Annotated in this window: 49 protein-coding genes and 1 tRNA gene (2 of these 50 only partly in view); 31 read left to right on the top strand and 19 right to left on the bottom strand. The window is 70.5% G+C overall.

The features are described 5' to 3' along the window. From C3942_RS13705 to C3942_RS13690, 4 genes are all read left to right on the top strand, one after another. A protein-coding gene (locus C3942_RS13705) for a TetR/AcrR family transcriptional regulator (protein ID WP_104230919.1) crosses the window boundary here: on the top strand, positions 1–24 show its end. It extends 600 nt beyond the left edge of the window; only the last 24 of its 624 coding nucleotides appear in the window; its start codon lies off the left edge, out of view; the stop codon is at positions 22–24. Between the two features lie 19 nt (positions 25–43). Next, positions 44–1,303, top strand: a complete 1,260-nt coding sequence (locus C3942_RS13700; protein WP_165797452.1) for a TolC family outer membrane protein — start codon at positions 44–46, stop codon at positions 1,301–1,303. 377 nt (positions 1,304–1,680) lie between these two features. Next, on the top strand, positions 1,681–2,631 hold the full coding sequence (locus C3942_RS13695) for an alpha/beta fold hydrolase (RefSeq protein WP_104230917.1): 951 nt from the start codon (positions 1,681–1,683) through the stop codon (positions 2,629–2,631). A 58-nt stretch (positions 2,632–2,689) separates the two neighbouring features. Then, a complete protein-coding gene (locus C3942_RS13690; protein ID WP_104230916.1) occupies positions 2,690–3,931 on the top strand; it encodes an alpha/beta fold hydrolase in 1,242 nt (413 codons plus the stop codon). Positions 3,932–3,981: 50 nt separating this feature from the next. On the opposite strand, the gene C3942_RS13685 is transcribed toward C3942_RS13690, so the two are convergent. Beyond that, positions 3,982–4,968 carry a lysylphosphatidylglycerol synthase domain-containing protein gene (locus C3942_RS13685; RefSeq protein WP_104230915.1) on the bottom strand — a complete coding sequence of 329 codons (987 nt, stop codon included), beginning with the start codon at positions 4,966–4,968 and terminating at the stop codon, positions 3,982–3,984. A 126-nt stretch (positions 4,969–5,094) separates the two neighbouring features. Between C3942_RS13685 and C3942_RS13680 the strand changes: the two genes are divergently transcribed. From C3942_RS13680 to C3942_RS13665, 4 genes are all read left to right on the top strand, one after another. Further along, positions 5,095–5,859, top strand: coding sequence for an endonuclease/exonuclease/phosphatase family protein (locus tag C3942_RS13680; RefSeq protein ID WP_104230914.1), 765 nt, complete (start codon positions 5,095–5,097; stop codon positions 5,857–5,859). Next, positions 5,856–7,073 carry a cardiolipin synthase ClsB gene (clsB, locus tag C3942_RS13675; protein ID WP_104230913.1) on the top strand — a complete coding sequence of 406 codons (1,218 nt, stop codon included), beginning with the start codon at positions 5,856–5,858 and terminating at the stop codon, positions 7,071–7,073. The genes C3942_RS13680 and clsB overlap by 4 nt, the downstream gene beginning before the upstream one ends. A gap of 100 nt (positions 7,074–7,173) precedes the next feature. After that, positions 7,174–8,424 carry a putative Na+/H+ antiporter gene (locus tag C3942_RS13670; protein ID WP_104230912.1) on the top strand — a complete coding sequence of 417 codons (1,251 nt, stop codon included), beginning with the start codon at positions 7,174–7,176 and terminating at the stop codon, positions 8,422–8,424. A gap of 238 nt (positions 8,425–8,662) precedes the next feature. Further along, positions 8,663–10,978: a Tex family protein gene (locus tag C3942_RS13665; protein WP_104230911.1), complete on the top strand. Its 2,316-nt coding sequence runs from the start codon at positions 8,663–8,665 to the stop codon at positions 10,976–10,978. Positions 10,979–11,289: 311 nt separating this feature from the next. Here C3942_RS13665 and C3942_RS13660 read toward each other — a convergent pair whose 3' ends face one another. Next, positions 11,290–12,402 carry a fatty acid desaturase family protein gene (locus C3942_RS13660; RefSeq protein ID WP_104230910.1) on the bottom strand — a complete coding sequence of 371 codons (1,113 nt, stop codon included), beginning with the start codon at positions 12,400–12,402 and terminating at the stop codon, positions 11,290–11,292. Positions 12,403–12,404: 2 nt separating this feature from the next. Continuing rightward, positions 12,405–13,472 (bottom strand): ferredoxin reductase, encoded by a 1,068-nt coding sequence (locus tag C3942_RS13655; RefSeq protein WP_104230909.1) that lies wholly within the window; start codon positions 13,470–13,472, stop codon positions 12,405–12,407. A gap of 88 nt (positions 13,473–13,560) precedes the next feature. On the opposite strand from C3942_RS13655, the gene fabR reads away from it, so the two are divergent. Continuing rightward, on the top strand, positions 13,561–14,238 hold the full coding sequence (gene fabR / locus C3942_RS13650) for an HTH-type transcriptional repressor FabR (protein WP_104231050.1): 678 nt from the start codon (positions 13,561–13,563) through the stop codon (positions 14,236–14,238). 71 nt (positions 14,239–14,309) lie between these two features. Here the strand turns inward: fabR and C3942_RS13645 are convergent, their stop codons facing one another. From C3942_RS13645 to C3942_RS13610, 8 genes are all read right to left on the bottom strand, one after another. Continuing rightward, positions 14,310–14,897 carry a nucleotidyltransferase family protein gene (locus C3942_RS13645; RefSeq protein WP_104230908.1) on the bottom strand — a complete coding sequence of 196 codons (588 nt, stop codon included), beginning with the start codon at positions 14,895–14,897 and terminating at the stop codon, positions 14,310–14,312. After that, positions 14,897–15,988, bottom strand: a complete 1,092-nt coding sequence (locus tag C3942_RS13640) for an XdhC family protein (protein ID WP_104230907.1) — start codon at positions 15,986–15,988, stop codon at positions 14,897–14,899. The genes C3942_RS13645 and C3942_RS13640 overlap by 1 nt, the downstream gene beginning before the upstream one ends. 56 nt (positions 15,989–16,044) lie before the next feature. After that, entirely contained in the window at positions 16,045–18,210 is a 2,166-nt protein-coding gene (locus tag C3942_RS13635; RefSeq protein WP_104230906.1) for a xanthine dehydrogenase family protein molybdopterin-binding subunit, read from the bottom strand. A gap of 10 nt (positions 18,211–18,220) precedes the next feature. Further along, positions 18,221–18,676 (bottom strand): (2Fe-2S)-binding protein, encoded by a 456-nt coding sequence (locus C3942_RS13630; RefSeq protein ID WP_104230905.1) that lies wholly within the window; start codon positions 18,674–18,676, stop codon positions 18,221–18,223. A gap of 81 nt (positions 18,677–18,757) precedes the next feature. Then, entirely contained in the window at positions 18,758–19,342 is a 585-nt protein-coding gene (locus tag C3942_RS13625) for an LOG family protein (RefSeq protein WP_104230904.1), read from the bottom strand. A 100-nt stretch (positions 19,343–19,442) separates the two neighbouring features. Further along, a tRNA-Ile gene (locus C3942_RS13620) sits at positions 19,443–19,518 on the bottom strand. Between the two features lie 43 nt (positions 19,519–19,561). After that, positions 19,562–20,815 (bottom strand): GGDEF domain-containing protein, encoded by a 1,254-nt coding sequence (locus C3942_RS13615; RefSeq protein ID WP_104230903.1) that lies wholly within the window; start codon positions 20,813–20,815, stop codon positions 19,562–19,564. Positions 20,816–21,000: 185 nt separating this feature from the next. Beyond that, positions 21,001–21,858 carry an AraC family transcriptional regulator gene (locus tag C3942_RS13610; RefSeq protein WP_104230902.1) on the bottom strand — a complete coding sequence of 286 codons (858 nt, stop codon included), beginning with the start codon at positions 21,856–21,858 and terminating at the stop codon, positions 21,001–21,003. Positions 21,859–21,939: 81 nt separating this feature from the next. On the opposite strand from C3942_RS13610, the gene C3942_RS13605 reads away from it, so the two are divergent. Genes C3942_RS13605 through C3942_RS13590 form a run of 4 tightly spaced genes read left to right on the top strand, consistent with a single transcriptional unit; the run spans position 21,940 to position 24,551 of the window. Further along, complete coding sequence (locus C3942_RS13605) at positions 21,940–22,563, top strand: HvfX family Cu-binding RiPP maturation protein (RefSeq protein ID WP_104230901.1); 624 nt, start codon at positions 21,940–21,942, stop codon at positions 22,561–22,563. A gap of 33 nt (positions 22,564–22,596) precedes the next feature. After that, the gene (locus tag C3942_RS13600; protein WP_104230900.1) at positions 22,597–22,914 is read left to right on the top strand and encodes an HvfA family oxazolone/thioamide-modified RiPP metallophore; all 318 of its coding nucleotides are present in this window, start codon (positions 22,597–22,599) and stop codon (positions 22,912–22,914) included. A 34-nt stretch (positions 22,915–22,948) separates the two neighbouring features. Next, positions 22,949–23,809: an HvfB family MNIO-type RiPP peptide maturase gene (locus C3942_RS13595; RefSeq protein WP_104231049.1), complete on the top strand. Its 861-nt coding sequence runs from the start codon at positions 22,949–22,951 to the stop codon at positions 23,807–23,809. Then, the gene (locus C3942_RS13590) at positions 23,802–24,551 is read left to right on the top strand and encodes an HvfC family RiPP maturation protein (protein ID WP_104230899.1); all 750 of its coding nucleotides are present in this window, start codon (positions 23,802–23,804) and stop codon (positions 24,549–24,551) included. Before C3942_RS13595 ends, C3942_RS13590 begins: the two co-directional genes overlap by 8 nt. A gap of 45 nt (positions 24,552–24,596) precedes the next feature. On the opposite strand, the gene C3942_RS13585 is transcribed toward C3942_RS13590, so the two are convergent. Then, positions 24,597–26,366: a cyclic nucleotide-binding and patatin-like phospholipase domain-containing protein gene (locus C3942_RS13585; RefSeq protein WP_104230898.1), complete on the bottom strand. Its 1,770-nt coding sequence runs from the start codon at positions 26,364–26,366 to the stop codon at positions 24,597–24,599. Positions 26,367–26,459: 93 nt separating this feature from the next. Here C3942_RS13585 and C3942_RS13580 point away from each other — a divergent pair, with 93 nt between their 5' ends. Together C3942_RS13580 and C3942_RS13575 are read left to right on the top strand one after the other, a co-directional pair. Next, a complete protein-coding gene (locus C3942_RS13580) occupies positions 26,460–28,286 on the top strand; it encodes a hypothetical protein (protein ID WP_133164305.1) in 1,827 nt (608 codons plus the stop codon). Between the two features lie 84 nt (positions 28,287–28,370). Then, the gene (locus C3942_RS13575; RefSeq protein WP_104230896.1) at positions 28,371–28,967 is read left to right on the top strand and encodes a YdbL family probable chaperone protein; all 597 of its coding nucleotides are present in this window, start codon (positions 28,371–28,373) and stop codon (positions 28,965–28,967) included. Between the two features lie 64 nt (positions 28,968–29,031). Here the strand turns inward: C3942_RS13575 and C3942_RS13570 are convergent, their stop codons facing one another. From C3942_RS13570 to C3942_RS13555, 4 genes are all read right to left on the bottom strand, one after another. After that, entirely contained in the window at positions 29,032–30,504 is a 1,473-nt protein-coding gene (locus C3942_RS13570; protein WP_104230895.1) for a peptide MFS transporter, read from the bottom strand. A gap of 21 nt (positions 30,505–30,525) precedes the next feature. Further along, a complete protein-coding gene (locus C3942_RS13565; protein WP_104230894.1) occupies positions 30,526–32,244 on the bottom strand; it encodes a potassium/proton antiporter in 1,719 nt (572 codons plus the stop codon). A gap of 71 nt (positions 32,245–32,315) precedes the next feature. Beyond that, positions 32,316–33,569, bottom strand: a complete 1,254-nt coding sequence (locus C3942_RS13560) for an MFS transporter (protein ID WP_104230893.1) — start codon at positions 33,567–33,569, stop codon at positions 32,316–32,318. Between the two features lie 13 nt (positions 33,570–33,582). Further along, positions 33,583–35,172 carry a peptide chain release factor 3 gene (locus C3942_RS13555; RefSeq protein ID WP_104230892.1) on the bottom strand — a complete coding sequence of 530 codons (1,590 nt, stop codon included), beginning with the start codon at positions 35,170–35,172 and terminating at the stop codon, positions 33,583–33,585. 136 nt (positions 35,173–35,308) lie between these two features. Between C3942_RS13555 and C3942_RS13550 the strand changes: the two genes are divergently transcribed. Continuing rightward, positions 35,309–35,710 carry a hypothetical protein gene (locus tag C3942_RS13550; RefSeq protein ID WP_104230891.1) on the top strand — a complete coding sequence of 134 codons (402 nt, stop codon included), beginning with the start codon at positions 35,309–35,311 and terminating at the stop codon, positions 35,708–35,710. Between the two features lie 2 nt (positions 35,711–35,712). Further along, positions 35,713–36,087, top strand: coding sequence for a hypothetical protein (locus C3942_RS13545; RefSeq protein WP_104230890.1), 375 nt, complete (start codon positions 35,713–35,715; stop codon positions 36,085–36,087). Between the two features lie 9 nt (positions 36,088–36,096). On the opposite strand, the gene C3942_RS13540 is transcribed toward C3942_RS13545, so the two are convergent. The 3 genes from C3942_RS13540 to C3942_RS13530 form a co-directional block, all read right to left on the bottom strand. Further along, the gene (locus C3942_RS13540; protein WP_104230889.1) at positions 36,097–37,200 is read right to left on the bottom strand and encodes a hypothetical protein; all 1,104 of its coding nucleotides are present in this window, start codon (positions 37,198–37,200) and stop codon (positions 36,097–36,099) included. Between the two features lie 127 nt (positions 37,201–37,327). Then, positions 37,328–38,497 carry an OmpA family protein gene (locus C3942_RS13535; RefSeq protein ID WP_104230888.1) on the bottom strand — a complete coding sequence of 390 codons (1,170 nt, stop codon included), beginning with the start codon at positions 38,495–38,497 and terminating at the stop codon, positions 37,328–37,330. Between the two features lie 89 nt (positions 38,498–38,586). Further along, entirely contained in the window at positions 38,587–39,387 is an 801-nt protein-coding gene (locus C3942_RS13530; RefSeq protein WP_104230887.1) for an OmpA family protein, read from the bottom strand. A gap of 169 nt (positions 39,388–39,556) precedes the next feature. On the opposite strand from C3942_RS13530, the gene C3942_RS13525 reads away from it, so the two are divergent. The 14 genes from C3942_RS13525 to C3942_RS13460 all read left to right on the top strand — a co-directional run. Next, positions 39,557–40,210 (top strand): TetR/AcrR family transcriptional regulator, encoded by a 654-nt coding sequence (locus tag C3942_RS13525; RefSeq protein ID WP_104230886.1) that lies wholly within the window; start codon positions 39,557–39,559, stop codon positions 40,208–40,210. Between the two features lie 39 nt (positions 40,211–40,249). Beyond that, positions 40,250–42,727 (top strand): acyl-CoA dehydrogenase, encoded by a 2,478-nt coding sequence (locus C3942_RS13520; RefSeq protein WP_104230885.1) that lies wholly within the window; start codon positions 40,250–40,252, stop codon positions 42,725–42,727. Between the two features lie 103 nt (positions 42,728–42,830). Further along, positions 42,831–44,375, top strand: a complete 1,545-nt coding sequence (locus C3942_RS13515; RefSeq protein ID WP_104230884.1) for a helicase HerA-like domain-containing protein — start codon at positions 42,831–42,833, stop codon at positions 44,373–44,375. Positions 44,376–44,440: 65 nt separating this feature from the next. Further along, on the top strand, positions 44,441–45,091 hold the full coding sequence (gene rsmG, locus C3942_RS13510) for a 16S rRNA (guanine(527)-N(7))-methyltransferase RsmG (RefSeq protein WP_104230883.1): 651 nt from the start codon (positions 44,441–44,443) through the stop codon (positions 45,089–45,091). Continuing rightward, on the top strand, positions 45,088–45,876 hold the full coding sequence (locus C3942_RS13505) for a ParA family protein (RefSeq protein WP_104230882.1): 789 nt from the start codon (positions 45,088–45,090) through the stop codon (positions 45,874–45,876). Before rsmG ends, C3942_RS13505 begins: the two co-directional genes overlap by 4 nt. Next, positions 45,873–46,727, top strand: a complete 855-nt coding sequence (locus tag C3942_RS13500) for a ParB/RepB/Spo0J family partition protein (RefSeq protein WP_104230881.1) — start codon at positions 45,873–45,875, stop codon at positions 46,725–46,727. The genes C3942_RS13505 and C3942_RS13500 overlap by 4 nt, the downstream gene beginning before the upstream one ends. A 101-nt stretch (positions 46,728–46,828) precedes the next feature. Further along, positions 46,829–47,617 carry an SDR family NAD(P)-dependent oxidoreductase gene (locus C3942_RS13495; protein ID WP_104230880.1) on the top strand — a complete coding sequence of 263 codons (789 nt, stop codon included), beginning with the start codon at positions 46,829–46,831 and terminating at the stop codon, positions 47,615–47,617. Between the two features lie 18 nt (positions 47,618–47,635). Beyond that, positions 47,636–49,279: a tetratricopeptide repeat protein gene (locus C3942_RS22860; RefSeq protein WP_104230879.1), complete on the top strand. Its 1,644-nt coding sequence runs from the start codon at positions 47,636–47,638 to the stop codon at positions 49,277–49,279. A 124-nt stretch (positions 49,280–49,403) separates the two neighbouring features. Further along, on the top strand, positions 49,404–50,156 hold the full coding sequence (locus C3942_RS13485) for a phosphatase PAP2 family protein (protein ID WP_207766086.1): 753 nt from the start codon (positions 49,404–49,406) through the stop codon (positions 50,154–50,156). Between the two features lie 227 nt (positions 50,157–50,383). Next, entirely contained in the window at positions 50,384–52,066 is a 1,683-nt protein-coding gene (locus C3942_RS13480) for a hypothetical protein (protein WP_104230878.1), read from the top strand. Continuing rightward, the gene (locus C3942_RS13475) at positions 52,063–54,885 is read left to right on the top strand and encodes a tetratricopeptide repeat protein (RefSeq protein ID WP_104230877.1); all 2,823 of its coding nucleotides are present in this window, start codon (positions 52,063–52,065) and stop codon (positions 54,883–54,885) included. Before C3942_RS13480 ends, C3942_RS13475 begins: the two co-directional genes overlap by 4 nt. After that, positions 54,866–55,504, top strand: coding sequence for a tetratricopeptide repeat protein (locus tag C3942_RS13470; protein WP_104230876.1), 639 nt, complete (start codon positions 54,866–54,868; stop codon positions 55,502–55,504). Before C3942_RS13475 ends, C3942_RS13470 begins: the two co-directional genes overlap by 20 nt. Next, the gene (locus C3942_RS13465; protein WP_133164304.1) at positions 55,501–55,773 is read left to right on the top strand and encodes a hypothetical protein; all 273 of its coding nucleotides are present in this window, start codon (positions 55,501–55,503) and stop codon (positions 55,771–55,773) included. Before C3942_RS13470 ends, C3942_RS13465 begins: the two co-directional genes overlap by 4 nt. A gap of 17 nt (positions 55,774–55,790) precedes the next feature. After that, positions 55,791–56,391 carry the 5' portion of a MotA/TolQ/ExbB proton channel family protein gene (locus C3942_RS13460; protein WP_104230874.1) on the top strand. The gene runs 44 nt beyond the window's last position, so only the first 601 of its 645 coding nucleotides appear in the window; the start codon lies at positions 55,791–55,793; its stop codon lies off the right edge, out of view.

Genomic DNA, 56,391 nt, shown 5'->3' with positions numbered 1-56,391 from the left:
AATGGCTGCCGCATCCAAGGCTGAAGTTGTCCGGAGACAAGCGATGAAGCACCCTGTCCTGATTGCGCTGCTGCTGGCCGCTCCCGCGGCCCAGGCCCTGACCCTCAACGAGGCGGCGCAGGCCGCCCTGCGCAGCGATCCGCGTATCCAGGCGGCGGACGCCGATGTCGCGGCGGCGGCCGGCGGACTGGACCTGGCTCGCGCCGGCTACCGGCCGACCCTGGGCGCCTCGGCCGACATCGGCCGTTCCGATTTCCAGGTGGACTCGCCGTTTCCGCCCTCGGGCACGCGCACGCCCAATTCCGCGGGCGTGCAGCTGACGCAGCCGATCTATGCCGGCGGCCGCATCGACGCCGCCTACGATGCCGCGGCCAGCGACGCCGACGGTGCCGGCAGCCGCCAGGCCGCGACGCGCCAGCAGGTGCTGTTGGCCGCGGTCAATGCCTATCTCTCGGTGGCGCGCGACCGCGTGGTGATCGATCTGAACGAAGCGAACCTGCGCGCGCTGAGCACGGCCGGCGGCGACACGCAGAAGCGCTTCGACGCTGGCGAGGCCACGCGCACGGATGTCTCGCAGGCGCAGGCGCGCGTGGCCGGCGCGCAGGCCGAACTGGCCGGTGCCCGCGCCGCGCTGCGCGCCTCGGCGGCGAGCTTCGAGCGCGTCGTCGGCGCCGCGCCGGAGGCGCTGGCCGAAACCGCGGCGGAGCCGGCGCTGCCGGCAACGCTGGCGGAAGCACTGCAGCAGTCGCGCGGCTCGCCGCTGCTGCGCGAGGCGCAGGCGCAGCAGCGTGCCGCCAGGGCCGGCGTTGCCGGCGCGCGCGCGGCGGCGATGCCGACGCTGTCCTTCGACGCACAGGCCAGCACGGCCGACAACACCGACTTCGGCTACGAGCGCATCGACCGCTGGTCGGCGCTGGTCAAGCTGCAGGTTCCCCTCTACCAGGGCGGCGGCCTGCGTGCCCGCGTGCACGAGGCCGAGGCGCGCGAGACGCAGGCCGGCGCGCTGGCGGCCGACGCGCAGCGCGCGGTGGACGAATCCGTGATCCAGTCCTGGGAGGCGCTGCAGGCGGCGCGCGACCGCGTGCCGGCCTACGAGGCGCAGGTGCAGGCCGCGGAGTACGCGCTCGACGGCGTGCGCAAGGAACTGCAGGTCGGCAGCCGCACCACGCTGGACCTGCTCGACGCCGAGCGCGAGTTGCTCGCCGCGCAGGTGAACCTCGCCAACAGCCGCCGCGACCGCACGGCCGCGGCGTATCGCCTGCTCGCCGCTTGCGGACAGCTGGAGCTGGCGGCGATCCGGTAGCGCCTGCATGGGCAGTTGCCGTTCGCCCTGAAGACCGGAGCACGTCGAAGGATCGGAGGGGAAGGCGGCAAAGCGCCGGCAGGCTCAGTGCGAACGGACCTTCTCCTTCATGGGCGCCCCCGGCGTGCCTGCCGAACCCCGCTTCGCTTCCCCGGGGTGGCGCCCCGCGCCGCAATGGCGTAAGAATGCGGGGCAGGACCTGCCCACAGGGAGTGGCGGGCCATAAGAAGAAGGGGAGTCGAAACCGTCCGTCGCCGCCCGGCGACCGCAGGCCCGGACCTGCGCGCAGGGGCAGGGCAGCATGCCCATAGTGCGGACACACCTGCGCGGAAGTCGCGGGTTCTCCCAAGAAGGTTTGCCCGAAGGATTGCGACGACATGCCGCACGTGACGCTGCGCGATGGTGCGCGGATGCATTACTGGGACATCGGCCGGGGCCCGGCCTGTGTGCTTCTCCATGGTTTCGGCATGCACGGCTGGATGTGGCTGCCGCTGGTGGCGCCGCTGGCGCTGCGCAACCGCTTCATCCTGCCGGACCTGCGCGGCTTCGGCCGCTCGCACCTGCTGCCCATCCGCAAGTACAACGCGCTGGAGCAGCATGCCGATGACCTCGAGGACCTGCTGACCGCGCTGGACCTGAAGCAGCCGGCGCTGGCCGGCATGTCGATGGGCGCCTGCACCTCGCTGGAGTACCAGCGCCGCTACGGCTTCGACCGCGTCTCCGGCTATCTCAACATCGACAATCCGCCCTGCGTCACCGGCAAGCCCGGCTGGCCCTGGGGCCTGTTCGGCGAGCGCCACCTGGTGTTCCGCAACGAGCTGCGCGAGCTGATCGCCGACATGGGCGAGCATGCTCCCTACACGCGCTTCGAGGAGCTGCCGAAGACGCTGCGCGGCCGCATGTGGCAGCACCTGGCGCAGTTCGGCATGGACGCGGTGGAGAACCGCGGCCTGCAGCGCCTGTTCAGCCTCGGCCGCTTCGAGCCGCTGATCAAGCGCCTGGCGGGCACCGGCCAGTGGCGCGTGTATCTCGACATCATGCGCACCTATGCCGAGCTGGACCACGACTGGCGCGACTCGGTGGGCCGTACCCAGGGCAAGATTTTCCGCGTCTTTGCCGGCACGCATTCCAGGCTGTACCCCATCGAGGGCCAGATGGCCTTCGCCCGCTACGTGCCCGATGTGGAGATCGTGCGCTTCGAGGGCGCCGGCCACTGCGTGCAGTTCGACTCGCCGGCGCTGTTCACCCGCGAACTGGGCCGCTTCCTGGACGACGTGCACCGCCGTCCGCAGCGAGTGGCCGCAGAGCCACAGCGCCTGCGGGCCTGAACCGCTATTCTTTCCCGGTGCACAGGAGCGCTAAGCTCCTGTGGCCGGGAGAGAAGAGATGAACCGACTGCAGAAGGAGGCCCTGGACCAGGGCCTGAAGCTCCACGAGCGCATCGCGGCGATGGCGGACAACGCCTTCGACTGGCTGTTCCTGCGCGAGACCCTGATCAAGTCGGGGCTCACGCCTTTCGAGACGGTCTACGCCGGCGACCCGATGTCGCTGCGCTACTACCCGCCCCCGGCGGAATCGAGCATCGAGCTGGCCGACGGCAGCCGCATGGGCGTGCGCGAGCAGCGCCACCCCGTGCCGCTGGTCCTGGTGCCGCCGCTGGGCGTCACCACCGAGACCTTCGACCTGCTGCCGCAGCGCAGCCTGGTGCGCTATCTCTCCGCGCGCGGCTTCCATGTCTATCTGATCGACTGGGGCAAGCCCGCGAAGCGCCACGCCGGCCTTGGGCTGAAGGACTACGCCATCGACATGTTCGGCACCGCCCTGGCCGAAGTGCGCGCGCATTCCGGCGTCAAGGAGGTCTCGCTGATGGGCTGGTGCATGGGCGGCCTGCTGTGCCTGATGCACATGGGCTTCTCGCAGGACAAGCACATCCGCAACCTGATCACCATCGCCAGCCCCATCGACCTGCGCGGCGGCGGCATCGTCGCCCGCAGCGCCACGGTGCTGAACACGCCGGCCAAGCTGGTGCGCCGCTTCAGCTCGCTGCGCCTGCACATGCTGGACCCCATCCGCCTGCATGCGCCGGGCTGGCTGACCACGCTGGCCTTCAAGATGACCGATCCGGTCGGCGCCATCACCACCTACTGGGACCTGCTGGCGCGCCTCTGGGACCGCGACTTCGTCGAGAGCTATTCCACCACCGCGGACTACCTGAACAACATGCTGCTGTACCCCGGCGGCGTGATCCAGGACATGGTCGTGAAGATGGCCATCGACAACCAGCTCGCCGCCGGCCGCATCGAGGTGCGCGACCGCGTGGCGGACCTGACGAAGATCAAGGCCAACCTGCTGGTCTTCGCCGGCGACAGCGACATCCTGGTGCCGGCGCAGATTGCGCGCCGCAGCATCGACGTGGTGGCCTCCAAGGACAAGGAGTTCCGCGTGGCACCCGGCGGGCACATGGGCGTGATCCTGGGCAGCGGCGCGCCCCGGTCCGTGTGGGAGGCGAGCGCGCTGTGGCTGGACGAGCGCTCCGGCCTCGAGGAAGCGCCGACCCGGGAAACCGCCGCCACCGCCTCGCTGCGTCGGGCGCGGCGCTCCCGCATCGCCGACGATCCGACGCTGTAGCGGACGGAGGGCAGGGCGCCGCAGGGGCGGCCCTTGCCCGCGAGCGGCGGTCAGCATGATGGCCGGCCTTCGCGGCCAAGGGCCGCTCCTACGCTGTGCGTCGCTTCATGCTGCCCGCGCCAGCGCGTCTCCAGCAGCAGGCAGAGCGGGATCGCCGGCAGCAGGGGCAGCAGGAACCAGATCGCGCGCCAGGCCAGCAGCGCCGCCAGCACCTGGACCTCCGGATAGACCGGGCTGAGCAGGGCCAGGAACACGGCCTCCACCACGCCCAGCCCGCCGGGGACACGGATCACCAGCGTCGCCAGCGTGGCGAGGTAGTAGGCGCCCATCACGGTGGCCAGCGGCATCGGATCCGGCATCAGGGAGAACAGCGTGAGTGCGATCAGGCTCCAGCTCAATGCCGACAGTGCGACCTGCAGCAGGGCCATCGGCAGCGAGGGCAGCCGCAGGTGGAGCTTGCGGAAATGCCAGTCGCGGCGCCGGGCGAAGGCGCACATCGCCAGCCAGGCCGCCAGCAGGGCCAGCAGCAGCAGGCCGGCGCCGCGCAGCGCCAGGCCGTTCACGGGCCACCGCGCCGGCAGCTCCGGCGGCGCCAGCACGAACACGGTTCCGGCCACCAGCAGATAGCCGGTCCAGTTGGTCGCCAGGGCCAGCGCCAGCACGCGAAGGATCTGCCGTGTCCCCAGGCCTTGGCGCGAGTACAGGCGATAGCGGAAGCCCATGCCGCCGAGCATCGCGCCGAGGTTCAGGTTGAAGGCGTAGCTGACGCCGGCGATGGCCAGCACGCGGCGCGCGGGCAAGTGGTGTCCGGCGTAGCGCCGGCCGATCAGGTCATAGGCGCCGAAGACCAGATGTCCCAGCACGGTCAGCAGCAGCGCCTGCAGCAGGATCGGCAACTGGTAGCTGCGCAGGGCCAGGCCCACTGCCGACCAGTCGATGTTGCGTGCACGATCCGCCAGCAGCAGTGCGACTCCTGCAAAAAAGACGATGGCAATCAGGCGGCCTGCCTGCCGGCCCCAGTGCCGCTTCCTGTCCATGGAACGAAGGCTCCTTTTGGCTTATTGGAGCCTTGCGGGCTGCACGGGGTTCCCGGCGGGCTGCTTCAGCCGCTGTTCATCCGCCGGGGCCGACCATGGGCCACGGACTTGAGATGTGAGTGGAACATGGATGCTCCCGCACAACAGGCCCTTTCGTTCAGGATTCTTTCGCTGAACACGCATAAGGGGTTCACGGTATTCAACCGCCGCTTCGTGCTGCACGAACTGCGGGAAGCCGTGCGCGGCGTCGGTGCCGATATCGTCTTCCTGCAGGAGGTGATCGGCTCGCACCAGGAGCACTCCACCCGCTATGAGAACTGGCCCCGGGTATCGCAGTACGAATTCCTGGCCGACACCATATGGAAGGACTTCGCCTACGGCCGCAATGCAGTCTACCCCGGGGGGGACCATGGCAATGCGCTGCTGTCCAAGTTCCCGATCCTGAGCTACCGCAATCTCGACGTCTCCCAGCGAGGTCCGGAGCGGCGCGGCTTGCTCCATTGCGTGTTGAAGCATCCGGGCTCCGGCCAGGACATCCATTCCATCTGCGTGCACCTGGGCCTGCGCGAATCCCATCGCCGCGAGCAACTGCGCCTGATGTGCCGGCTGATCGACGAACTGCCGCCGGATGCCCCGCTGCTGGTGGCCGGCGACTTCAACGACTGGCGCCAGCGTGCGCATGACCTCCTGCATCGCTGCTCCAGCCTGCGCGAGGTCTTCATCGAGGCGATGGGCCGCGCGGCGCGCAGCTTCCCGGTGCGCTGGCCCCTGCTGTCGCTGGACCGCATCTACGTCCGCAATGTTCGCGTACTGCGTCCCGAGGTGCTGCATCGCAGGCCCTGGGCGCATCTGTCCGATCATGCCGCGCTGACGGCGGAGATCCAGGTATGACGGCCGAATGCTGGCGCGAGGGCAACAGTCTCCGGCTCCTGGAGAACGGCGAGGAATTCTTTCCCCGGGTGTTCGAGGCGATTCGCGCGGCGCGCAGCGAGGTGCTGGTGGAGACCTTCATCCTGTTCGACGATCCGGTGGGGCGCGACCTGCGCGCGGCGCTGATCGAGGCGGCGGGCAAGGGCGCGCGCGTCGAGATCCTGATGGACCACTACGGTTCGCCCGATCTCTCGGACGAGTTCGTCGGCGGCCTGACCGAGGCCGGCGTGAAGGTGCACTTCTTCGATCCCAAGCCCAAGCTCCTGGGCTATTTCCGGGTCAATCCCCTGCGTCGCCTGCATCGCAAGCTGGTGGTTATCGACCGGACCATCGGGTTCATCGGCGGCATCAATTACTCCTACGATCACCTGCGGGAGTACGGGCCCCAGGGCAAGCAGGACTACTCCGTGGAAGTGGCCGGCCCGGTCGTGGAGGACATGCGCGAATTGATGGAGGAGGCGCTGCAGTCTCCGGACCGGCAGTCGCGCCGGCGCCGTTTCTGGCGGCGCAGCCCTGCGCTGAAATCCTTTCCTCCAGGCACGGGCAAGGCGCGCGCCATGCTGATCGTGCGCGACAACGAGGAGCATCGCGACGATATCGAGCGCTACTACCGCGCCGCCATCCGCAGCGCACAGCGCGAGGTGATCATCGCCAATGCCTACTTCTTTCCCGGCGTGCGCCTGCTGCGCGAGATGCGCGCGGCCGCCCGCCGCGGCGTGCGCTTCGTGCTGATCCTGCAGGGCGCGCCGGACAAGGCGATCATGCGCTGGGCCGCAGTCACGCTCTACGACTACCTGCTGCGCTCCGGGGCCGTGATCTTCGAATACTGCGAGCGCCCGCTGCACGGCAAGGTCGCGGTGATCGACGACGATTGGGCGACCGTGGGCTCCAGCAACCTCGATCCCCTGAGCCTGGCGCTGAACCTGGAAGCGAACCTGCTGATCCGCGACCGCGACTTCGCCGCGCAGCTGCGTGAGCGCCTGCAGCATCTGATGGATCACAGCTGCCGCGAGGTGCCGCCGCCGGCCACGCCCAAGCCGCGCTGGTGGAGCCAGGCCTCGGCCTATCTCGTGTTCCGCCTGCTGCGCCGCTTCCCGCGCTGGGTCGAGGCACTGCCGCAGCACCGGCCCCAGGTGTCGGAGGCCGGCATCACGGAGGAGCGCAACGCGGCATAGCCGCGGCCGGCCTCGCCCCGGTGCCGGAGCCCTTCATCTGGCCATCCGGGAGGCGGGCGGTTAGGCTTGGCGCTCCGCACCCCTGAAAAGCGCCAGACGCATGAACCCCAGCGCCATCGAGGTCGCCGCGGCGATCATCTTCGCGATCGCCCTGCTGCACACCTTTACCGCCAAGCTGTTCGAGAGGCTGGCGCATCGGCATCCGCGCCACGCCGGCCTGCTGCACCTGCTCGGCGAGGTGGAGATCGTCTTCGGCTTCTGGGCCGCGGTGCTGATCGTGGTCATGGCCCTGACGGTCGGCGGCTCCCAAGCCGTGGACTATGCCGAAAGCCGGCACTACACCGAGCCGCTGTTCGTGTTCGTGGTGATGGTGGTTGCCGCCTCGCGGCCGGTGCTGGAGTCGGTGCGGCGCTTCGTGGCGGCGGTGGCGGGCTGGCTGCCGATCTCCACGCGGCTGGCCCAGGTCTGGCTCAGCCTGTCGCTGGTGCCGCTGCTGGGCTCGCTGATCACCGAGCCGGCGGCGATGACGCTGGCGGCGCTGATGCTGCTGCGCACGCTGTTCCTGACGTCCCTGCCGGAGCGGCTCAAGTACGCGGCCCTGGGCGTGCTGTTCGTCAACATCTCCATCGGCGGAACGCTCAGCTCCTTCGCCGCGCCGCCGGTGCTGATGGTGGCGGCCACCTGGCAATGGGATTCGATGTTCATGCTGACGCACTTCGGCTGGCGCGCGGCGATCGCGGTGATGATCAACGCGACCGTGATGTGCTGGTTCATGCGGCGGCACCTGGCCGAACCCCTGCAGGAAGAGGGCGCGGCCGCGCCGGTCCCCCTGCTGGTCAGCCTGATCCACTATGCCTTCCTGGCGGGTGTCGTGGTGTTCGCCCACCATCCGGTGATCTTCATGGGGCTGTTCCTGTTCTTCCTCGGCTACACCCAGGCCTACAACACGCACCAGAGCCCGCTGATCCTCAAGGAAGGCCTGCTGGTGGGTTTCTTCCTGGCCGGCCTGGTGGTGCTGGGCGGCATGCAGCAATGGTGGCTGCAGCCGATCATCTCCGGGCTGTCGCCGCTGGCGCTGTTCTTCGGCGCCACGGCCCTGACCGCGATCACCGACAACGCCGCGCTGACCTACCTGGGCTCGCTGATCACGGGGATTTCGGACGAGGCCAAGTACATGCTGGTGGCGGGCGCGGTGACCGGCGGCGGCCTCACGGTGATCGCCAACGCGCCGAATCCCGCCGGCGTCGCCCTGCTCAAGAACGGTTTCCGCGACGGTTCCATCGGCGCCGGCGGCCTGCTGACGGGAGCGCTGCCGCCGACGCTGGTGGCGCTGGCCTTGTTCCTGATCTGAGCGGCAGGCCGCCGGGCCGGCGGCGGAAATGCGGAAAATACAAGCCTTGTCAGATGCCGCCTGCCGGCCTATGGTTCGCCTCAGTTGGCGAGTAGCTTGATTCCCGGCTCGCGGTGATCTCCCAAGGGCGCCCCCGCCGGCTACCTCGCAACAGGAAGCTACTCGCCAACCCTTTCCCTCATCCCCAGACGGCGCCGCGCGGCCTCCGCCGCACGGCGACGACGAGCTTTTCGACCGCATGACCGCTACCGCAGAACGCATCCTCCGCACGATCTCCGCCGACATCGCCGCCCGTCCGCAGCAGGTTTCCGCGGCCGTGGCCCTGCTCGACGAGGGCGCCACCGTGCCCTTCATCGCGCGCTACCGCAAGGAAATCACCGGGGGGCTGGACGATACCCAGCTGCGCCTGCTGGAAGAGCGCCTGGGCTACCTGCGCGAGCTGGAGTCCCGCCGCGCCGCGGTGCTGGAGTCGATCCGCTCGCAGGGCAAGCTGAGCGAGGACCTGGAGGCCCGCATCGCCGGCGTGGAGACCAAGGCGGAGCTGGAAGACCTCTACCTGCCCTACAAGCCCAAGCGCCGCACCAAGGCCGAGATCGCGCGCGAGAAGGGCCTGGGCCCGCTGGCCGAGACGATCCTGGAGGACCGCGGCGTGGTGCCGGCCGAGCTGGCCGCGCAGTACCTCAATGCCGAGGTGGCGGACGTGAAGGCCGCGCTGGACGGCGCACGCGACATCGTCATGGAGCGCTTCGCCGAGAACGCCGACCTGCTGGGCCGCCTGCGCAGCTACATGAAGGAGCGCGCCGTGCTGCGGGCCAAGGTCTTCGAGGGCAAGGAGGAGGCGGGCGCCAAGTTCTCCGACTACTTCGCCCACCACGAGCGCTGGGCCACCGTGCCGGGCCATCGCGCGCTGGCGATGCTGCGCGGGCGCAACGAGGAAGTGCTGGCCCTGGAGATCGAGGTGGACGCGGAGGATGCTTCCACGTGGAAGCCGGTGGAACGCATGATCGCCGAGGCCTTCGCGGTGGACCCGGCCAAGGGCGCCGCCGACAGCTGGCTGATGGACGTGGTGCGATGGACCTGGCGCGTCAAGCTGTCGTTTTCGCTGTCGATGGACCTGATGACCGAGCTGCGCGAGCGCGCCGAGGAAGAGGCGATCCGCGTGTTCGCGCGCAACCTCAAGGACCTGCTGCTGGCCGCGCCGGCCGGCTCGCGCGCCACCATGGGCCTGGACCCCGGCATCCGCACCGGCGTGAAGGTGGCGGTGGTGGACGGCACCGGCAAGCTGCTGGAGACCGCCACGGTCTATCCCTTCCAGCCGCGCAACGACGTGCGCGGCGCGCAGGCCGAGCTGGCACGCCTGATCGCCAAGCACCAGGTGGAGCTGATCGCCATCGGCAACGGCACCGCCAGCCGCGAGACCGACAAGCTGGCCGGGGAGCTGCTGTCGGCGCTGCCGGCCGGCGCGCGGCCGACCAAGGTCACGGTCAGCGAGGCGGGCGCCTCGGTGTACTCGGCCTCCGCCGCCGCGGCGGCGGAATTCCCCGACCTGGACGTGTCGCTGCGCGGCGCGGTGTCGATCGCGCGGCGCCTGCAGGATCCGCTGGCGGAGCTGGTGAAGATCGAGCCCAAGTCCATCGGCGTGGGCCAGTACCAGCATGACGTGGACCAGTACCGCCTGGCGCGCGCCCTGGACGCGGTCGTGGAGGACGCGGTGAACGCCGTGGGCGTGGACCTCAACACCGCTTCGGCCTCGCTGCTGGCGCGCGTATCCGGCCTGGGCGGTTCGCTGGCCGAGGCCATCGTCCTGCACCGCAACAGCGTCGGCGCCTTCAAGTCGCGCCGCGAGCTGCTGGAGGTGTCGCGCCTGGGGCCCAAGACCTTCGAGCAGTGCGCCGGCTTCCTGCGCATACCCAACGGCACGGAGCCGCTGGATGCCTCCTCGGTGCACCCGGAGGCCTACGGCCTGGCGGAGCGCATCGTCGCCGCCTGCGGCCGCGACCTGCGCGCGCTGATGGGCGACAGCGCGACGCTGCGCAAGCTCGACCCGAAGCGCTTCGCCGACGAGCATTTCGGCCTGCCGACGGTGCGCGACATCATCGCCGAGCTGGAAAAGCCCGGCCGCGATCCACGCCCGGAATTCCGCACGGCGAACTTCGCCGACGGCATCGACGACATCAAGGACCTCAAGCCCGGCATGATGCTGGAGGGCACGGTGACCAACGTCGCCGCCTTCGGCGCCTTCGTCGATATCGGCGTCCACCAGGACGGCCTGGTGCATGTCTCGCAGCTGGCCGACAAGTTCGTCAAGGACCCGCACCAGGTGGTGAAGGCCGGCGACGTGGTCAAGGTGCGCGTGGTGGACGTGGATCCGAAGCGCAAGCGCATCGCGCTCAGCATGAAGAAGGACGATGCCGGCGCGCCGCGCGGCGGCAGCCCGTCCGAACGGCCTTCCGGCCCGCGCGACCGCATGCCGCCGCCGCGCCAGCAGGCGCCGGCCAAGCCGCAGCAGGGCTCGCTGGGCGCGGCGCTGATGGAGGCTCTGAAGAACAAGTAGGCAGGCACAAGAAAGCCGCGGTGCGCTGTGAGCGCATCGCGGCTTTTTTTGCCTGCCCGGATACCGGCTTTCGCCAGTATGACGGTCGAAAGGTGGCCCGGTTTTCGGGCAGCGAAGCCGGGAGCGTGCTTGGACGGTGCTTCCCGGCTCGCCTCTGGCAAACCGGGCTGCGGCTCTGATGGAAGCGCTGCAGAGCAAGTAAGGATCGAAGCCGTTCGCCCTGAGCCTGTCGAAGGGTGAACGGCCGCTGACCTTGGCGGCCGGCCCGTTCATGCTTCGACGGGCTCCGCACGAACGGGCTTCGCGGGCGGTCAGACGGCTTCCGCCACCGGAGCGACCAGCGGCGCTGCCTTGCCCGGCCGGCTCGGCAGCGCATGCCGCAGGATGCGCCAGATCACCTGGCCGAACTGGCTCCACATCGAGCCGGTGTTGTAGTTCTGGCCGTAGCGGGCGCAGATCGCGCGCACCTCCGGAGCCACCTGGGCATAGCGCCGCGCCGGCATGTCCGGATACAGGTGATGCTCGATCTGGTGGCTGAGGTTGCCGGTCATGATGTGCAGCAGCCTGCCGCCGCTGAGGTTGGACGAACCGCGCAGCTGGCGCAGGTACCAGTGGCCGCGGCTCTCGTTCTGCAGCACGCTCTTGGGGAAGGTCTCGGCGTCGGCGGTGAAGTGGCCGCAGAAGATCACCGCGTAGGTCCACAGGTTGCGCATGCCGTTGGCCACCAGGTTGCCCAGCAGCACCGGCAGGAAGAAGGGGCCGGCCAGCAGCGGGAACAGCACGTAGTCCTTCAGCAGCTGGCGGCGCATCTTGCGGCCCACCGGGCGGAACTCCTCGCGCAGCTCGGCCTTGGTCTTGCGGCCGCTGAAGACCTTGCCCAGCTCCAGGCGCTGGATCGCCACGCCCCACTGGAACAGCAGCGCGAAGATCACCGCGATCAGCGGCTGGAACAGGTAGAACGGACGCCAGCGCTGCTCGGGGAACAGGCGCAGCAGGCCGTAGCCGATGTCGTCGTCCATGCCGCGCACGTTGGTGTAGGTGTGGTGCTTGTAGTTGTGGGTGTAGCGCCAGTTGTCGCTGGTGCCGACGATGTCCCACTCGTAGGTCTTGCCGTGGAGGTGCGGGTCGCGCATCCAGTCGTACTGGCCGTGCATCACGTTGTGGCCCAGTTCCATGTTCTCCAGGATCTTGGACAGGCCCAGCAGCAGCGTGCCCAGCACCCAGGCCGGCGGCAAGGCGCCGAAGAACAGCAGGGCACGGCCGGCGGCCTCGGTGTAGCGCACGGTGGCTACGATGCGGCGGATGTAGCGCGCATCCTCGGCGCCGACCTGCGCCATGGTGCGGGCGCGCAGCGCGTCGAGCTCGGCGCCGAAGGCGTCCAGCTCGGCAACGGACAGGGGACGGTTGAGAGCGGCGGAGGTCATGATCAGAGGTCCAGGGTGAGGTCGCTGCGGGCGGCGCTGATGCAGATGCGCAGTTCGCTGCCCGGTTCGGCGATGGTTTCGCCGCTGTCGAGGTTCTGGCCCACGCCTTCGACGAGGCGGCAGGCGCAGGTGTTGCACAGCCCCATGCGGCAGCCCGAATCCGGTCGCAGGCCCTGGGCTTCCAGCGCCGGCAGCAGCGGGGTGCCGGCCGGCACTTCCAGCGTCTGGCCGCTGCGGCGCAGCTGCACGCGCACCGGCGCGCCGCCGCCGGCGGCTTCCGGCGGGGTGAAGGCCTCGCCGTGGAAGCGCTGCGCGCGGCCCTGGGCCAGCGCGCGGGCCTGTTCGACAAAGCCGCGCGGCCCGCAGGCGAAGACCTGCACAGCCGCCAGCTCCGGCGCCACCTCGTCCAGCAGCGCGGCGTCGAGCCGGCGTCCGAACTCCCCGGCCAGGCGCAGCGGTTCGCGCGTCAGCGCGAAGTGCAGGCGCAGCCGCGGCTGCCGTGCCGCCAGCGTGCGCAACTCCTCGGCGAAGCACAGCTCGTCGCGGTGCTGGGCCCAGTAGACCAGCGTGGCTTCGGCCTGCGGGTTCTGCTCCAGCGCCAGGCTCAGGGACATCAGCGGCGTGATGCCGCTGCCGGCGGCCAGGAACAGGTAGCGGCCCGGCCCCTGCGGCAGGGTCATCCCGCCGTAGGGTTCGCCCAGTTCCACCACGGCGCCGGGGCGCAGGGCGCACAGCGCGGTGCTCAGGCGGCCGCCCTGGACCTGCTTGACCGTGATGCGCAGGCGGCCGTCGGCGCGCGGCGGCTGCGTGAAACTGTAGCTGCGCGTCAGGCGCACGCCGTCCACCTCGGCGGTGAGGTTGACATGCTGGCCGGGGGCGAAGCCGCGGAAGCGGCGGTTGGGCTGCAGCGTCAGCGTCACCGCGCCGCGAGCTTCCTCGCGACGGCCGACGACGCGTGCCAGGCAGCGGTCCCAGGCCTGGATGCTGCCGAACTGGCGGCTCCAGAAATCGAACACGGGCGCCGTCACGGCGGCGCGCAGCAGGCGGTGGGGGGCAGGGCTCAAGGACATTCCTTCCGGAGGGCGGATGGACCCATCATACCATTAAAAGTACATTTGTCTATACAACTGTACTTTAATGATGCGCTATGATGTCGCCATGACTTCCGCCACCAAGACCCGCGCCGCCAGCCGCAGCCCCCGCCGCGGGCAGGCGCCCCAGGGACGCAAGCCGGTGATCACGCGGGAAGACCTGATCGCCGCCGCGCTCAAGCTGGTGGGGCCGCACCGCAGCGTCTCCACCCTGAGCCTGCGCGAGGTGGCGCGCGAGGCCGGCATCGCGCCCAACAGCTTCTACCGCCATTTCCGCGATGTGGACGAGCTGGCCATCGCCCTGATCGACCAGGCCGGCCGCTCGCTGCGCAAGATCATCGGCGAGGCGCGCCACCGCGCCGCCAGCGGCCGCAGCGTGGTGCGCAGCTCGGTGGAAACCTTCATGGAGCAGCTCAGCGCCGACGAGAAGTTGCTGCACATCGTGCTGCGCGAGGGCACGGTGGGCTCGGACGCCTTCAAGCAGGCGGTGGAGCGCGAGCTGCGCTCCTTCGAGGAAGAGCTCTGCGTGGACCTGATCCGCCTGGCGGAGCTCAACAAGCTGCCGATCTACGAGCCGCAGCTGGTGGCCAAGGCGATCACCCGCCTGGTGTTCAACATGGGCACCACGGCCATGGACCTGCCGCCCGAGCGGCACCCGGAACTGATCGAGCAGATGGTGAAGATCCTGCGCATGATCATGGTGGGCACGCAGACCATGGCCAAGGAAGGCATCGTCGGGGATTGAGCGGCGCGGGAGCGGCTGTCAGCCGCGAACGCCGGGTCACAGGATCGCGTGATCGCGGCTGACAGCCGCCCCTACGGGATTTTCAGGTTTTCGAAGTCCGCGCGCGTATCCACGTCCACCGCCGCCTCCGGCATCGCCACGCGCAGCAGTTCCTGCGGATGCCGCTCCAGCAGCCTGCGGGCGCCCTGCGGTCCCGTCCAGCGCGACAGCTCCTCGTACCAGCGCCGCGGGAACAGGCAGGGCGGCCCCAGCGCGTCGCCGTGCGCCGCCGCGGCCATGCACCGCGGGTCCAGGCGCCAGGCCTGGATCAGCTGCCGCAGCTGCGGGGCCTGTACGCGCGGCTGGTCCGCCAGGCATACCAGCGCTGCCTGCGAGCCGCCGCCGAGCAGGTGGCGGAAGCCGCAGCCCAGCGAGCCGCCCATGCCGTCCGCCCAGCCGGCGTTGTGCCGCAGCGTCAGCGGCAGGCCCTCCAGCGCGGCGGCCACCTCGTCCGCATAGGCCCCGGTGACCACCGTCAGCGGCAGGCCGGTGTCCAGCACCGCCAGGGCGGCGCGGCGCACCAGGGCCACGCCGTCCAGCGGCGCCAGCTGCTTGGCGCTGCCGAAGCGGCTGGCGTTGCCGGCCGCCAGCAGCAGGGCCTGGATCGCGGCCTCCGGCATCAGTGGATCGGACCGTCGTGCGCGCTCAGTACGCCGCCGCTGCGGCCGCTGCTCACGGCGAGGATTTCCGCGGCGATCGCCAGCGCGATCTCCTCCGGCGTTTCCGAGCCCAGGTCCAGGCCGGCGGGCGCGCGCAGGCGCGGCGGTTGCAGCCCGGTGGCCGCGCAGAGCTTTGCCGCGCGGCTGCGCGAGCCGATGGCCCCGAGATAGGCCAGCGGCAGCGTGGCCAGCGCGCGCAGGTAGTCGGCGTCGCGCTCGAGGTTGTGCGTCATCACCACGGCGGAATCGTACTGGCCCGGCTGCAGGCCCTGCAGCAGCGCCGCGGGGGCGGCCTGGAGCAGGCGCGTGCCCGGCGGCAGCGCCGAGCGGTCCACGTCATCACGGGAGTCCACCAGCGTCACGGCCCAGCCCAGGGTCTGGGCGAAGCGTGCCAGCGCCACCGCGCCCGCGGTGACGCCCACCAGCAGCAGGGCATGCGGCGGGCGCAGGCGCTCGATCAGCACCTCATAGCGGCCGCTGGCGGTGCCGATGGTCTGGACCACCGGAGCGCTGCCGGCGGCGGTACCCTGGGCGACCACGGCCTGCGCCAGTGCCGGGTCGGCCAGGCTGTCGCTGGCGACGCCGCCGGACCAGACCAGGCGCCGCGGGCGCGGCGAGAGGCAATGCCCGTCGCGCGTGTAGGCCGTGGCGAGGAATCCCTCGCGCCGGGCGCTCATGCAGTCTTCCACCGCGTCGATGAAATGCAGGTCCTCGCCGGAGGACAGCGGCTCGATCAGCACTTCCAGTTCGCCGCCGCAGCCCATCTCGATCATGGCGTCGAGCCCGTACTCGCGGTTGTAGCGCACGATCTCGGGCCGGCCGGCGGCGATCACGCCCCGGGCCCGCGCCACGATGTCGCGCTCCGGGCAGCCGCCGGAGAGTCCGCGCACGATCTGGCCGTCGCCGCAGACCAGCATGCGTGCGCCGGCGCGGCGGAAGGTGGAGCCGCGCGTACGCGTCAGCGTCGCCAGTGCGCCGCCGCCGGCGAAGCCGCTGGCCTGCAGGCGGCGCAGCCCGGCCAGCAGCGGGGCGAATTCCTGCGGTGTGTTCATCCGCCCATTCTGCCGCTATGGCCGGGGCCGGGTATCGCCCGCCGCATGCCGCCGGTTCAGGCCAGCCGCAGCGGCAGCTCGCGCAGCCGCTTCCCGGTGAGCGCCGCCACGGCATTGGCCACTGCCGGGGCGACCGGCGGGGTGCCCGGCTCGCCGACGCCGCCGGGCTTCTCGGTGCTGGGCACGATGTGCACGTCCACCTGCGGCATCTCGTCGAGCCGCAGCACGACGTAATCGTGGAAATTGGACTGCTGCACCCGGCCCTCGCGGAAGTCCAGCCGGCTGTGCAGCGCGGCCCCGAGCCCGAAGGCGACACCGGATTCCATCTGCGCGGCGATGCCGATGGGATTCACGGCGATGCCGCAGTCCACGGCGCAGGTGACGCGGTGCACGCGGATGCGGCCGTCCTGCGCCGAGACCTCGGCGACCTGCGCGATGATGCTGCCGAAGGACTCGTGCACCGCCACGCCGCGCGCGCGTCCCTTGGGCGGGGGCGTCGCCCAGCCGGCCTTCTCCGCCGCCAGGTTCAGCACGCCGAGATGGCGCGGATGATCCTTGAGCAGGGCGCGGCGGTACTCCACGGGATCCTGCTTCGCCGCCAGCGCCAGCTCATCGACCAGGCCCTCCATCACGAAGGCGGTGTGGCTGTGACCCACCGAGCGCCACCACAGCACCGGGATGCCGGTCTTCGGCGAATGGATTTCCACGCGGTGCGCGCCGATGCCCTTGAGATACGGAGAATCCACCACGCCCTCGACCGAGGTGGCGTCGACGCCGTCCTTGACCATCATCGGCTCCATCGGCGTGCCGACCAGGATCGACTGGCCGACCACCGCGTGCTGCCAGGCCAGCGGCAGCCCCTTGTCATCCACGCCGATGTGCACGCGGTGCAGGTAGGCCGGGCGGTAGTAGCCGCCGCGCACGTCGTCCTCGCGCGTCCATACGGTCTTCACCGGCTGGCCCGCGGCCTTGGCGACATGCACCGCCTCGCTGACGAAGTCCGAGGTCGGCGTGGCGCGACGGCCGAAGCCGCCGCCGAGGAAGGTGGTGTGGATCTGCACCTGCTCGGGCTTGAGGCCCGTGATCTGCGCCGCCACCATCTGGTCCAGGGTCTGGAACTGCGTGCCGGCCCAGATCTCGCAGCGGTCCGGGCCGATCCTCACCGTGGCGTTGAGCGGTTCCATCGGCGCATGGGCCAGGTAGGGCACGCTGTAGTCGGCCTGCAGCTGCCTCGCCGCCTGCTTCATGGCCTGCGCCGGATCGCCGGCCTTGGCGGCGGCCAGGCCCGGCGTATCGGCCAGGCGCTGGAACTCCGCCTGCAGCGCAGCGGTATCCAGTGCCGCGTTGGGACCCAGGTCCCACTCGACGGACAGCGCCTCGCGCCCCTGCCTGGCGGCCCAGAAATGATCGGCCACCACGGCGATGCCGCTGGGCACCTGCACCACGGAGCGGACGCCGGGGACGGCCTTCGCCTTCGCCGCGTCGTAGGACTTCACCGTGCCACCGAACACCGGCGGCCGTGCCACCACCGCGGTCAGCAGGCCGTCGAACTTCACGTCCATGCCGAAGGTGGCGCGGCCGGTGATCTTCTCCGGCGTGTCGAGGCGCTTGGTCGCCTTGCCGATCAGTTTCCAGTCCTTGGGCTCCTTCAACGCGACCTTGTCGGGCGCCGGCAATGCATTGGCGGCCTCCGCCAGCTCCCCGAAGCGGGCGCTGTGCGAGCCGCTGCTGACGATGCCGTTCTCGACGCGGCAGTCGGCCGGGTTCACGCCCCATTGCTTCGCCGCTGCCTGCACCAGCAGCGCGCGGGCCGTGGCGCCGGCCTGGCGGTAGCGCTCGAACTCCGACCAGGTGCTGCTGGAGCCGCCGGTCATCTGCATGCCGAACACGGTGTGCGCGTAGACCGGCGCGGCCGGCGCGTGCTCCACGCGCACGCGCGACCAGTCGGCGTCGAGTTCCTCGGCGATCAGCATCGGCAATGCCGTCCAGATGCCCTGGCCCATCTCGGAATGGGCGATCAGCACGGTGACGCTGTCGTCGCTGCCGACCCGCAGGAAGGCATTGGCGGCGGGTGCCGCGGCCGGGGCGGCGGGTGCGGCCTCGCCGCCGCCGGCGAAGCGCTTCGCCAGGGGGACGGTAAAGGCGATCACCAGGCCGCCGCCGACCACGGCGGCGCCGGCCTTCAGGAACCTGCGGCGCGAGGCATTGCTGAGATCGTTCATGGCAGTTTCCTCAGGCCTTCGACAGCTCGGCGGCGCGATGCACCGCGGCCCGGATGCGCTGGTAGGTGCCGCAGCGGCAGAGGTTGCCGGACAGCGCGGCGTCGATGTCCGCATCGCTGGGCTTGGCATTGGCGGCGAGCAGGGCCACCGCCGACATGATCTGCCCCGACTGGCAATAGCCGCATTGCACCACGTCCAACTCGGCCCAGGCCCGCTGCACCGGGTGGCTGCCGTCGGCCGACAGGCCCTCGATGGTGGTGACGGACCTGTCCGCCGCGGCCGCGGCCGGGGTGATGCAGGAGCGCATGGGCGTGCCGTCGAGGTGGACAGTGCACGCCCCGCATTGCGCCATGCCGCAGCCGAACTTGGTGCCGGTCAGCCCGATGAGGTCGCGCAGCACCCACAGCAGGGGCATGTCGGGCGGCGCGTCCACTTCATGCGCGGTTCCGTTGACGGTCAGCTTCATGGCTCCCTCGCGGCGGCTGGGTTGGAGTGCCGAGCCTACTCCTGCCGTGCCCCCGAATCCATCGCGCGCCGCCGGTTCCGCCTAGGGCAGAGACCGCTCCACCCAGCGCGTCGGCGGCGGCGCCACGTAGCCGTCAAACTGCTGCAACAGTCGCCGCGGGTCGTCGTCCACCATCATCATGGCGTGGTGCGCCGGCCGCACGAAGCCCTCGTCCCGCGCGTGGTCCAGGAAGCCGCCCAGGCGGTCGTAGTAGCCCGCCACGTTGAGCAGGCCGCAGGGCTTCTCGTGCAGGCTCAGCTGGGCCCAGGTCCAGATCTCCAGGATTTCCTCCAGTGTGCCGAGGCCGCCGGGCAGGGCAATGAACCCGTCCGACAGTTCCGCCATCAGCGCCTTGCGCTCGTGCATCGAGCGCGTGATGCGCAGCTCGCTGAGGCCGTTGTGGCCGGCCTCCTTTTCCACCAGCGCTTCCGGGATCACGCCGGTGACGCGGCCGCCCAGGCGCAGCACCTCGTCGGCCAGCACGCCCATCACCCCGAGGTTGGATCCGCCGTAGACCAGGCCGATGCCGCGCTCCACCAGTGCGGCGGCCAGCGCGCGTGCGCCTTCGGCATAGGCCGGCAGGCGCCCCGGACTGGATCCGCAGTAGACGCAGATGTTCTTCAGCATCGAGTCCTCAATGTGAATGGCGAACGCGGCTTGATTGCGTAACGGGCCAATCGACCGGTTATGGGGCAAAACCTAGCGCAAATGGCGGTCGGCTGAGAGTTGGTGGGCCCTGTGGGATTCGAACCCACAACCAAGGGATTATGAGTCCCCTGCTCTAACCGTTGAGCTAAAGGCCCGGCATCGCGGGCGCGCAAAATACCAAAAAAGGCGGAAGCCGGCTCAGGCCACGGCGCTGCCGGCCTGGGCGGAGTCGGCGATCACGGTGCGGTTGCGGCCCTGGCGCTTGGCGGCGTAGAGCACGGTGTCGGCCATGCGATAGGCCTCGGCCAGGGGCACGTCGGCGTGCACGCCGACGCCGCCGGCGCTGATGGTGACGTGGCCCCGCGCGGTGCCGGCATTGGCCAGATCCAGGGCCTCCACCTGCTGGCGCAGTTCCTCCAGCCGCCGCAGGCCGTCGGCGCGCGAGCAGTCGTAGAGCACCAGCGCGAATTCCTCGCCGCCGAGGCGCGCCGCCATGTCCAGCGGCCGGCGCGCGAAGTCGCTCAGCACCAGGCCGATCTCCACCAGCACGCCGTCGCCGTAGTCATGGCCGTGGTGATCGTTCAGGTTCTTGAAATGGTCCATGTCCACCAGGGCCACGAACAGGCGCTTGTACTCGCGCCGGGCGTGACGCGCCACGGACTCGTAGTGCTGCTCGAAGGCGCGACGATTGGGCAGCTTGGTCAGCGGGTCGACGTAGGCCAGTGACTTGAGCAATTGCTGGGCGGCCCAGTTGCGGCGGCTGTAGAGCTCGTTCCACATGGCGCCGCTGATGACCACGCCGATGAAGATGCCTTCCACCAGCCAGTCCACGGGGTTGCGCACGGGTGGGGCGCCGGCCTCCCGCACCCAGTCGGAGAACAGCATGAAGCCGAGGTACAGCGCGACGAAGGCGGCGGCCTCGCGCAGCGGTACGCGGCCGATCACGATGAAGCCCACCAGCACGCAGCTCGACAGGCTGGGGCTCAGGTGGAAGCCCATGGAGATGCCGCGGTGGCGCAACCATTCCAGGGTGACGGCCAGCACCAGGAAGCTGACCATGAACAGGGTCTCGCCGATGACGCTGCTGGGGCGGCGCCACAGCATCCAGGCGGACACCAGGCACAGCGGCACGATCAGGGCGAACTCGAAGGCCCGGATCAGCTCGATGAAGCCCGCGGGCGGGTGCATCAGCGGCTGGCCCCACAGCGGGGAGGTCACCAGCATCAGGGCCGGCAGCAGGCTGGTCAGCGCGCGGGCCTGGCCGAACTTGGCGCGCGCGTCCTCGCGGAAGCGCTTTTCATGTTCCGGCGGGAAGCGCTTGAGCGGGTTGGACGTGCGCGAGGCGGCGTCGAGCTGGCGGAGGAAATCCGCGCTGCGGCTGAGGTCTTCGTAATCCGTCAGAGGCGCCTGGCGGGAGGCGCCGTCCGAGCGGCTCTCCTGGCTGGGCGACATGGCAAAAGACTGATTGCTCTAGGAATGCATGATGACAGCCCCGGGGTCCGGGGGCATCGTGCGTTTGGGCCATACGTCCATGTATTCAGCCGCGTCCAGCGGCTTTCGGCGGCGTGCAACTTAACCGATTTCCTGCCGGAACAGGGACTTGGCCGTAGAGGGGCCAGGCCAGAGTGTGATGTGCGTCACATTTCCGGCAGGGCGCGCAGCCGCCGGAAGTGGCCGGGCCCCTGGCCATGGACACGCTTGAAGCTGCGCCGGAAAGCCGCCTCGGTCTGGTAGCCCAGGCGGCCGGCGATGGCCAGGACCGACAGGCGCGGCTCCTGCAGCAGGCGCAGGGCGGACATCATCCGCCACTGGGTCAGGTACTGGATGGGGGACTGGCCCATCAGCTGGGCGAACTCCTCGGCGAAGCGGCTGCGCGACATGGCCGCCACCTCCGCCAGGCTGGCCACCGACCAGTCGCGGCCGGGCTCGCCGTGCATGGCCTGCAGGGCCCGGCCCAGCTGGGGGTCGGCCAGGGCGGCCAGCAGGCCGCGGCGCTGCGGCGTACGCGCCAGGTAGCTGCGCACGCTCATCACGAACAGCGAGTCGGCCAGCTTGTCGACCACCGCCCGGCTGCCGAAGCTCTCCAGGTTGGCCTCCTCGCACATCAGCTGCGCCACCCGCCGCAGGGCCGAGCCGGCTTCGGCCTCGCGCACGATCAGGCAGTCCGGCAGGGCGTCCAGCAGCGGATTGCGGTGGCCGCAGACGAAGTCGAATTGGCCGCAGAGCATGGTGGTGAAGCCGTCGCCATCCAGGCGGTGGGCATGGCCGCGCGGGAAGATCACCAGGTCGCCGGCGGCCAGGGATTCGGCCGCGGCCAGGCCGGCGCCGCTGACCTGGCAGCTGCCGGAGCCGATCAGGTGGAAGATGCAGGCCTCGGCGGCCGGCTCCGCCTCGTGCCAGCGGCCGCAGTAGCTGGCGTTGTCGGTGACCCGGGCATGCAACTGGTAGGCCGCCAGGGCCGAATCGAGGACGCGGTCTTCCGGATTCTTGAGCATGAACGGCGGACTTCCGGGCACAGTCAGGGCTGGGGCAGGAGCCTAGCATTGCCAGCATCGAAACCGACATGGGGCCGGGACATGAAACTGCTGATCGCCGCGCAGGACCTGCTGGACCGCAGCCGCGCCGCCGAGGACCTGGCGCCGCTGCTGATGCGCCTCTACCTGGCGCCGGTGTTCTGGATGGCCGGCATGCAGAAGGCCATGAACTTCCCCGACACGGTGCAATGGTTCGGCGACATGATGTACGGCCTGGGGCTGCCTTTCCCCACACTGATGGCCTTCCTGGCCACGGCGACGGAGCTGGCCGGGGCCGTGGCCCTGGTCCTGGGCCTGGGCTTGCGCTGGATGTGCATTCCGTTGATGGTGACGATGCTGGTGGCGATCTTCACCGTGCACCTGCCGCATGGCTGGCTGGCCATCGCCGAGGGCATGGGGCCGTTCGCGACCGAGCGCACCATGCTGGCGCTGGAACGCCTGGCCGAGGCCAAGGCGATCCTGCGCGAGCACGGCGACTACGAACATTTGACCGAGTACGGCTCGCTGGTCATCCTCAACAACGGCATCGAGTTCGCTGCAACTTACTTCATCATGCTGCTGTCGCTGTTCTTCACCGGCGGTGGTCGCTATGTGAGCCTGGACGGGTGGCTGCGCCGCCGCATCCAGGGCAATCCGGCCCTCGTATCCGTACAGGCCACCAATTAATGGCCATTCCGGCCACTCATCAGGAGAAGCAACATGCGTCAGACCAAGAAACCCCTCGCCATCGCCCTGGGCGCCGCCTTCGCCATGACCGGCCTGTCGGCGCAGGCTTCGGTGTTCAAGACCACGGACCTGTCCGGCGGCTACATGCAGCTGGCCGACGCCAAGGCCGGTGAAGGCAAGTGCGGCGAGGGCAAGTGTGGCGAAGGCAAGTGCGGCGGCGCCAAGGCCGCCGAGAAGAAGGCCGAGGGCAAGTGCGGCGAAGGCAAGTGCGGTGGCGCCAAGCCCGAAGAGAAGAAGGCGCACGAAGGCAAGTGCGGCGAGGGCAAGTGCGGCGAGAAGAAGGCCAAGTGAGCCAGGGGTGCCCGCGCCGCCGGCCGATGCGCGCATGAGCGCCGTCACCGCCGCGGTGCGAGGCGCCGGACTCGGTCTGCGGCGGGCCCTGCTGGGCCCGCTCGCGGACCAGTCGCCCGGCGAGATCGGCTTCCTCGAGGCCACGCCTGAGAACTGGATGAACATCGGCGGCCGCTACGGCCGCGCGTTCCGCGAATACACGGAGCGCTTCCCCTTCGTCACCCACGGCCTGTCGCTGTCGATCGGCAGCCCCGCGCCGCTGGACGAGGATTTCCTTCGCCGCCTGAAGGCCTTTCTGGATCTTCACGGCATCGCCGACTACACCGAGCACCTGACGTACTGCTCGGACGACGGCCACCTCTATGACCTGATGCCGATTCCGTTCACCGAAGAGGCGGTGGAGTACGTCGCTGCGCGCGTCCGGCGCGTGCAGGACATCCTGGAGCGGCGCATCGCGCTGGAGAACGCGAGCTATTACCTGGCGCTGGGCACAAGTGCAGGCGACATCAGCGAGCTGGATTTCATCCGTGCCGTGCTGGACCGTGCCGGCTGCGACCTGCTGCTGGACGTCAACAACATCTACGTCAACAGCATCAACCATCGTTACGACCCCGCGGCCTTCCTCGACGGCCTGCCGGCCGCGCGCGTGCGCTACATCCACGTGGCCGGGCACTACGAGGAAGCCGAGGACCTGCGCGTGGATACCCACGGTGCCGACGTGATCGACCCGGTCTGGTCCCTGCTGGAGCGCGCCTATGCGCGCCTCGGCCCGGTGCCGACCCTGCTGGAGCGCGACTTCAACATCCCGCCGCTGCCGGAGCTGATGCGCGAGATCCGCCAGATCAATGCCCTGCAGCTGCGCCACGCCGCGCCGCGGAAGCGGGCCCATGGCTGAGGCGCCCTTCCAGCGCCTGCAGAGGCAGTTCGCCGCCCACCTGCGCGATCCGCAGGCCCAGGCCGCGCCGCCCGGCATCGAGGAACGGCGCCTGCAGATCTACCGCGATCTGTTCTACAACAACATCGAGGATTGCCTGGCCAGCGCCTTCCCGGTACTGCGCGCCATTTCGCCCGATGCCGCCTGGCATGCGCGCGTACGCGACTTCTATGCGCGCCATCGCTGCGAGTCGCCGCAGTTCCACCAGATCGCCGCGGAGTTCCTGCGCTATCTCGAGGAGGAGCGCGGCGAGCACCCGGACGATCCGCCCTTCCTGCGCGAGCTGGCGCACTACGAGTGGGTGGAGCTGGCGCTGGACGTGGCGGAGGAGGAGATCGGCGAGCCGGCCGCCTCCGCGGGAAGCGACGAACTGGCCGGCGCGCCCTGCCTGTCGCCCCTGGCCTGGTCCCTGGCCTATGACTGGCCGGTGCACCGGATTGCCGCGGACTTCCAGCCGCAGCAGCCGTCGGGGCAGCCGGTCTACCTGCTGGTGTGGCGCAACCGGGCCGACCAGGTCCGCTTCATGGAAACCAATGCCGTGACCGCGCGCCTGCTGCAGCTGATCGAGGAGCGGCCCGGCGTCGCGGCGCGCGAACTGCTGCTGCAGCTGGCCGGCGAAATGGGGCATCCGCAGCCGCAGGCGGTGGTGGAGCAGGGCGCGGCGATCCTGAGGGACCTGCGCGAGCGGGAAATCCTGCTCTGAGCGGACCTTTGCCCTCTGCTACGGGCGCGGGGGAGGAAGGCGGGGTCAGCTCTTCAGCAGCTGGTCGCGAACCGCCGTCAGCTTCTCCAGCGCGTGCTGGTAGCCGCGCTCCACCACCTGGTCCAGCTTCTTCCAGTCGAACAGCGCCACGCCGCTGACCGGCATGCGCACATAGGCGTCGGCGCGGGAGGCGCGCTGCGCCGTGCCGCTTTCGCTGGTCAGCGTGGCGGTGCGGAACACGATCGCGAACAGGCCCGGGCGCTCGTCTTCCTTCTTGAACTTGAACAGGGCCTCCGGATCCGGCCCGACCACGCCGGGTGCGGAGATACCGCCCTCGGTGCTGACGTCGGAGGCCACGATGGGGCCGCGGCCCCAGGCCTGCATCACGTCGGTGGGCAGGCTGTTGATCACCGAGCCGTCGGCCAGCAGGTCGCCGTTCCAGGCCACCGGCGGCGCCACGCCCGGCACGCACATGCTGGTGGCCACCCAGAGGTGCAGCGGACCATGGTCATGGACCATGGCGCGGCCGCGCGTCAGGTTGGTGCTGACGCAGAAGTAGGGCGTGCGCAGCGACTCGATGCGGCGCTCCTCGAACAGCTCGTGCAGGCGCCGCGAGAACTTGCGTCCGCGGATCAGCGCCACGCTGGGGAACAGGTAGTCGTTGAGGTAGTTGTGCTGCACGAAGGTCTCGCGCGCGATATGCAGCATCTCCTCGTGCGTGTAGCCGCAGGCGGTCAGCGCGGCGAAGAAGGCGCCCATGCTGGAGCCGCCGGCGGCGTCCACCGGGATGTCCAGTTCGCGCAGCGCGCGGATCAGGCCAATATGCGCGAAGCCTCGTGCGCCGCCGCCGCCCAGCACCACGCCGATGCCGCGGCCGCTGAGCTGGCGCGCCAGCGATTCGTAGTCGGAGCGGCTGCCGGGGCGCAGGTAGTAGTGGGCCCGGGCCTTGCACAGCTCGCGCCACTTGAGGATGTGCTCCGGGTCTTCGCCCTCGGGGCGCAGCATCACGATCTCCACCGGGGCGCGCGTGCCGCTCTGGCGCAGCTCGTCGAGCATGGCGCTCAGGTGCGGATAGGAGCGGCTGCTCACCACCATCAGGATGCGGTCGGCCTGCCGCATGCAGCGCTGCGCCCAGGCGTCGGCGTCGCGGTTGGCCAGGTACACCAGGTAGCGCTGCTCGCACTCGATGCGGTCGAGGAACTCGATCAGGCGGCCGTTGGTGTCCGGATCGTGCGACAGCGTGGCGCCCGGCCCCAGCTCGCCGTCGCAGAGCACCGAATCCACCAGGCGCACCGGGTAGTGGGCCGCCAGGGCATCGCGCAGGCCGGCGGCCACCGCGGCCGCGTCCGCGTCGCCCACGGCGGGCACCACGGCGAAGCTGCGCACGCTGCGCACGGCGGCCAGCTGCTGGGAGTGCTGGTTCTGGCGCAGGCGATGGATGATGACGCGCGTCATCTCGATCATCGCGCCAGGGTAGTTCTCGATCACCGCATAGAGGTCCTCGCGCGGGATGCGCAGCAGGATGCTGTCGCGGACGGCGTAGACCGAGACGCTGCGGGTCTCGCCGGAGATCACGCCGATCTCGCCGATCGGCTCATGGTGGCCGATGTCGCCCAGGACGGTGCCGTCCTTGTTCACCGCACGCAGGCGGCCGGTGCTGACGATGTAGACCGAATCCGCCGCCTCGCCCTGCTCGAACAGCAGGCTGCCGCTGCGGATGCCGAGCAGTTCGGTGTGCGCGGACAGCGCGTCCAGCGCCTCGGGCTGCAGCCTCGAGAACAAGGGTGTTTGCGCCAGGATGGTCCGGGTATCCATCGCTCCCCATGCTTCTTTTTTGGGAAGTCTATCGCTAACGACCGTCGCGCGGTGCGGTCGAAATCACGCCTGCCCGCGTGACATCATTCGCCCATGCGCCTGCCACGGCTGACGACATTGCTGCTTTTCTCCTCGCTATGGCCCGCCTGGGCGGCTGCCGCGGAGCTGAGCCTCGGCATCGGCCGCATCGAGGGCGCGGGCTGGAAGGCCGAGGGGCTGCGCGCGCGCCTGGACGCCACCGGGCAACTGTCCGCCAGCATCGCCCGGGCCCAGGGCAAGGCCCTGCCGCCGCTGGAAAAGCTGCAGGCTGCCTGCCGGGTGGGCCGGGGCGAGGGCGGCGCGCTGGCCTGCCGCGATGGCCGCCTGGCCCTGTCTTCCGCGAAGCTGGGCAGCCTGCAAGCCCGCTTCAACCTGTCCGCGCACAGTGCGGGCGACTGGCGCCTGCAACTGCCGCAGCTGCAGGGCGAGATCAGCGGGCAGGACGCCGCCGAGCGCTTCATCGCCGAAAAGCTCGCCTTCGCCGCCGATGCCGACCTGCGCATGCAGTCCGGCCGCCTGCAGGGCCAGACCGGGCTGAGGCTGACCGCGGGGCAGGGCTATGCCGATCCGGTGTATGCCGACTTCTCCTCCCATCCCCTGCAGGCGCAGGCGCGCTGGCAGTGGCAGGCCGCCGCCGGGCGGCTGGACCTGGAATCGCTGCAGCTGGAACAGCCCGGCATCGGCCGGCTGGGAATGAATGGCGTACTGCGGCTGCGCGAAGGCCGTGCCGGGCTGGACGCCGTGGCCGACATCGAGGCTCTGGATCTCGCGCCGGCCACGGAAATCTACGCCAAGCCCTTCCTGGCCGGTTCCCGCATGGCCGATGTCGTGGCCAGCGGGCAGATGCAGGGGCGCATCGAGTTGCGGGCGGGAGCGCCGCAGGCGCTGGCGCTGCGGCTGCGCGGTGCCGGGGTCGCCCTGGCCCGCCTGGGGCTGGCGGCCGAGGGCCTGGAGGGCGCGCTGGCCTGGACCGCGGACGCCGCCGCCGCGGCACCCGCCGCCCTGGGGTGGCAGGCCCTGCGGGTGGGCAAGCTCGCCAGCGCGCCCGGGCAGATGCAATACCAGGCCGGCGCGCGCGATTTCCGGCTATTGGCGCCGCTGCGCCTGGGCCTGCTGGGCGGCGCGCTCAACGTGCGCCAGCTGGACCTGCGCGGCGCCGGCCGGCCCGGCATGGCCGCCGCCTTCGACGCCGACATCGAGCCCATCGAGCTGGCGCGGCTGTGCCGCGCCTTCGGCTGGCCCGAGTTCAGCGGCACGCTGTCCGGCCGCCTGCCCGGCGTGAAGCTGGAGAACGACCTGCTGTCGCTGGACGGCGCGCTGACGGCCCGTGCCTTCGACGGCGACATCCGCATCGGCGACCTGCGCGTGATCCAGCCCTTCAGCGTGCTGCCGCGGGTGGCGGCGGACCTGCGCCTGCGCAACCTGGACCTGCAGCAGGTCACCAGCGCCTTCTCCTTCGGGCGCATCGAAGGCCGCCTCCACGGCGACATCAGCGGACTGCGCCTGCTGGGCTGGCGTCCGGTGGCGATGGACGCGCGCCTCTATACGCCGGCGGACGACCGCTCGCGCCACCGCATCTCGCAGCGCGCCATCGACAGCATCTCCCGCGCCGGCGGCGGGCCGGCCGGCCTGCTCAAGCGCAGCGCGCTGCGCGTGTTCGAGGACTTTGCCTACGACCGCATCGGCTGGAGCTGCCGGCTCGACAACGGCGTGTGCATCATGGATGGCCTGGAGCCCTCCCGGAACGGCGGCTATGTCCTGGTCAAGGGCCGCCTGCTGCCGCGCATCGACGTGGTCGGCTACTCGCGACGGGTCGGCTGGGACACCTTCCTGGCGCAGCTCAAGGCGGCGATGGCGGCCGAAAAGGCCGAAGTGCGTTGAGGCAGCCCGAGTCACGCCTTTTTCATCACCGGTTCAGTGGCCGGGCCTATACTTCGCGCAAAAGACACCCCTAGGAGACCTGACATGACCCGCTGGCTTTCCGCAACCCTGGCCACCGCCGCCCTCAGCTTGGCGGCCTGCGTCACGATCAACGTCTACTTCCCCGCCGCCGCGGCCGAGAAGGCCGCCGACCGCATCATCGACGACGTCTGGGGCCAGCAGCCCGCCGCTCCCGCCCCGGCGCCGGACTCCGCGCCCGCCCCCACCTCCAGCCTGGACCTGCCGCGCCTGCTGGTCGGCCTGCTGGACTTGGTGGTGCCGCCGGCCGCCGCGCAGGAGCCGAACATCGACGTGTCCTCGCCGGAGATCACGCATCTCAAGGCGCAGATGGAGAACCGTTTCGGCGAGCTCAAGCCCTTCCTGGATTCCGGCGCGATCGGCCTGACCAACGACGGCTTCCTGGCCGTGCGCGAGGTGCCGCTGGCGCAGCGCACCGCCGCGCGCAACCTGATCGGCAACGAGAACGCCGACCGCACGGCGCTGTACCGCGAGATCGCCACCGCCAACAAGCAGCCGCAGTGGGAGAAGGACATCCGCGCCGTGTTCGCGCAGCGCTGGATCGCCAAGGCCGCCCCCGGCTGGTGGTACCAGGACGCCAACGGGACCTGGAAGCAGCGCTAGGCACGGTCGCTCCACGAAAAAGGCCGCCCGCGGGCGGCCTTTTTCGTGGAGGCACGGCAAGGCGCTAGTCCTTGCCGCTGCCGATCAGCTTCTTCACGCCCGGCGTCGCCAGCAGCAGCAGGACCGCCGCGCCGCCCGCGAACAGCGTCACCTGCATGAAGCGCGCGGGCATCTGCGCCACGGCGTCCTCGCCGGACAGTTCGCCGGCCAGCAGGCCGGCGATGACGTAGCCCAGCGAAGCCGCCATGAACCATACGCCCATCATCTGGCCCAGGTAGCGCTTGGGCGCCAACTGCGTCACCGCCGACAGGCCCACCGGCGACAGGCAGAGCTCGCCGGCGGTGTGGAACAGGTAGGTCAGCAGCAGCCAGGTCGGCAGCACCTTCTCGCCGCGCACCACATAGAGCGAGGCGAAATACAGCACCAGGAAGCCGATGGCGAGCTGCGCCAATGCCAGCACGAACTTGGCCGGCACGGAAGGATTGAGATTGCGCCGCCCCAGGTTGATCCACAGCGCGGCGAAGAACGGCGTCAGCAGGATGATCAGCAGCGGGTTGAGCGACTGCAGCCAGGAGGCCGGGAACTCCCAGCCGAAGAACACGCGATCCGTATGCGCCTGGGCGAACAGGTTGAAGGACGAGCCGGCCTGCTCGAAGCCGGACCAGAACACCGCGGCGGCCACGAACAGGATGGCAATGGCGCCGACCCGGCGGCGCTCGCCCGAGTCCAGCCCGCCGAACAGCAGCACGCCGAGGATGAAGGCCACGGCGATGATGGTGATGGCCACGGCGGTGTACTGCGACAGGCGCACCGCGTCGACCGCCAACTGCCCGGCCAGGCCGAAGGCCACCACCACCGCGACCAGCGCCAGGCCGGCGAGCGCCAGGCCGGCGTCGCGCCGGCGGCGTGCGGCGTCCGCAGTACCGGGGGCGGCGCCCGCGCCTTCCAGCAGCGGCAGGCGCAGGCGGTACTGCACCAGGCCCAGCGTCATGAAAATGCCGGCGGCGCCGAAGCCCCAGTGCCAGCCGACCTTCTCGCCGAGGTAGCCGCAGACGATCTGGCCGATCAGCGCCCCCAGGTTGATGCCCATGTAGAACAGCGAGAAGCCGGCGTCGCGCCGGGCCGGGTCGCCGCTGTAGAGCGCGCCGACCATGGCGCTGATGTTGGGCTTGAGCAGCCCGGTGCCCAGCGCGATCAGCACCAGCCCCAGGAAGAAGGTCTGCGTGCCCGGCACCGCCATCGTGAAGTGGCCGGCGGCGATCACGATGCCGCCGTACCAGACCGCGCGCTGCGCGCCGAGAATGCGGTCGGCGATCCAGCCGCCGGGCAGCGAGGCGAGGTAGCCCGCGGCGGTGTACAGGCCGTAGATCGCCGTGGCCTGCCGCTCCTCGAAGCCCAGGCCGCCGGCGTCGGCACTGGCGACCATGGCGAAGACCAGGATCGCGCGCATGCCGTAGTAGCTGAAGCGTTCCCACATTTCGGTGAAGAACAGTACGGGCAGGCCGCGGGGGTGTTCCTTCCAGAGCGAGGCAAGCATCGGTGCGGGATTCCGGTGGGTTTACTCGTGGGGCAGGCGCAGGCCGACGTCGGTGATCTGGTCGCGGTCCATCCTGCGCACCACCAGGTCGATGTCGCCGAGGCGCAGGCGGTCGCCGACCACCGCATTGGGCAGGTACTTGGCGAACACGCCGCGCACGTCGAGGTCGTTGGCGCCGGACGGCGGCGGTACGCCGTAGGCATCGGCGATGTCCGCCATCTTTGCCGCCGGGTCCAGGTGGAACTCGCCGAAGTAGCGCTGCTCGGCCTCCCGGGCCGGGCGGCGCGCGCTGCGGAACACCTCGTCGAGCTGGGGCAGGTCGCGCTCCGCCGCCACCAGGGAGACGTAGTCTCCGGCGCGCAGCGCGCCCCAGTCGCGGTAGGCCTGCAGCCTTCCGGCGCGGGAGATGGCGATCACGCGCGAGACGTCCTGCAGCGGCAGCTCCTTGTGGCGCAGGCCGATCAGGCTGCTGTCATGGCCGATGCGGTAGCTGACGATCTCGTAGCCGCGCTGGCCCGGCAGGTCGAACTCGATGCGGTGCACCAGGGCCGAACTGGCCGGCATCTGCAGCCCAAGCAGCCGGGCCGCCGGGGCCACCGTCCAGCCCTGGATCAGCAGCGACACCAGCACGATGAAGAAGGCGATGTTGAAGAACAGCGCCGCGTTCTCCAGGTTCGCCAGCCAGGGATAGGTCGCCAGCACGATCGGCACCGAGCCGCGCAGACCCACCCAGCTGATGAAGACCTGCTCGCGTGCCGGGAAGCGGAAGGGCAGCAGCGCCAGCCAGACCGACAGCGGCCTCGCCACCAGGATCAGCACCAGGGCGATCAGCAGCGCCGGCCCGGCCACCGGCCACAGCTTGGACGGCGAGGCCAGCAGGCCCAGGATCACGAACATGCCGATCTGCGCCATCCAGGCGATGCCGTCGTGGAAGCGGCGGATGCTGGCGGCCGCGCGCAAGCGGCGGTTGGCCATGGTGATGCCGGCCAGGTATACCGCCAGGAAGCCGCTGCCATGCAGCACGGCGGTGAAGCCGAAGATCAGCAGGCCGCCGAACAGGGCGAGCAGCGGGTACAGCGAGTCGGACAGTTCCAGCCGGTTGATGGCCTTGACCAGCAGCCGCCCGCCGCCGATGCCCATGGCGGCGCCCAGGCCGCCCTGCAGCACCAGCATCCACAGGGTGTCGAGCGCGCCGAAGGCTTCCGGGTCCTGCAGGTAGGCGATCAGCACCAGGGTCATCAGGATGGCCATGGGATCGTTGCTGCCCGACTCGATCTCCAGCACCGAGGTGACGCGCTTGTTCAGGTGCACCGCGTTGTTGTGCAGCAGCGAGAACACCGCGGCGGCGTCGGTGGAGCCGACGATGGCGCCGATCAGCAGGCCCTCGGCCCATCCCAGGTCCAGCAGCCAGGCGGCGAACGCGCCGACCACCGCCGCCGTCACCAGCACGCCCAGGCTGGCCAGGCTGATCGCCGGTTTCAGGCCGACGCGGAAATCCTCCATGCGCGTGCGCATGCCGCCGTCGAACAGGATCACCGCCAGGGCCGCGGTGCCGGCCAGGTTCGCCAGGGGATAGTCGCTGAAATGGATGTTGCCCGGGCCGTCCTCCCCGGCCAGCAGGCCGATGATCAGGAACACGAGCAGCAGCGGCACACCCAGCCGCGGCGTGATGACGGTGGCGAGGATGCTGGCGAGGAACAGCACCGCCGCCAGCAGGATCATGTGGTTGGCGAATTCCATGGGCTACCAAGAGTAACCGCAGAAACGGGTCAGCAAGAACCCTGCCGCCGCATTGATCAGAAAATAGCCAGTCAGCGCAGCTGCAGCTTGAACAGCTCCTTGGAGCGGCGCCAGACGTAGGCCACGGTGAGCAGGGTGACGCCGCTGCCGAAGATCACCGACGGCACCACCCCCATCAGGCGGGCGGCCACGCCGGACTCGAAGGCTCCCAGCTCGTTGGAGGAGGCCACGAAGATGCTGTTCACCGACAGCACCCGTCCGCGCAGGTGGTCCGGCGGGACGGTCTGCAGCACCGTCCCGCGGATCACCACGCTGACGCTGTCGGCGGCACCGACGAAGAACAGGGCGCCCAGCGACAGCCACAGGTCGTCCGACAGGGCGAACACCAGCGTCCCCAGGCCGAAGCCCAGCACCGCCAGCAGCATGTTGCGCCAGGCATGGCGGGTCGGCGGGTACCAGGCCAGCAGCAGCACGGTCAGCATGGCGCCCACCGCGGGGGCGGCGCGCAGCAGGCCCAGGCCCTCCGGCCCCACCTTCAGGATGTCCTCGGCGAAGATCGGCAGGATCGCCACCACGCCGCCGAACAGCACCGAGAACATGTCCAGCGAGATCGAGTACAGGATGATCTTGCTGTTCCAGACGTAGCGCAGGCCCTCGCCCAGCGACTGCCACAGGCTCTCGCCTTCCTCGGCCACGTCGGCCGGGGGGCGGCGGCGGATCGTGAACAGCAGCAGGAAGTTGGCCGCGAACAGGGCGATGGCCACCAGCAGCGCGCCGGTCAGGCCCAGTCCGGCATAGAGGAAGCCGGCGGCCACGGGGCCGACGATGGCGCCGGCCTGCCAGAAGGTGCTGGACCAGGTGGCGGAGTTGGCATAGTGCTCGCGCGGCACCAGGAAGGCCTTCAGCGATGCGCTGGCGGGCGAGTAGAAGCCGCGGGCGAAGCCCACCACCATGAACATGGCGTAGATCACCAGCAGCATCGCCCATTGCGGCAGCTGCTCGCGTACGCCCTCGTGGCTGACCACGGTCAGCACCGTGGAGCCGGCGATGATCACCAGCAGCATGTACTGCATCACCCGGCGCTTGTCGTAGCGGTCCGCCACGTGGCCGCCGAACAGCGCCAGGCCGATGAAGGGGATCGCCTCCGCCAGCCCGATGAAGCCCAGCGTCAGCGGATCGCGCGTCAGCTTGTAGAGCTCGTAGGCCAGCGCCACTTCCTGCACCAGGATCGCCATCGTGGTGAGGAAGGCGCCGGTGATCAGGTTGCGGAACTCCGGGAAGCGGAGCGCGGCAAACGGGTCGTGCCTGGTCGAGGCCTCGGACAAGGGAGCGGGATCCTCAGCTGTTGTTGCCGTGCTCTCTGGTTTCCGAGAAGCGCACGTCCGGGAAGCGTTCCTTCGCCATGTTCAGGTTGACGTTGCTGGACGCCAGGTACACCAGGTCGCCGTAGTGGTCCTTGGCGATGCGGGTGTCGTTCTTCTCGACGAATTCCTTGAGCTTCTTCGGATCGGCGCAGTCGATCCAGCGCGCGGTATGCACCTGCACCGGCTCGAACACCGAGTCCACGCCGTATTCGTCCTTGAGGCGGTACTGCACCACGTCGAACTGCAGCACGCCCACCGCGCCGAGCACGATGTCGTTGTTGGCCACGGGGCGGTAGACCTGCGTGGCGCCCTCTTCGCAGAGCTGGTCCAGGCCCTTGTTGAGCTGCTTGGCCTTCATCGGGTCCTTCAGCACCACGCGGCGGAACAGTTCCGGCGCGAAGTTGGGGATGCCGGTGAAGCGCAGCTCCTCGCCCTCGGAGAAGGAATCTCCGATGGCGATGGTGCCGTAGTTGTGCAGGCCGATGATGTCGCCCGGGTAGGCTTCCTCCACCACGTCGCGGTCGGCCGCCATGAAGGTCAGGGCATGCGAGACGCGCACCGGTCCGCCGAGGCGCACCGAGTGCAGCGTCATGCCGCGCTTGTAGGCGCCGGAGCAGACGCGCAGGAAGGCCACGCGGTCGCGGTGCTTCGGGTCCATGTTCGCCTGGATCTTGAACACGAAGCCGGTGAACTTCTCCTCGGACGGCTCCACCTCGCGCACCGTGGAGGCGCGGCCCTGCGGCGGCGGCGCCCACTCGGTGAAGCCGTTGAGCAGCTCGCGGATGCCGAAGTTGTTGATCGCGGCGCCGAAGAACACCGGCGTCAGCTTCGCGGCCCGGTATTGCTCCAGGTCGAACTCGGTGCCGGCCATCTGCAGCAGCTCGATCTCGTCACGCAGCGTCTGGTAGACGCTGCCGTAGCGCTCCATCAGGACCGGGTTCATCAGGCCGTCGATGGTCTCGATCTCCGAGACGCGGTGCTTGTCGCCGGAGTAGAGGTAGAAGCGGTCTTCCAGCAGGTGGTACACGCCCTTGAAGTCGCGGCCCATGCCCAGCGGCCAGGTGATCGGCGTGCAGTGCAGGCCCAGCACCTTCTCGACCTCGTCCAGCAGCTCCAGCGGCGGACGGCCCTCGCGGTCCAGCTTGTTGACGAAGGTGATGATCGGCGTGTCGCGCAGGCGGCAGACCTCCATCAGCTTGATGGTGCGCGCTTCCACGCCCTTGGCGGCGTCGATCACCATCAGCGCCGAGTCCACCGCCGTCAGCGTGCGGTAGGTGTCCTCGGAGAAGTCCTCGTGGCCCGGCGTGTCGAGCAGGTTGACGATCTTGTCGTTGTACGGGAACTGCATCACCGAGGTGGTGATGGAGATGCCGCGCTGCTGTTCCAGGGCCATCCAGTCCGAGGTGGCATGGCGGCTGGCCTTGCGCCCCTTGACCGTGCCGGCCAGCTGGATCGCGCCTCCGAACAGCAGCAGCTTTTCCGTCAGCGTGGTCTTGCCCGCGTCCGGATGCGAAATGATGGCGAAGGTGCGGCGCCGTTGCGCCTGTTCGAGGATGCGGGACATAAGGGGCGCAAGTTTAAGGAAAGGGCACGGCCATTGCATGCCGGGCGCCAGTCCCGGACGTCGGCATGGACGCCAGGGTCATCGTTTTTCCGCTAGTCTCGGGCCACCGGACGGCATCCACAGGACAGGGAGACCCATGGAGTACGCGATCGGAGTAGTGCTGGCGCTGGCGGTGTCCCTGCTGGCCCGCTGGGTGGGGTTCGACCGCGACCGCTCCTTCTACCCGACGATCCTGATCGTGATCGCCTCCTATTACGTCCTGTTCGCGGTGATGGGCGGTTCACTGCAGGCCCTGCTGCCCGAGGCCGCGGTCTTCGGCGGCTTCCTGCTGCTGGCCATCGGCGGCTACAAGCTCAGTCCCTGGATCGTCGTGCTGGCCCTGCTGGGCCATGGCCTGTTCGACGGCTTCCACCCCTTCGACAACCCCGGCCTGCCGACCTGGTGGCCCGGCTTCTGCCTGGGCTACGACCTGGCCGCGGCCGGCTTCCTGTCCTGGAACATCCAGCAGGCGCGCGGCCGCCGGCTGCGCATGGAGTAGCCATGAAGATGCCCACCCGCCTGCTGTCTTCCCTGCTGCTGGCCGGCCTGACGGCCGCTGCGGTTGCCCAGGAGGCCGCGCCCCGGAGCGACGCGGAGATCCAGGGCGTCTTCGACCGCAACCGTGCGCCGCTGCAGCGCATCTTCATGAAGTACCAGCAGCGCATGCCGCTGGAACAGGTCCTGCGGCTGGAGCTGCGCTTCACGGTGGCGCCGGACGGGACGGTCGGCGAACCCGCCGTGCTGTCGTCCACCTACGGGGACCGGGAGCTGGAAGCCCTGGTGCGCAGCTGGCTGGGCGGCCTGCGCTTCGAGGCGCGGGACGGGCCCGCCGCCGTGGTGGAGCGCTATCCGCTGGTGTACCACCCGGCCCGCTGAGGCCGGGACTCACCAGAGCAGGGAAAACTTCCACTGCAGCAGGTCGTCGCTGAGGGTCTGCTCGCTGCCGACGCTGCGGGTGCGGCTGTAGTAGAGACCGGTCTGGGGGCTGCGGCCGGGCAGCAGGCCGCCGGCCCAGCGTGACAGGTCCAGGCCCAGGTTGAGCTGGTCGCTGCGCTCCGCCGCCTCGGGCAGGAACCAGGCCGGGTTCACGCCGCTGGAGACGCCGGCCGAGACACCGACCCCGCCCAGGCGCCGCTGCAGGCTCGCCTCCGAGGTCCAGCCCTGGGAGACGGCCGGGTTCTGCGCATCGGGCACGCGCTGCCAGGCCAGCCGGGCCTGGGTCGACCAGGAGCCCAGCTCCTGCTGCTGCGCCAGGCCCAGTTCATAGCCCGCGGCGGGATCCGCCAGTGCGGTGCCGGCCGAGGGTGCGGGGTCGATCGCCTGCAGGCGCAGCTGCGACCGCTGCTTCTCCTCGCCCCATTCCAGTGCGGCGGACCAGGTCCGGGCCTCCATGTCGGTGACCGTGGCGTCGGTGGCCACGACGCGACAGCTGCGCCCGCGCAGCCGCAGCGCCGCGGTCTCGGCCGGCAGCGGCATCCGCATGCTGCCCTCCACGGCACAATCCAGCGGCGCGGCCGGCGCGGTGGTGTTGGCCCACTTCAGGTTGAAGGCCGCCAGCGGCGGCGCCCAGCCGATGCTGACCGCCTGCCGCAGGTTCTGGGCTTCTCCTGCCAGGCTCCATTCCGAGTGCGCCTCCTGCGACATCCCCACGAGCAGCGGCGCGCCCGCCACCTCGCTGAGCCGCAGGTCCGCGTTCTGTCCCAGGGTCTGCATCGCCACCTGTTGCGAGGGGGCGTCGAAGTTGCGCGTTCCGGAGACGAACAGCTGGCCCGGCTGCACGCGGTAGCCCGCGCGGTAGAGCAGCAGGCCGTCGCCGCCGCCCAGGGTGAAGTCGCTGTTGACGCCCGGCAGCGGCGCTTGCGGCTGGGCCGCCATCTGCCCGTCCAGCTTGAGCTGCAGGGCCGGCGCCTCCTGCTGCGGAGCGGACGCGCAGGCGCCGAGCAGCAGCGCGCCCAGCGTCAGCAGGATGTTGCCGTTACTCCGCTTCACGTCCGTGTTCCCATCGGCGATCCGGTGTGGTCGCCGGAGCTTTGAATGGCGGCGGCCGCGGCGAGTTCCCGCGGCGCACAAAAAAGCCGGCGGCCTTGCGGCCGCCGGCTGGGTTCGCACCCGGTGCTTACTGCTTGATCACCTTGAACTCGACGCGGCGGTTCTGCGCACGGCCCTCGTCGGTCTTGTTGCTCGACACCGGCACCGACTCGCCCATGCCCTTGGCGGACAGGCGGCCGGCCTGCACGCCCTGGCTGACCAGGTAGTCGCGCACGGAGTTGGCGCGGGCCTTCGACAGCTTCAGGTTGTAGGCATCCGAGCCGATGCTGTCGGTGTGGCCCTCGATCTCGACTTCCATCGTCGGCTGGCCGCGCAGGCCGGCCGCGATGCCGTCGAGGATCGCACGGCCGTCGGCCGTCAGCGTCGCCTTGTTGAACTCGAAGTTGATGTTGCGCAGCACCAGGCGCTGGGCCTTCACGGCGCAGCCGCGCTCATCCACCCGCATGCCACGCGGGGTATCCGGGCACAGGTCGTTGGCGTTGAGCACGCCGTCGCCGTCGGCATCGGGCGGCGGAGGCGGCGGCAGGCCGCAGCCGTAGGCGTCCACCGCGATGCCTCGCGGGGTGCCCGGGCAGCGGTCGATGTTGTCGAGCACGCCGTCACCGTCGCTGTCGGCCACCGCCGGCTTGGGGGCCGGCGGGGGCGGGGCCGGCGGCGGGGGCGGCGCGGTCTCGCTCAGGTTGAACTGCACACCGGCGTTGACGCGCGTGTCCCACACGCGATCGCTGCCGCCGGCGGTACCGGGGATGTCGTCGCTGAAGATGGCGTAGCGCCGGCCTTCGATGCGCAGCGCCGCGTCGCGCGAGCCGCCGATCTTGAACAGCAGGCCGCCGCCCGCATTGGCGTAGCCCACCGTGCGGTTGCCGTCGCTCTTGCTGGCCGGAGGGTCGCCCAGGGCCTCCTCGTAGGTGGCGCCGCCGCCCAGCAGCAGATAGGGATTGATGCGGCTGCTCGGGGCCAGGCCGAGCTTCAGGTCCAGGCCGGCGCCGAAATTGGTGTCGTTCTGGCCGGTGACGTCGTTGTTGACCTTGTGGCCGAAGCCGTTCAGTTCCGCGGCGAGGTAGTCGTTGAACGGAAAGCCGAAGAGGAAGTGGGCGCCCATGCCGTCATCATCGGCCTGGCGACCGCTGTCAGGGTTGACCCAGCTGCCCATGAGGCCCAGGTACGGCTTGGATTCGGCTTGAGCCGTGCTCAGCACGCCTCCCAGGATCAGCAATGCAAGTGCTTTGGTTTTCATCTGATTTTTTTCCCTATCGCTGCTATGGCTGAATTGCACCGCGCCGATGCTCGTGCCGATGCGCTGAACCCTGGCTGAATACCCTGTCCTCACAAGGGCTTGAATTCGACCTCCGCGCCGCCGCCGGCCTGGCCGCTGGCCTTGAGCCGCGCGGTGGCGATGCCCAGGTCGCCGAGGAACGTGCGCACGGCCTGGGCGCGCGCCAGCGCCAGGCCGCCGGCCTCTCCCGCCGCGCTGTGGCCGATGACCTGCAACTGCAGGGCCGGCTGCGCGCGCAGCGCAGCGAGCACGCCGTCGAGCTGCTTGCGGGCCGCGCCATTGAGCCTGGCGGAGCTGGGGTCGAAGGGCACCGCGGCCAGGCTCGGGCTCGGCGGCGGAACGGCGGAGGGGGTGGCGGCCGGCAGCAGGGTCACGCCCGGCGGCAGGGCCACGGCGGGCGGGGTCCAGGGAACCGGGGCGGCGGGCTGCGGCACCGGCTCGTAGCTCGGGGCGGGCGCCGGCGGCGGGGGATCGTACGCGGCCACGGGGGACGGCTCCGCTGCGGACGGCTCCGCTGCGGCCGGTGCCGGTGCCGGCTCTGCGGCGGCCAGCGGTGCCGGGGCGGCCGCGGCAGCCGAAGCTTCCGGTGCCGGTGCCGGTGCCGGTGCCGGTGCCTGGGCTGCTGCCGCTTCGGCGGCGGCTTCGGGGAATTCGTCGGCCGGCAGCGGCGGAATCCTGGCCGCGCAGCCCTTGCGGTCCACCAGCGTGCCGGCGACGGTGCCCGGGCATTCGTCGAGCGTGTCGGCGGCGCCGTCGCCGTCGGCATCCGCCGGCTGCGCCCAAGCCGGGCCCTGCAGCAGGGCGGCCAGCGCGAACAGGGCCGCGGGAGCGGAATGCGAACGGTGTTTCATGTGGATCCCCGAATTAGTGTGTCCGGCCTTTTTCGCCGCGAAGGGCTTATAGCACGGCCACTTGCGAGGGATGAAGCGGCCGGCGCGACGTCCGTACGGGTGTTGCGACATACGCGTGCGTATGTCTAAACTGGTCCCATCAATACGCCACCGTATGTATGGACGGATCATGAAGCCCACGGCTGCCGCCGACAGTCGACAGAACCTCAGCGCCGACGACTGGGCCGAGGCCGCGCTGGATGCGATCGCGGTCGGCGGCCTGGACGCCGTCGCGGTGGAGCCGCTGGCGCGCGGGCTGGGCGTGACCAAGGGCAGCTTCTACTGGCATTTCGCCAACCGCGACGCCCTGCTGCGCGCCGCGCTGCAGCTCTGGGAGCGGCAGCAGATCGACTCCCTGCTGTCGAAGATCGACCCCTCGGCCACTCCCTACGAGCGCATCGTGCGCCTGTTCAAGGCCGCCAACATGAGCGTGCGCGACGGCCGCCTGTACCTGGCCATCGCCGCCGCCGCCGACAATCCGACCGTGCAGGCCTTCGTGCAGCGCCTGTCGGAACGCTGGATCAACTACCTCGACGAAAGCTACCGCGCCCTGGGCTACAGCGAGCCCCAGGCGCGGCAGTGGGCGCTGTTCGCGTTCGCCACCTTCATGGGCAACCTGCAGGTGCGCCGCGACACGCCGCAGATGATGCCCGAGGGCCAGGCTTTCAGCGATTACGTGAAACTGATGATCAAGACGCTCATTCCCCGGGAGGCGAGGGGACAGGGCGCGGAAGAAGAAGACGACCACCCGCACGTGGTGCCGATGCGCCGCCCGGGTCCCTGATTTTCCCCAAGGGTCGCAAGGCCCCCAAGGAGGTACCCCATGTCGATTCTTTCCGTGGTTGCCGTCGCGCTGCTGGCGGCCTGGCTCCTGGCCTATGCCGGAGCGCCCCTGCTGGCCTGGACCGCCGGCGCCGGCCTGCTGCTGCTGGCGCTGAAGCAGGCCGGCGCGCTCGGCGCCGCCGCCTTCGCGATCTCGGCGGCGCTGTTCCTGGCGCTGGCGGCCCTGCTCAACATCCGGCCGCTGCGGCGTGCCGTGCTGACCGGCCCCATCTTCGGCATGTTCAAGAAGGTGCTGCCCGAGATGTCCTCCACCGAGCGCGAGGCCCTGGAGGCCGGCGACACCTGGTGGGAAGCGGAGATGTTCCGCGGCCGCCCGGCCTGGAACAAGCTGCTGGAATTCCGCTACACCGCGCTGACCGCCGAGGAGCAGTCCTTCCTCGACCATGAGTGCGAGGAGCTCTGCAAGCTCTGCGACGACTGGAAGATCGAGTTCGAGGACAAGGACCTGCCGCCGGAGGTCTGGGCCTACATCCGCGAGAAGAAGTTCTTCTCGATGCTGATCAAGAAGGAGTACGGCGGCCTGGGCTTTTCCGCCAACGCGCAGTCCGCCGTGGTGACCAAGCTGGCGACCAAGTCGATCACCATGGCGGTGACGGTGATGGTGCCCAACTCGCTGGGCCCCGGCGAGTTGCTGATGCACTACGGCACCGACGAACAGAAGAAGCAGTGGCTGCCGGGCCTGGTGTCGGGCAAGGAGATTCCCTGCTTCGGCCTCACCGGCCCCGAGGTCGGCTCCGACGCCACCGCGATGCCGGATCTCGGCACCGTCTGCTACGGCCAGCACGAGGGCAAGAAGGTGCTAGGCATCCGCCTGGACTTCTCCAAGCGCTACATCACGCTGGCGCCGATCGCCACGGTGGTCGGCCTGGCCTTCAAGCTGCGCGACCCCGACGGCCTGCTGGGCGACAAGACCAGGACCGACTACGGCATCACCTGCGCCCTGGTCCCGGCCCGGCACGAGGGCATCGAGATCGGCCGGCGCCACTACCCGGGCGCCGCCTTCCACAACGGCACGATCCACGGGCGCGGCGTGTTCATCCCGGTGGACTGGATCATCGGCGGCCCCGCCATGGCGGGCAAGGGCTGGCGCATGCTGGTGGAATGCCTGTCCGCCGGCCGCGGCATCTCGCTGCCGGCGCTGGGCACGGCGGCCGGGCAGAGCGCCTACCGCATGACCGGCGTCTACGGCCGCTTCCGCCGCCAGTTCAAGGTGGCGGTCGGCAAGTTCGAGGGCGTGCAGGAGGCCACCGGCCGCATTGCCGGCCATGCCTACACGCTGGAGGCCCTGCGCGTGCTCACCGCCTCGGCCGTGGACCACTGCGCACCGTCGGTGGTCACCGCCATCGCCAAGTACCACATGACCGAGCTGATGCGGAAGATCATCGCCGACGGCATGGACGTGATGGCCGGCAAGGCGATCCAGCAGGGTCCGCGCAACTTCATGGCCACCGCCTACAAGGCCGCGCCGGTGGCGATCACGGTGGAAGGCGCCAACATCCTGACCCGCAACCTGATGATCTTCGGCCAGGGTGCCATCCGCTGCCACGAGTACGTCTTCCCGGAGATGGAGGCGGCGCGCGACGACGACCTGGCCAAGTTCGACCAGCTGCTGTTCGGGCACATCGGCTTCTCCATTAACCGCGCGGTGCGCGCCTTCACGCTGGGACTCACGGGCGGGCGCCTGGCCGCCTCGCCGGTGGCGGGCGAGATGGCGCCCTACTTCCGCCAGATGGAGCGGTTCTCGGCCAGCCTGGCGTTCTGCTCCGACCTGACGATGGGCGTGCTGGGGGGCAAGCTCAAGTTCATGGAGCGCCTGTCGGCGCGCCTGGGCGACGTGCTGAGCCAGCTCTACATCGCCTCCGCCGTCGCCAAGTTCTACCTGGAGGGCAGCAAGTCCGAGGCCGAGCTGGCGCATGCGCGCTGGGCGCTGGACCATGCGATGCACGAGATCGCCCGGGCCTTCGAGGGCTTCCTCGACAACTTCCCGGTGGCCTGGGCGCGCGGCGTGATGCGCACGGTGGTATTTCCCCTGGGCAACCGCATCAAGCCGGTCAGCGACCGACTCAATGCCCAGGTGGCCGACCTGATCCTGGAGCCCAGCGACGTGCGCGAGCGCCTGTCCTGGCTGGTGTTCAGGAACGGCGGCGTGCACGACCCGGTCGGCCGCATGGAGCATGCCTGGGAGGTGGCGCTGCGCTGCGAGCCGGCGTACCTGAAGTACTTCCGGCATGCCAACCGCGGCGAACTGGCCGGCGACACGGTGGCGGATCGCCTGAAGGATGCGGTGACGCGCAACCTGATGACGCGCCAGGAGGCCGACCAGGCCGCCGAGTACGACCGCGTGCGCTTCGACGTGATCCTGACCGACGACTTCAGCAAGGACTACATCGCCGGCAACCATGCCGCGGAGCGGGCGGAGGTCATCGAGCTGGCGGCGGCCCGCGCGCGGCTGGCCTGAGCCGCGGAGTTGCGCAAGAAGCCGGGCGCCGCCGCGTCCGGCTTTTCTTTTGTCATGCCGATTGGCGAAGATGAGCCATATCCCCATCGCGACCTGACCAGCCATGACCGACCCGATCCTGATCGGCAAGGGCGATACGCCCCAGTTCCTGCTGCCGGCCTATGCCAACCGCCACGGCCTGATCGCCGGCGCCACCGGCACCGGCAAGACCATCACCCTGCAGGGCCTGGCGGAGGGCTTCGCCGACATCGGCGTGCCGGTGTTCGCGGCCGACATCAAGGGCGATCTTTCCGGCATCGCCGCCGCCGGCGAGGCCAAGCCCAAGCTGGCCGAGCGCGCCGCGCAGATCGGCCTGGCCAACTACGCCCCGCAGAACTATCCCACCGTGTTCTGGGACGTCTTCGGCGTTTCCGGCCATCCGGTGCGTGCCACCATTTCCGACATGGGGCCGACGCTGCTGTCGCGCCTGCTGGACCTGTCCGACGTGCAGGAGGCCGTGCTATCGCTGGCCTTCAAGTACTGCGACGAGCAGGGCCTGCTGCTGCTGGACTTCAAGGACCTGCGCGCCGCACTGGTCCATGTCGCCGACAACGCCAAGGCGCTGGGCGCCGAATACGGCCTGGTCAGCAAGGCCTCGATCGGCGCCATCCAGCGCGCCCTGATCCAGCTGGAGCAGGACGGGGCCGAGGCCTTCTTCGGCGAGCCGGCCATGGACCTGAACGACTTCATGCGCACGGACCTGAGCGGCAAGGGCATCGTCAACGTGCTGGCCGCCGACCAGTTGTTCCAGAAGCCGCGCCTCTACGCCACCTTCCTGCTGTGGCTGCTGGCCGAGCTGTTCGAGCGCCTGCCCGAGGCCGGCGACCTCGACAAGCCCAAGCTGGTGTTCTTCTTCGACGAGGCGCACCTGCTGTTCAAGGATGCGCCCAAGGCGCTGGTGGAGAAGGTCGAGCAGGTGGTGCGGCTGATCCGCTCCAAGGGCGTCGGCGTCTACTTCATCACGCAGAACCCGCTGGACCTGCCGGAGAGCGTGCTGGGCCAGCTCGGCAACCGCGTGCAGCACGCGCTGCGTGCCTTCACGCCGCGCGACCAGAAGGCGGTCAAGGCCGCCGCCACCACCTTCCGCGCCAACCCGAAGATCGACGTCGCCACCGCCATCATGGAGCTGGGTGTCGGCGAGGCCCTGGTGTCCACGCTGCAGGACAAGGGCGTGCCGGGCATCGTCGAGCGCACCCTGATCCGCCCGCCGCGCTCGCGCATGGGCGCGCTGACGCCGGAGGAGCGCAAGGCCGTGATGTCGCGCAGCCCGGTGGCCGGCAAGTACGACACCGTGGTGGATCGCGAGTCGGCCTACGAGAAGCTGTCGCAGCGCGCGGCCGCGATGCCGCCCCCGGCCGCCGCGCCGTCGGCCCCGGCTCCCGGCCCGGCACCGAAGTCCGGCGGCGGAGGATGGTGGGACGAGGCCTCGGCCCAGCCGGTGCCCGGCAGCCGCCGCGCCGAGCCCGCCCCGCGCAAGCCCGCCGCCCGCCGCAGCGACACCGTGGCGGAGGCCGCCATCAAGAGTGCGACCCGCAGCATCGCCAACACCGTCGGCCGGGAAGTGGGGCGGACCCTGCTGCGCGGCATCCTGGGCTCGCTGAAGCGCTGAGCGGCCAAGGCCCCGGGGGACGCGCGGCGCTATACTGCGCGCCCTTCCGAGGTATCCGGCCCATCATGAGTTCCTCTCCTTCGCCCTACCGCCGTGCCCGCGATCCGCGCGCGCGGCTGGAGTCCGGGCTGGGCGCCATGGGCCTGGATACCGGGCTGGCCGACCCGCTGATGGCCTACCTGGACGAACTGCAGAAGTGGAACGCGGCCTACAACCTGACCGCGATCCGTGATCCGGACGAGATGGTCTCCAAGCACCTGCTGGACTCGCTGGCCCTGCTGCCCCATGTCGGGGGGCGCATGCTCGATGTCGGTGCGGGGGCGGGCCTGCCGGGCATCCCGCTGGCCATCGCCAACCCGGCGCTGGACGTGACGGTGCTGGACAGCAACGGCAAGAAGGTCCGCTTCATGCGCCATGCGGTCCGCACGCTGGGCCTGGCCAACGTCGCCGTGGCGGAGTCCCGGGTCGAGGCCTTCCGGCCTGAGTCGCCGTTCGGCATCATCACCAGCCGGGCCTTCGCCTCCCTGGCCGATTTCTTTACCGGCACCGAGGCCCTGCTGGCCCCGGGTGGCCAATGGGTAGCCATGAAGGGCAAACTAGACCCGGAAGAGCTGGCCTCCGTGCCGGCTCGATTCGTCATTGGGGGAACGCATCGCCTGCGGGTGCCGGGGCTGGATGAAGATCGCCATGCGGTCATCGCAGGAATGAAGTCATGAGTTACGTCATCGCCGTCGCCAACCAGAAGGGCGGGGTGGGCAAGACCACCACGTCCATCAACCTTGCTGCCTCGCTGGCGGCCACCAAGCGCCGCGTGCTGCTGGTGGACCTCGACGCGCAGGGCAATGCCACCATGGGCATCGGCGTGGACAAGAGCGCCGTCGGCAAGACCGCGCGCGACCTGCTGCTGGAGCAGGCCAAGCCCGGCGAGGTGATCCAGTACCTGCCGGAGATCGGGCTGTCGCTGATGCCGGCCAACGGCGACATGACCGAGGCCGAGATCAAGCTGCGCGACGTCGCCGCCGGCGACTTCGCGCTGAAGAGCGTGCTGGCCGAGGTGGCGGACCAGTTCGACTACGTGCTGCTCGATTGCCCGCCGGCCCTGTCCAAGCTGACGGTCAACGCCCTGGTGGCGGCCGACGGCGTGCTGATCCCGATGCAGTGCGAGTACTACGCCCTGGAAGGCCTCACCGCGCTGATGGATACCGTCAACAAGATCAAGCGAGTGATCAATCCCAAGCTGGAGATCGAGGGCCTGCTGCGCACCATGTTCGACCCGCGCAACAACCTCGCCAACGATGTCAGCAACCAGCTGACGCAGCACTTCGGCGACAAGGTCTACCGCACCATCATCCCGCGCAACGTGCGCCTGGCCGAGGCACCCAGCCACGGCCTGCCGGTGATGCTCTACGACGCACAATCCTCCGGCGCCAAGGCCTACCTGGCGCTGGCAGGCGAGGTACTGCGCCGCCACGACGGCGGGCAGATGAGGCTCAGCGCATGAACGCACAGAAGAAAAGAGGACTGGGCAGGGGTCTCGATGCCCTGCTCTCCAGCGCCACGCCGGTGAGTTCCACCGCCGAGCCCGGCGAGGAGCTGCGCGAGCTGCCGCTGGAGCGCCTCGGCCCCGGCAAGCACCAGCCGCGCCGCCAGTTCGACGAGGAGGCGCTGAACGCGCTGGCCGACTCGATCCGCGCCCAGGGCGTGGTGCAGCCGATCGTGGTGCGCCCGGCCGGTGCCGACCGCTACGAGATCATCGCCGGCGAGCGCCGCTGGCGCGCGGCGAAGCTGGCGGGCCTCAAGCAGATTCCGGCCGTGGTGCGCGCGCTCGACGAGCGCGGCGCGATGGCGGTAGCCCTGGTGGAGAACATCCAGCGCTCCGACCTCAATGCGCTGGAAGAGGCCGAGGCGCTGCACAAGCTGATCGAGGAGTGCGGCCTGACGCACGAGGCCTGCGCCGAGGCGGTGGGCAAGTCCCGCGCCGCGGTCAGCAACCTGCTGCGCCTGATGGAACTCAACGCCGACGTGCAGGACCTGGTGCGCGAGCGCCGCCTGTCCTTCGGCCACGCCAAGGTGCTGCTGGGCGTGCAGGGCGCGCGCCAGTCCTCGCTGGCGAAGATGGTCGCGGACCAGCACCTGTCGGTGCGCCAGACCGAGGCCCTGGTGCAGGCCCAGCCGCAGGCTCAGAAGCCCCGCGCCGCGCCGCCGCCGGCCATCGGCGAGATCGAGAAGGAAATCGCCGGCCGCATCGGCCTGGCGGTGAAGCTGCAACAGAACGACAAGGGACGCGGCAAGCTCACCGTGGCGTTCAAGAGCAACAGCGAGCTGCAGAAACTGCTGGCACTGCTGCGCTGAGGTCCTTGGACGCGTCCGGCCGGCGGCGCCCTGCGCCCTGGCCGCCGGGCTGTGCCGGTCGTCCCCGCAACGGAATGCGCGGGAGCGCGGGGGAGAGCAACATGTCCAGGACGTATCGCACCGCGCTGGTCACCGGCGCATCCAGCGGCATCGGCGCCATCTTCGCCGAACAGCTTGCCGCGCAGGGTTCCGACCTGATCCTGGTGGCACGCCGCCAGGACGAGCTGGAAAAGCTGGCGCAACGCCTGCGCGAGGCCCATGGCCGCCGTGTCGAGGTGATCGCCATGGACCTGGCCAAGCCGGATCCCGGCGAGCTGCTGGCCGAGGAAGTGAAGCGCCGCGGGCTCGAGGTGGACCTGCTGGTCAACAACGCCGGCTTCGGATCCTCCGCGAAGTTCCACGAGGATGGCTACGAGCGCGACCAGCGCATGGTCGCGGTCAACATCGGCGCATTGACCGAGCTGACGCATGCCTTCCTGCCGGCGATGGTCGAGGCCGGCCACGGCGCGGTGATCAACATCGCCTCCGCCGCTGCCTTCCAGCCCATGCCCTACATGAGCGTCTACGGCGCCACCAAGGCCTACGTGCTGTCGCTGACGCAGGGCCTGTGGGCCGAGTACCGCGGGCGCGGCGTGCGCTTCCTGGCGGTGTGCCCGGGGCCGGTGGATACGCCGTTCTTCGAGGCGGCCGAGAGCGGCAGCCTGCGCCAGGTGATCCCCAAGCCGATGATGATGACGGCCGAGGCCGTGGTTTCCGGCAGCCTGGCGGCACTGGCGCGCGATGCCTGCGTCTATGTGCCCGGGTTCATGACCCGGCTGGGCGGGGTGATGCCGCGGCTGCTGCCGCGACGGCTGCTGGCCGCGACCATGGGCCGCGTGATGAACCGCTGAGGCTATGGCCGACGGAACATGAGCGACGCCGCCGAACCGCGGACCGAGATCCTCAAGCGCTTGCTGCGCGCGGGCGAGTACGCCTCGGCGCTGCCGATCCTCGAGCAGAAGATCGCCGAGCGGCCCGGACAGGCGCCGCTGCATTGGCATCGCAGCCACTGCCTCGCGGCGCTGGGCCGCCAGGAAGAGGCGCTGGCCGCGGTGCTGCGGGTCATCGAGCTCAATCCTGATTTCGCCAAGGCCTGGCTGCGCCGCGCCGAGCTGACCGCGGCTTTGCGCGGCGACTACCCGGAACGCGAAGGCGACCTGCAGCTCGCGGTGGCGCTCGACGGCAGCCTGGCGGCGGCGCACCGCGCGCTGGCGCTGGTCCGCCACCAGCGCGGACGCCCGGAGGAGGCCATGGCCGCGCTGGACCGGGCGCTGGAACTCGATCCGGCCGACGGCGAGGGCTACGCGCTGCGCGCGCTGTGGGCGGGCAACGCCGCGCGCCATCCCGTGCCGGGGGAGCCGACCGTGCAGCCATCGCCGGGGGTGACGCTGTCCCGGCGCGGCCTCGAAGCCGCGGTGGCCGACCTGCGCCGCGCGCTGCCACTGGTGGCCGACGGCTCGCGCTATCGCCTGCAACTGGCGCGCCGCCTGCAGGACCTGGGAAGGCACGGCGAAGCGGTGGCGGAGTACGACGCCCTGCTCGCCGCCCTGCCGGCGGCGCACCTGCTGCGCAATGTCGCCGAGGAGATGCGCCGCCTCGCCCGGGAGCAGGGCGCCGACGGGCGTGCCGCCGCCCTGCCGGCGCCGACGCTGGCCGACTCCCTCGAGGCCGCCGCGCAGCCGGCGGAACATGCGGGCCGGCGCAGCGTCGAGGACGACCTGACGGCGTCGCTGCTGCGCAACGCCGCGCAGCAGATGCGCCAGGGCAAGGACCTGTCGGCGGTGCTGGAGCCGCTGGGCGACCCCGACACGCTGCTGGCCGTCGGCATTGCCGACAAGCTGTTCCAGCTGGGACACCTGCCGCGTTGCGACCTGCGGCCGGTGCCCGCCGAGATCTTCCCGGCGTTCATGCGCCGCCACGCCGCGGCCGCGCGGCAGCGGTTGTCGGCGCTCGGCTTCGGCTATCTCGGCGATTTCGATCCGCGCCACCTGGCGCCGGTGCTGGCCGAGAGCACCCTGCTGCGCTGCTATCGCTCCGGCGAAGGCACGGTGGCCTTCAGCTTCGCCCTGCGCCCGGTGTGGCCGGGCTGGTTCGGCTGGCTGCGCCTGCGCCTGGCCGGCCAGCCGCGCAGCGTGGCCGTGGTCGAGTTCGAGACCGGCTTCGACAACGGCGACTTCCTGGTCACCAACAACAGCGGCGAGGCCAACCCCTTCGGCCCGGGGCCGCAGGTCGACCTGCTGTCGCTGTCTCCGGCGACCTCGGTGGAGCGCCTGTTCGAGAGCCATGTCCGCCGCGTGGGCGACTACCTGCGCCAGCATGCAGGCACCGCTCCGATCGCCGTCGCGGGCATCGCCGAGCTGCTGGCGATGCAGGATCGCCTGGCGGAGGCCAAGAACGCCTACCGCCAGTCCATCGGCTATGTCACCGACGAGGAACTGCAGCGCCTGCTGGGCGCACGCCAGGACCTGGCCGAGCGGGTGCGCGAGCAGCTGGCACGCCTGGCGGCCGCCTGAGGCACCGCCGAGCGGTAGGCGGCGGCCGACGGAGAGCGGCTGCCGGTGACGCGGCGGTGACGCGTCCGTCCGCAGCATGGAACCTGCGCGAATCCCGCGTGACCCACTGGCCGCAGGTACCCAGATGCAGCGGAACATCCTTGCCCGACGCCTCGGCGCCGCCTGCCTGGCGGCCTCCCTGCTGGGAGCGGCACCGGCGCAGGCCGGCGATACGACCCAGACCCTGCACAACGTCGAGATGAGCGGGGACCTGCTGCAGTTCGGCGTACCCGTCGCCGGCCTGGCGCTGACCTGGCTGCTGAGCCGCGACCGCGACGCTCCGTCCTTCGATTTCTCCTCGCTCGGCGCGGCACCGCCGGACGAGGTTTCCAGCGATGGCCTGAACTGGCCCGGCCCCACGCTCAACGGTTCGCCGCGCCGCGATTTCGGGCTCGCCTTCCTGCGCATGGAAGTCGCCACCTACGGCCTCAAGTATGCGGTCGACGCCGAGCGGCCCAACGGCGGCCCTCGTTCCTTCCCGTCGGGGCACACCGCCTCGGCCTTCATGGGCGCCGAGTTCATCCGCAAGGAGTACGGCTGGGGCTGGGGCGTGCCGGCCTATCTCACCGCGAGCTGGGTGGGCTACAGCCGCGTCGAGACCGAGAACCACTACTGGCGCGACGTGATCGCCGGGGCGCTGATCGGCATCGCCTCCAATCACGACTTCAACGGCATCAAGCTGCGCCACGGCGAACTCAGCGTCGGTCCCACGATGATGATTCCGGACTCGGTCTCGCGCCCGCCCTCGGCGTCTTCCTGGGACGACGACAAGGAGTCCGGGCTGCTCGACAGCCACGTCGACTTCAGCCCCGGCCTGCAGGTCCGCTGGACCTTCTGAGCCGCGGTCGCCTCCCGCTCCGGGACCTTAATCTGGCATGGCCATTGCTACTTCTGACCTGAGGTCAACGCCGACCTCGTAGGTTCCGCGGTCAACGACGCCCGCTTCCTGTGCCGCATCTTTCAGGGGAGCATGTCATGTTGTTGATCGCACAAGGCAAAACCGCGCCGGTGCCCGCAAGGGGCCGCGGTTGGCTGGCGATCCTCCGCGGTGCATCCATACGGTGCATGTGGCTCGCGGCGCTGGTCGCGCTGCCGGTCCGCGCCGCCGAGACACCCGCCGCGCTCGCGTCCGCGGCACTGGAACTGGACCGCCAGGCGCAGTCGCTGCCGGCAGCGTCCGACACGCAACGGCTGACGCTCTATATCGGCAACCGCATCGAAGGCTCCCTGCTGCGCGAGGTCAGCGTGACGGTGGATGGCCGCGCCGCGGCGCGCCATCGCTACAGCGACCGCGAGGCGCTGGCGCTGCGCAGCGGCGGCCTGCATGCCATCACGCTGATGCCGCTGCCCGAGGGCAGCCACCGGCTGCGCGTGGATTTCATCGCCCGCGCCGAGGATGCGCAGCCGGGTGACGCCCGCCTGCACGCGCAGATCGAACAGGACTACAGCAAGGGCGCCGCCGCCGGCCGCGTCGAGCTGACCCTGGCCAGGCAGGGCCTGCGCAGCCGGCCGGCGCTGCAATGGCAGGACTGGGCACAACCGCAGGCGGCGTTGGAGGATCCGGAGCTGCGTGCCGCCGATTTCCTGCTGCGCACCGGCCGCGCCCTGCGTGCGGCCCTGCTGCTGGAGCGCCTGCAGGCCTCCGGACAACCTCTGGCCGCCTCCTTCGAGCGCCGCCGCGCCGACAGCCTGGCGGCACTGGAGCTGGCGCCGGCGGCCATGCCCGCCGGCTCGCCCCTGCTGGAGCGCTACGGCGGCGCGGTGGCGGCCCTGCGGCAGGGCGACGCCCAGGCGGCGGCGCGGCTGGAAGCGATGGGCAGTGCCGATGCGCCCGATGCCGAATCGCGCATGCTGCGCGACTACGCCAACCTCGAGCTGGGCTACCAGCTGCTGCGCCAGGGGCAGGGCGAGCAGGCCAAGCCGGTGTTCTCGCGCATCCGCAGCCCCGGCCCCTGTTCCAACGCCGCGCTGCTCGGATTCGGCTGGGCCTTCCTGGTGCCGGCGGGCGCCGAGGGCGGCTCGATGTTCGCCGCGCAGGCGCCGCTGTGGCCCGCGGGCCCGGAGGACGCCGCCCGGCTGCGCCGCAGCACGCCGTTCCGCTACCTGCACTCGGTGGCGGTCGCCGGGGAGCGCAAGCTCGATCTCCAGCGCGCCCTGGCGCCCTGGGTGGAACTGCTGGGCCGCGACGCCACCGACCCCGCCGTGCAGGAGGGCCTGCTCGCGGTGCCCTATGCGCTCGCCCACTTGGGCGCCTACGAACAGTCTCAGCAGTACCTGCGCCGTGCCGTGGGTGACCTGGAGCGCGCCCGGCAGGAGCTGGACGCCGCGATGCGCCATGTTTCCTCCGGCGAGCTGGCTGAGCGCCTGCGCGAACGCATGACCGACGAGGGCGACGGCTGGCGGCGCGAGCTGGCGGACCTGCCCTTTGCCGAGGCCACGGCCTATCTCAAGCCGCTGATGCTGGATTCCGCCTTCCTTGCCGCGCTGTCCGCGCAGCAGCGCCTGGCGGAGATCGACCAGGCCTTGCAGGCGCAGGCGCTGCGGCTCGACGGCAGCGCCCTGTCGGCGGAGATCGCCGGCCTGCGGCAGCGCGTCGCCGCCGCCGCGCAGCGCCAGGATGGCGAACTGCGCGAACTGGCGCTGGCGCAGCTGCGCCGCCAGCAGCAGCACACGCTGGCCTACCTGGCCGAAGCCCGGCTGGCGCTGGCGCGGGTGCATGACCGGCCGCTGGAGGAGGAAGCCTCGTGATCCGCCTTGCGCTGCTGCCGATCCTGCTCGCCGCCAGCCTGTCCGCGGCCGCCGCGGACGCGGTATCCACGGTGGGCTCGGTCACCGAGAACAATGGCCTGTCGAAGAACGGCTGGCTGCTGGTGCGTACGCCCAGCATCCTGCGCGTGACGGGCTCGGAGCAGGTCACCCCCGACCTGCGCCAGGCCCTGGAACAGTACGACCGCCTCCAGGAACTTCCGGACATCGACCCGGCGATCCGCGCGGAAGCCCTGCGCCGCTCGGCCGACCTGCGCATCCGCCTGGCCGAGTCGGGCTCCACGATGGACGCGGCGGAGCTGGGCAAGGCGGTGCAGGCGTATCGCCGCCTGCTGGCCGAGCAGCCGGACTATGTCCGCGCGGACCGCGTGCTCTACCAGCTGGCGCGCGCCAGCGAGATGCTCGGCGACGAGGCGCAGGCCATCGCCAGCCTGCGCCGGCTCGGACAGGAGCATCCGCAGTCGGTCCGCCGTGCCGACGCGCAGTTCCGCGCCGCCGAACTGCTGTACCGCGACCGCCGCTATGCCGAGGCGGAGACGCAGTACCGCGAGGTGGTGGCGCTGGGCACGAAGACTCCGCTGCTGGAGCCGGCGCAGTACAAGTACGCCTGGTCGCTGCTGCAGCAGTCCAAGCACGAGCAGGCCCTGCCGGTCTTCATCGCCGTGCTGGAGCGCGAACTGCCGCCGGGTGAACTGAGCGATCCCCGGGCAGCGCTGGCCGCCGTGCGCAGCGGCCGCGCCGAACTGGCCGGCGATGCGCTGCGCGGCGCCGGCCTCTCACTGGCGGCACTGGGCGGCGGGCCGGCGCTCAACCGCCAGTTCGCGCAGGCCGGCGAGCCCCGCTTCGCGGCCCTGCTGCATGCCGCGCTGGGCCAGCAGCTGATCGAGAAGCGCCGCTACACCGACGCCGCCGGCAGCTATCTCGCCTTCATCGAGCGCCATCCGCGCCATGCACTGGCCCCGGGCTTCCAGCGCCAGGCCATCGCCGCCTACGAGCGCGGTGGCTTCACCGAGCCCCTGGTGGCCGCCAAGGAAACCTACGTGCGCGACTACGCGCCGGGCAGCGCGTACTGGGCCGGAGCGGCGCCGCCGGCCGAGGTGCAGGCGCAGGTGCGTCGCGACATCGAGGAGTTGGGCCGCCATTACCAGGCCGGCGCACAGCGCGCCGCCGCCGGCCCCCTGCGCCAGGCGCAGTTCCTCAAGGCCGCCGACTGGTACGGGCGCTGGCTGGGGCTGTATCCGCAGGATGCCCAGGCGCCGGCGATCCACCTGATGATGGCCGACGCCCTGCTCGATGGCGGCCGCGCCGGCGAGGCGGCGGCGCAGTACGCCCGCATCGCCTACGACTACCCGCCGCATGCACGCAGCGGCGAGGCGGCCTACGCGGCGGTGCAGGCCTGGCAGCAGGCCGCGGCGAATCCGGCGGGGCGCAGCGCCGCGCTGCGCGAGTCGGTGGCGGCGAGCCTGCGGCTGGCCGAGCGCTATCCGCAGCATCCCCAGCGCTTCACCGTGCTGGCGCGCGCCGCGGGCGATCTCTACGAACTGGGCGATCATGCCCAGGCGGTGGCGCAGGCGCAGCGCGTGCTCGACGGCGCGTCGCAGCTGCCCCCGGAACTGGCGCGCAGCGTGCTGGGCATCGTGGCCGATGCGCGCTACGCGCAGAAGCAGTATGCCGATGCCGAGTCCGCCTATACCGCCCTGCTGCAGCGCATCCCGGCCGGCGATGCCGCGCGCCAGGCCACGGTCGAGCAGCTGGCCGCCTCGATCTACCGCCAGGCCGAGGCGGCACGCGCCGCCGGAGACCTGCGCGCGGCGGCCGCCGCCTTCCAGCGCGTGGGGCGCGCGGCCCCCGAGGCCGGCATCCGCGCCACCGCCGACTACGATGCCGCCGCCGCGCTGATGGCGCTGCAGGACTGGCCGCAGGCGCAGGCGGCCCTGGAGTCCTTCCGCCAGCGCTATCCGCAGCAGGCCCTGCTGCCGGAGGTGGACCACAAGCTGGCGGTGGCCTACCAGAAGGGCAACCGGCCGGCCCAGGCGGCCGACGTCTATGCCCGCATCGCCGCGCGGGCCGACGAAACCGCCGCCCTGCGGCGCGACGCCGCCTGGCTGGCCGCCGAACTCTATGGCGAGGCCCGCATGCCGCCGGCCAGCCAGCGCGCCTACGAAGACTACCTGGCGCGCTATCCGCAGCCCCTGGAAGCCGCGCAGCAGGCGCGCCGCCGCCTGGCCGACCTGGCCCGAGACGACGCGCCGCGCTACCAGCGCTGGCTCGGCGAACTGGTGGACGCCGATGCGCGCGGCGGCAGCGCGCGCACGCCGCAGACGCGACTGCTGGCGGCGCAGGCCAGCCTGGAGCTGGGCCGCATCGAGGCCGCCAGGGCGCGGGAGCTGGCGCTGCGCATGCCGGTGGAGAAGACCCTGCCGGCGCGCAAGGCTGCGACCGAGCGCGCCGTCGCCGGGCTCAACCGTGCCGCGAGCTACGGCTTCGCCGACGTCACCACGGCCGCCACCTACGACATCGGCGGCGTCTGGCGCGACTTCGGCCGCGCCCTGCTGGCTTCCGAGCGGCCGCGCGAGCTGCAGGGCGAGGCACGGGAAGAGTACGAACTGCTGCTGGAGGAACAGGCCTATCCCTTCGAGGAGAAGGCGATCCAGGCCCACGAGATGAACCTGCAGCGCCTGCGCCAGGGACTGTGGAACGAATCGATCCGCCGCAGCAGCTGGGCCCTGGCCGAGCTGGCGCCGGCGCGCTACGGCAAGCTGGACCAGAGGGAGACCAACTATGAAGCGCCGCTACGCTGAGGCCTGCACCTCGGCCTTACTGGCCCTGGGACTGGCGGCCTGTGCCGGCGGTCCGGCCCCGCGTCCGCAGCCGCCGGCTCCGCCGGTGCAGAAGGCGGCACCGGTGTCGGCACCCTCGCCGGGCAAGGCCGAGCAGCGCTACCAGGAAGCGCTGGCGCTGCTGAAGAACGGCCAGCGCAAGCCGGCGCAGGAACTGCTGCTGGCGCTGACGCGCGAGCATCCCGAGCTGTCCGGTCCCTGGACCACGCTGGGTATCACCCAGGCACAGGGCAAGCAGCGCGACGCCGCCATCGCCAGCTTCACGCGGGCGGTGGCTGCCAACCCGCGCAACGCCGCCGCGCACAACTGGCTCGGCAGCCTGCACCGCGAGTCCGGCAATTTCGCCGCCGCCGAGCAGGCCTACCTCAAGGCCCTGGCGGCGCAGCCCGACTATGCCGCCGCGCACCTGAACCTGGCGATCCTCTACGACGTGTCGCTGAAGCGTCCGCAGCAGGCGCTGTCGTACTACCGCAGCTACCAGCAGTTCAAGGGCGGCGAGAACCTGATCGTCAGTGCCTGGATCAAGGAACTGGAAGCCGCGCAGCCGCCGCCGGTCAGCGTGGCCGGGGTGCAGCCATGAAACGGGTGCTGCTGTGCCTGTGCCTGTTCTGCGCCGGTGCTGCCGCGCAGCCTCCCGCCGGGGAGGCTGGCACCACGATCGTCGGCGAACAGGAATCCTCGGTCGGCCTGTTCCTGACGCCCTGGCAGGACGAACGCGCCAGCGATCTCGACCGGCCGCCCTCGCGCCTGGCACCGGCCGCGCCGGATGCCGGCAGCTTCGCCAGCAGCGCCATGGCCTACGAGGCGCAGTGGGCCTATCGGCGCGAGCAACTGCAGCGCGTGCACTGATTCACTGGAGAACCCACATGGAAAGCTTCGAACCCCTGGCCCGCTTCTTCCATAACGGCGGCATCTTCATGTACCCGATCGCGATCACGCTGGCGCTGGCGCTGGCCGTTGCGGTGGAGCGCTTCCTGTTCCTGATGCGCTGGAAGCGCGAGAACCGCAAGCTCTGGGCCGAGGTCTCGCCGCTGCTGGCCCAGGGAGACCTGGCGGGCGCCGAACTGCTTACCGCCAGTTCCGATACCGCGGTGGCGAAGATCCTGTCCGGCGGCCTGGCGCAGTCGCGCATCGACAGCCGCCGCAGCGAACTGGAGATCGCCACCGAAGAGGGCCTGATGGAGGTGCTGCCCGCCATCGAGCGGCGCACGCACTACCTCGCCACCTTCTCCAACGTCGCCACCCTGCTGGGCCTGCTCGGCACCGTGCTCGGACTCATCGGTGCATTCGCCGCGCTGGGCAATGCCGACGCTTCCCAGAAAGCCGATCTGCTGTCCGCCGGCATCTCCGAGGCGATGAACTGCACGGCCTTCGGCCTGATGGTGGCGATTCCCTCGCTGCTGCTGCACTCCTGGCTGCAGAGCCGTACCGGCGAACTGGTCGACAGCCTGGAGTCGGTCTGCTCGC

Origin of the sequence: Solimonas fluminis (assembly GCF_002930645.1) — a bacterium.
Lineage (GTDB): Bacteria > Pseudomonadota > Gammaproteobacteria > Nevskiales > Nevskiaceae > Solimonas_A > Solimonas_A fluminis.
This window is presented reverse-complemented; position numbering and strand designations above follow the sequence as displayed.

Excerpts from the sequence above, each read along its gene's own strand:
- C3942_RS13700 (WP_165797452.1), top strand. The coding sequence starts at position 44 with ATGAAGCACCCTGTCCTGATTGCGCTGCTGCTGGCCGCTCCCGCGGCC.
- C3942_RS13695 (WP_104230917.1), top strand. The coding sequence starts at position 1,681 with ATGCCGCACGTGACGCTGCGCGATGGTGCGCGGATGCATTACTGGGAC.
- C3942_RS13690 (WP_104230916.1), top strand. The coding sequence starts at position 2,690 with ATGAACCGACTGCAGAAGGAGGCCCTGGACCAGGGCCTGAAGCTCCAC.
- C3942_RS13685 (WP_104230915.1), bottom strand. The coding sequence starts at position 4,968 with ATGGACAGGAAGCGGCACTGGGGCCGGCAGGCAGGCCGCCTGATTGCC.
- C3942_RS13680 (WP_104230914.1), top strand. The coding sequence starts at position 5,095 with ATGGATGCTCCCGCACAACAGGCCCTTTCGTTCAGGATTCTTTCGCTG.
- clsB (WP_104230913.1), top strand. The coding sequence starts at position 5,856 with ATGACGGCCGAATGCTGGCGCGAGGGCAACAGTCTCCGGCTCCTGGAG.
- C3942_RS13670 (WP_104230912.1), top strand. The coding sequence starts at position 7,174 with ATGAACCCCAGCGCCATCGAGGTCGCCGCGGCGATCATCTTCGCGATC.
- C3942_RS13665 (WP_104230911.1), top strand. The coding sequence starts at position 8,663 with ATGACCGCTACCGCAGAACGCATCCTCCGCACGATCTCCGCCGACATC.
- C3942_RS13660 (WP_104230910.1), bottom strand. The coding sequence starts at position 12,402 with ATGACCTCCGCCGCTCTCAACCGTCCCCTGTCCGTTGCCGAGCTGGAC.
- C3942_RS13655 (WP_104230909.1), bottom strand. The coding sequence starts at position 13,472 with ATGTCCTTGAGCCCTGCCCCCCACCGCCTGCTGCGCGCCGCCGTGACG.
- fabR (WP_104231050.1), top strand. The coding sequence starts at position 13,561 with ATGACTTCCGCCACCAAGACCCGCGCCGCCAGCCGCAGCCCCCGCCGC.
- C3942_RS13645 (WP_104230908.1), bottom strand. The coding sequence starts at position 14,897 with ATGCCGGAGGCCGCGATCCAGGCCCTGCTGCTGGCGGCCGGCAACGCC.
- C3942_RS13640 (WP_104230907.1), bottom strand. The coding sequence starts at position 15,988 with ATGAACACACCGCAGGAATTCGCCCCGCTGCTGGCCGGGCTGCGCCGC.
- C3942_RS13635 (WP_104230906.1), bottom strand. The coding sequence starts at position 18,210 with ATGAACGATCTCAGCAATGCCTCGCGCCGCAGGTTCCTGAAGGCCGGC.
- C3942_RS13630 (WP_104230905.1), bottom strand. The coding sequence starts at position 18,676 with ATGAAGCTGACCGTCAACGGAACCGCGCATGAAGTGGACGCGCCGCCC.
- C3942_RS13625 (WP_104230904.1), bottom strand. The coding sequence starts at position 19,342 with ATGCTGAAGAACATCTGCGTCTACTGCGGATCCAGTCCGGGGCGCCTG.
- C3942_RS13615 (WP_104230903.1), bottom strand. The coding sequence starts at position 20,815 with ATGTCGCCCAGCCAGGAGAGCCGCTCGGACGGCGCCTCCCGCCAGGCG.
- C3942_RS13610 (WP_104230902.1), bottom strand. The coding sequence starts at position 21,858 with ATGCTCAAGAATCCGGAAGACCGCGTCCTCGATTCGGCCCTGGCGGCC.
- C3942_RS13605 (WP_104230901.1), top strand. The coding sequence starts at position 21,940 with ATGAAACTGCTGATCGCCGCGCAGGACCTGCTGGACCGCAGCCGCGCC.
- C3942_RS13600 (WP_104230900.1), top strand. The coding sequence starts at position 22,597 with ATGCGTCAGACCAAGAAACCCCTCGCCATCGCCCTGGGCGCCGCCTTC.
- C3942_RS13595 (WP_104231049.1), top strand. The coding sequence starts at position 22,949 with ATGAGCGCCGTCACCGCCGCGGTGCGAGGCGCCGGACTCGGTCTGCGG.
- C3942_RS13590 (WP_104230899.1), top strand. The coding sequence starts at position 23,802 with ATGGCTGAGGCGCCCTTCCAGCGCCTGCAGAGGCAGTTCGCCGCCCAC.
- C3942_RS13585 (WP_104230898.1), bottom strand. The coding sequence starts at position 26,366 with ATGGATACCCGGACCATCCTGGCGCAAACACCCTTGTTCTCGAGGCTG.
- C3942_RS13580 (WP_133164305.1), top strand. The coding sequence starts at position 26,460 with ATGCGCCTGCCACGGCTGACGACATTGCTGCTTTTCTCCTCGCTATGG.
- C3942_RS13575 (WP_104230896.1), top strand. The coding sequence starts at position 28,371 with ATGACCCGCTGGCTTTCCGCAACCCTGGCCACCGCCGCCCTCAGCTTG.
- C3942_RS13570 (WP_104230895.1), bottom strand. The coding sequence starts at position 30,504 with ATGCTTGCCTCGCTCTGGAAGGAACACCCCCGCGGCCTGCCCGTACTG.
- C3942_RS13565 (WP_104230894.1), bottom strand. The coding sequence starts at position 32,244 with ATGGAATTCGCCAACCACATGATCCTGCTGGCGGCGGTGCTGTTCCTC.
- C3942_RS13555 (WP_104230892.1), bottom strand. The coding sequence starts at position 35,172 with ATGTCCCGCATCCTCGAACAGGCGCAACGGCGCCGCACCTTCGCCATC.
- C3942_RS13550 (WP_104230891.1), top strand. The coding sequence starts at position 35,309 with ATGGAGTACGCGATCGGAGTAGTGCTGGCGCTGGCGGTGTCCCTGCTG.
- C3942_RS13545 (WP_104230890.1), top strand. The coding sequence starts at position 35,713 with ATGAAGATGCCCACCCGCCTGCTGTCTTCCCTGCTGCTGGCCGGCCTG.
- C3942_RS13535 (WP_104230888.1), bottom strand. The coding sequence starts at position 38,497 with ATGAAAACCAAAGCACTTGCATTGCTGATCCTGGGAGGCGTGCTGAGC.
- C3942_RS13530 (WP_104230887.1), bottom strand. The coding sequence starts at position 39,387 with ATGAAACACCGTTCGCATTCCGCTCCCGCGGCCCTGTTCGCGCTGGCC.
- C3942_RS13525 (WP_104230886.1), top strand. The coding sequence starts at position 39,557 with ATGAAGCCCACGGCTGCCGCCGACAGTCGACAGAACCTCAGCGCCGAC.
- C3942_RS13520 (WP_104230885.1), top strand. The coding sequence starts at position 40,250 with ATGTCGATTCTTTCCGTGGTTGCCGTCGCGCTGCTGGCGGCCTGGCTC.
- C3942_RS13515 (WP_104230884.1), top strand. The coding sequence starts at position 42,831 with ATGACCGACCCGATCCTGATCGGCAAGGGCGATACGCCCCAGTTCCTG.
- rsmG (WP_104230883.1), top strand. The coding sequence starts at position 44,441 with ATGAGTTCCTCTCCTTCGCCCTACCGCCGTGCCCGCGATCCGCGCGCG.
- C3942_RS13505 (WP_104230882.1), top strand. The coding sequence starts at position 45,088 with ATGAGTTACGTCATCGCCGTCGCCAACCAGAAGGGCGGGGTGGGCAAG.
- C3942_RS13500 (WP_104230881.1), top strand. The coding sequence starts at position 45,873 with ATGAACGCACAGAAGAAAAGAGGACTGGGCAGGGGTCTCGATGCCCTG.
- C3942_RS13495 (WP_104230880.1), top strand. The coding sequence starts at position 46,829 with ATGTCCAGGACGTATCGCACCGCGCTGGTCACCGGCGCATCCAGCGGC.
- C3942_RS22860 (WP_104230879.1), top strand. The coding sequence starts at position 47,636 with ATGAGCGACGCCGCCGAACCGCGGACCGAGATCCTCAAGCGCTTGCTG.
- C3942_RS13485 (WP_207766086.1), top strand. The coding sequence starts at position 49,404 with ATGCAGCGGAACATCCTTGCCCGACGCCTCGGCGCCGCCTGCCTGGCG.
- C3942_RS13480 (WP_104230878.1), top strand. The coding sequence starts at position 50,384 with ATGTGGCTCGCGGCGCTGGTCGCGCTGCCGGTCCGCGCCGCCGAGACA.
- C3942_RS13470 (WP_104230876.1), top strand. The coding sequence starts at position 54,866 with ATGAAGCGCCGCTACGCTGAGGCCTGCACCTCGGCCTTACTGGCCCTG.
- C3942_RS13465 (WP_133164304.1), top strand. The coding sequence starts at position 55,501 with ATGAAACGGGTGCTGCTGTGCCTGTGCCTGTTCTGCGCCGGTGCTGCC.